Annotated in this window: 42 protein-coding genes; 8 read left to right on the forward strand and 34 right to left on the reverse strand. The window is 69.4% G+C overall.

All coding sequences use genetic code 11. The annotated features are described in order from the left end of the window. Window positions 1-1006, forward strand: a 1006-nt coding sequence (locus V7E05_RS03085) for a dihydroxy-acid dehydratase domain-containing protein (RefSeq protein ID WP_333618206.1), incomplete at its 5' end; no start/stop codon positions are given. Window positions 1007-1163: 157 nt separating this feature from the next. On the opposite strand, the gene V7E05_RS03090 is transcribed toward V7E05_RS03085, so the two are convergent. Further along, window positions 1164-2993 carry a DoxX family protein gene (locus tag V7E05_RS03090; protein WP_333618207.1) on the reverse strand — a complete coding sequence of 610 codons (1830 nt, stop codon included), beginning with the start codon at window positions 2991-2993 and terminating at the stop codon, window positions 1164-1166. A 214-nt stretch (window positions 2994-3207) separates the two neighbouring features. Between V7E05_RS03090 and V7E05_RS03095 the strand changes: the two genes are divergently transcribed. Further along, window positions 3208-4362: an oxidoreductase gene (locus V7E05_RS03095; protein WP_333618208.1), complete on the forward strand. Its 1155-nt coding sequence runs from the start codon at window positions 3208-3210 to the stop codon at window positions 4360-4362. A 100-nt stretch (window positions 4363-4462) separates the two neighbouring features. On the opposite strand, the gene gatB is transcribed toward V7E05_RS03095, so the two are convergent. The 5 genes from gatB to gatC form a co-directional block, all read right to left on the reverse strand. Continuing rightward, on the reverse strand, window positions 4463-5986 hold the full coding sequence (gatB, locus tag V7E05_RS03100) for an Asp-tRNA(Asn)/Glu-tRNA(Gln) amidotransferase subunit GatB (protein WP_333618209.1): 1524 nt from the start codon (window positions 5984-5986) through the stop codon (window positions 4463-4465). A 64-nt stretch (window positions 5987-6050) separates the two neighbouring features. Continuing rightward, window positions 6051-7085 (reverse strand): ATP-dependent 6-phosphofructokinase, encoded by a 1035-nt coding sequence (locus V7E05_RS03105; RefSeq protein WP_333618210.1) that lies wholly within the window; start codon window positions 7083-7085, stop codon window positions 6051-6053. 83 nt (window positions 7086-7168) lie between these two features. Further along, window positions 7169-8599, reverse strand: a complete 1431-nt coding sequence (locus V7E05_RS03110) for a DHA2 family efflux MFS transporter permease subunit (RefSeq protein WP_333618211.1) — start codon at window positions 8597-8599, stop codon at window positions 7169-7171. A gap of 12 nt (window positions 8600-8611) precedes the next feature. After that, a complete protein-coding gene (gene gatA, locus V7E05_RS03115; RefSeq protein WP_333618212.1) occupies window positions 8612-10108 on the reverse strand; it encodes an Asp-tRNA(Asn)/Glu-tRNA(Gln) amidotransferase subunit GatA in 1497 nt (498 codons plus the stop codon). Window positions 10109-10113: 5 nt separating this feature from the next. After that, window positions 10114-10410 (reverse strand): Asp-tRNA(Asn)/Glu-tRNA(Gln) amidotransferase subunit GatC, encoded by a 297-nt coding sequence (gene gatC, locus V7E05_RS03120; protein ID WP_333618213.1) that lies wholly within the window; start codon window positions 10408-10410, stop codon window positions 10114-10116. 280 nt (window positions 10411-10690) lie between these two features. Here gatC and V7E05_RS03125 point away from each other — a divergent pair, with 280 nt between their 5' ends. Beyond that, window positions 10691-11365 carry an ACT domain-containing protein gene (locus V7E05_RS03125; RefSeq protein WP_333618214.1) on the forward strand — a complete coding sequence of 225 codons (675 nt, stop codon included), beginning with the start codon at window positions 10691-10693 and terminating at the stop codon, window positions 11363-11365. A gap of 34 nt (window positions 11366-11399) precedes the next feature. On the opposite strand, the gene ligA is transcribed toward V7E05_RS03125, so the two are convergent. Then, the gene (gene ligA / locus V7E05_RS03130; protein ID WP_333618244.1) at window positions 11400-13553 is read right to left on the reverse strand and encodes an NAD-dependent DNA ligase LigA; all 2154 of its coding nucleotides are present in this window, start codon (window positions 13551-13553) and stop codon (window positions 11400-11402) included. 228 nt (window positions 13554-13781) lie between these two features. Here ligA and V7E05_RS03135 point away from each other — a divergent pair, with 228 nt between their 5' ends. Further along, window positions 13782-14465, forward strand: coding sequence for an exonuclease domain-containing protein (locus V7E05_RS03135; RefSeq protein ID WP_333618215.1), 684 nt, complete (start codon window positions 13782-13784; stop codon window positions 14463-14465). 191 nt (window positions 14466-14656) lie between these two features. Continuing rightward, a complete protein-coding gene (locus V7E05_RS03140) occupies window positions 14657-15079 on the forward strand; it encodes a VOC family protein (protein ID WP_333618216.1) in 423 nt (140 codons plus the stop codon). Window positions 15080-15104: 25 nt separating this feature from the next. On the opposite strand, the gene V7E05_RS03145 is transcribed toward V7E05_RS03140, so the two are convergent. From V7E05_RS03145 to V7E05_RS03170, 6 genes are all read right to left on the reverse strand, one after another. Continuing rightward, the gene (locus tag V7E05_RS03145; protein ID WP_333618217.1) at window positions 15105-16277 is read right to left on the reverse strand and encodes a cobalamin-independent methionine synthase; all 1173 of its coding nucleotides are present in this window, start codon (window positions 16275-16277) and stop codon (window positions 15105-15107) included. 15 nt (window positions 16278-16292) lie between these two features. Further along, a complete protein-coding gene (gene mnmA / locus V7E05_RS03150; RefSeq protein ID WP_333618218.1) occupies window positions 16293-17426 on the reverse strand; it encodes a tRNA 2-thiouridine(34) synthase MnmA in 1134 nt (377 codons plus the stop codon). A gap of 87 nt (window positions 17427-17513) precedes the next feature. Beyond that, window positions 17514-18812 carry a cysteine desulfurase family protein gene (locus tag V7E05_RS03155; RefSeq protein ID WP_333618219.1) on the reverse strand — a complete coding sequence of 433 codons (1299 nt, stop codon included), beginning with the start codon at window positions 18810-18812 and terminating at the stop codon, window positions 17514-17516. 102 nt (window positions 18813-18914) lie between these two features. Further along, window positions 18915-19967 (reverse strand): lysophospholipid acyltransferase family protein, encoded by a 1053-nt coding sequence (locus V7E05_RS03160; protein ID WP_333618220.1) that lies wholly within the window; start codon window positions 19965-19967, stop codon window positions 18915-18917. Window positions 19968-20249: 282 nt separating this feature from the next. Then, window positions 20250-21200 carry an electron transfer flavoprotein subunit alpha/FixB family protein gene (locus V7E05_RS03165; protein ID WP_333618221.1) on the reverse strand — a complete coding sequence of 317 codons (951 nt, stop codon included), beginning with the start codon at window positions 21198-21200 and terminating at the stop codon, window positions 20250-20252. Window positions 21201-21285: 85 nt separating this feature from the next. Then, window positions 21286-22071 carry an electron transfer flavoprotein subunit beta/FixA family protein gene (locus tag V7E05_RS03170; protein WP_333618222.1) on the reverse strand — a complete coding sequence of 262 codons (786 nt, stop codon included), beginning with the start codon at window positions 22069-22071 and terminating at the stop codon, window positions 21286-21288. 529 nt (window positions 22072-22600) lie between these two features. Between V7E05_RS03170 and V7E05_RS03175 the strand changes: the two genes are divergently transcribed. After that, entirely contained in the window at window positions 22601-24034 is a 1434-nt protein-coding gene (locus V7E05_RS03175; RefSeq protein ID WP_333618223.1) for an outer membrane protein assembly factor BamB family protein, read from the forward strand. Here V7E05_RS03175 and V7E05_RS03180 read toward each other — a convergent pair. The 4 genes from V7E05_RS03180 to V7E05_RS03195 all read right to left on the reverse strand — a co-directional run bounded on the left by V7E05_RS03180 (window position 24031) and on the right by V7E05_RS03195 (window position 28766). Next, window positions 24031-25335, reverse strand: a complete 1305-nt coding sequence (locus V7E05_RS03180) for a THUMP-like domain-containing protein (RefSeq protein WP_333618224.1) — start codon at window positions 25333-25335, stop codon at window positions 24031-24033. The genes V7E05_RS03175 and V7E05_RS03180 overlap by 4 nt on opposite strands. A gap of 11 nt (window positions 25336-25346) precedes the next feature. Continuing rightward, a complete protein-coding gene (locus V7E05_RS03185) occupies window positions 25347-26147 on the reverse strand; it encodes an ABC transporter ATP-binding protein (RefSeq protein WP_333618245.1) in 801 nt (266 codons plus the stop codon). Window positions 26148-26357: 210 nt separating this feature from the next. After that, window positions 26358-27350 (reverse strand): tetratricopeptide repeat protein, encoded by a 993-nt coding sequence (locus V7E05_RS03190; protein ID WP_333618225.1) that lies wholly within the window; start codon window positions 27348-27350, stop codon window positions 26358-26360. Window positions 27351-27539: 189 nt separating this feature from the next. Next, a complete protein-coding gene (locus V7E05_RS03195) occupies window positions 27540-28766 on the reverse strand; it encodes an acetyl-CoA C-acyltransferase (protein WP_333618226.1) in 1227 nt (408 codons plus the stop codon). 183 nt (window positions 28767-28949) lie between these two features. On the opposite strand from V7E05_RS03195, the gene mce reads away from it, so the two are divergent. Further along, a complete protein-coding gene (mce, locus tag V7E05_RS03200) occupies window positions 28950-29417 on the forward strand; it encodes a methylmalonyl-CoA epimerase (RefSeq protein ID WP_333618227.1) in 468 nt (155 codons plus the stop codon). A 35-nt stretch (window positions 29418-29452) separates the two neighbouring features. Next, complete coding sequence (locus V7E05_RS03205; protein WP_333618228.1) at window positions 29453-30544, forward strand: hypothetical protein; 1092 nt, start codon at window positions 29453-29455, stop codon at window positions 30542-30544. A 60-nt stretch (window positions 30545-30604) separates the two neighbouring features. Here V7E05_RS03205 and V7E05_RS03210 read toward each other — a convergent pair whose 3' ends face one another. The 17 genes from V7E05_RS03210 to rho all read right to left on the reverse strand — a co-directional run bounded on the left by V7E05_RS03210 (window position 30605) and on the right by rho (window position 46681). Beyond that, window positions 30605-30907 (reverse strand): ATP/GTP-binding protein, encoded by a 303-nt coding sequence (locus V7E05_RS03210; RefSeq protein ID WP_333618229.1) that lies wholly within the window; start codon window positions 30905-30907, stop codon window positions 30605-30607. 57 nt (window positions 30908-30964) lie between these two features. Beyond that, window positions 30965-31696: an endonuclease NucS gene (gene nucS / locus V7E05_RS03215; RefSeq protein WP_333618230.1), complete on the reverse strand. Its 732-nt coding sequence runs from the start codon at window positions 31694-31696 to the stop codon at window positions 30965-30967. 13 nt (window positions 31697-31709) lie between these two features. After that, window positions 31710-32165, reverse strand: coding sequence for a DUF2550 family protein (locus V7E05_RS03220; RefSeq protein WP_333618231.1), 456 nt, complete (start codon window positions 32163-32165; stop codon window positions 31710-31712). Between the two features lie 168 nt (window positions 32166-32333). Continuing rightward, window positions 32334-32705 carry a F0F1 ATP synthase subunit epsilon gene (locus V7E05_RS03225; RefSeq protein ID WP_333618232.1) on the reverse strand — a complete coding sequence of 124 codons (372 nt, stop codon included), beginning with the start codon at window positions 32703-32705 and terminating at the stop codon, window positions 32334-32336. 11 nt (window positions 32706-32716) lie between these two features. After that, a complete protein-coding gene (gene atpD, locus V7E05_RS03230; protein WP_442891582.1) occupies window positions 32717-34147 on the reverse strand; it encodes a F0F1 ATP synthase subunit beta in 1431 nt (476 codons plus the stop codon). 18 nt (window positions 34148-34165) lie between these two features. Next, a complete protein-coding gene (locus V7E05_RS03235) occupies window positions 34166-35146 on the reverse strand; it encodes a F0F1 ATP synthase subunit gamma (protein ID WP_333618234.1) in 981 nt (326 codons plus the stop codon). Between the two features lie 66 nt (window positions 35147-35212). Further along, entirely contained in the window at window positions 35213-36847 is a 1635-nt protein-coding gene (atpA, locus tag V7E05_RS03240; protein WP_333618235.1) for a F0F1 ATP synthase subunit alpha, read from the reverse strand. A 141-nt stretch (window positions 36848-36988) separates the two neighbouring features. After that, window positions 36989-37807, reverse strand: a complete 819-nt coding sequence (locus V7E05_RS03245; RefSeq protein ID WP_333618236.1) for a F0F1 ATP synthase subunit delta — start codon at window positions 37805-37807, stop codon at window positions 36989-36991. A 16-nt stretch (window positions 37808-37823) separates the two neighbouring features. Beyond that, entirely contained in the window at window positions 37824-38399 is a 576-nt protein-coding gene (locus tag V7E05_RS03250) for a F0F1 ATP synthase subunit B (RefSeq protein ID WP_442891581.1), read from the reverse strand. A 32-nt stretch (window positions 38400-38431) separates the two neighbouring features. Beyond that, the gene (locus V7E05_RS03255; protein ID WP_333618237.1) at window positions 38432-38674 is read right to left on the reverse strand and encodes an ATP synthase F0 subunit C; all 243 of its coding nucleotides are present in this window, start codon (window positions 38672-38674) and stop codon (window positions 38432-38434) included. Window positions 38675-38842: 168 nt separating this feature from the next. After that, window positions 38843-39622 (reverse strand): F0F1 ATP synthase subunit A, encoded by a 780-nt coding sequence (gene atpB, locus V7E05_RS03260; RefSeq protein WP_333618247.1) that lies wholly within the window; start codon window positions 39620-39622, stop codon window positions 38843-38845. A 396-nt stretch (window positions 39623-40018) separates the two neighbouring features. Next, the gene (locus V7E05_RS03265) at window positions 40019-40513 is read right to left on the reverse strand and encodes a hypothetical protein (protein ID WP_333618238.1); all 495 of its coding nucleotides are present in this window, start codon (window positions 40511-40513) and stop codon (window positions 40019-40021) included. An 89-nt stretch (window positions 40514-40602) separates the two neighbouring features. Then, window positions 40603-41838 carry an MraY family glycosyltransferase gene (locus tag V7E05_RS03270; RefSeq protein WP_333618239.1) on the reverse strand — a complete coding sequence of 412 codons (1236 nt, stop codon included), beginning with the start codon at window positions 41836-41838 and terminating at the stop codon, window positions 40603-40605. Window positions 41839-41841: 3 nt separating this feature from the next. Continuing rightward, entirely contained in the window at window positions 41842-42495 is a 654-nt protein-coding gene (locus tag V7E05_RS03275; protein ID WP_333618240.1) for an L-threonylcarbamoyladenylate synthase, read from the reverse strand. Window positions 42496-42564: 69 nt separating this feature from the next. Continuing rightward, window positions 42565-43479 carry a peptide chain release factor N(5)-glutamine methyltransferase gene (gene prmC / locus V7E05_RS03280; RefSeq protein WP_333618241.1) on the reverse strand — a complete coding sequence of 305 codons (915 nt, stop codon included), beginning with the start codon at window positions 43477-43479 and terminating at the stop codon, window positions 42565-42567. Window positions 43480-43607: 128 nt separating this feature from the next. After that, entirely contained in the window at window positions 43608-44681 is a 1074-nt protein-coding gene (gene prfA / locus V7E05_RS03285) for a peptide chain release factor 1 (RefSeq protein WP_333618242.1), read from the reverse strand. 8 nt (window positions 44682-44689) lie between these two features. After that, window positions 44690-46681, reverse strand: coding sequence for a transcription termination factor Rho (gene rho / locus V7E05_RS03290; protein ID WP_333618243.1), 1992 nt, complete (start codon window positions 46679-46681; stop codon window positions 44690-44692). Window positions 46682-47211 lie beyond the last annotated feature (530 nt).

The following is a 47211-nucleotide window of genomic DNA, read 5'->3' on the forward strand; positions in this document are numbered from 1 at the left end:
GACCAACACGGTCCTCCATATCCTCGCCGCCGCGCAGGAAGGCGAGATCGATTTCGATCTCTCCGACATCGAGGCCGTCTCCCGCACCACGCCATGCCTGTCCAAGGTCGCCCCGAACTCCGAGTACTACATGGAGCACGTGCACCGCGCCGGCGGCATCCCCGCGATCCTCGGGGAGCTCCACCGCGGCGGGCTGCTCGACAACGGCGTCCACTCGGTCCACTCCCCGAGCCTGGAGGCGTACCTCGAGGAGTGGGACATCCGTTCCGGCACCGCGAGCGAGGAGGCGACCGAGCTCTTCTACGCCGCCCCGGGCGGGGTGCGCACCACGGTCCCGTTCTCCACGGAGAACCGCTGGGTGTCCCTCGACACCGACGCCGAGAACGGCTGCATCCACGATGTCGAGCACCCATGCACTGCAGAAGGCGGTCTCGTCGTGCTCCGCGGCAATGTCGCGCCCAACGGCTCGGTCTTCAAGACCGCAGGTGTCTCCGAGGACAGCTTCCACTTCTCCGGCCCCGCGCGCGTCGTCGAGTCGCAGGAGGAGGCGGTTTCGGTGATCCTCAAGAAGGAGATCCAGCCGGGCGACGTGCTCGTCGTGCGCTACGAGGGCCCCTCGGGCGGCCCCGGCATGCAGGAGATGCTCCACCCCACCGCCTTCCTCAAGGGCGCGGGCCTGGGCAAGAAATGCGCGCTGATCACCGACGGCCGCTTCTCCGGCGGCTCCTCGGGCCTGTCGATCGGACACATCGCCCCCGAAGCAGCTGCCGGCGGTCCGATCGGTCTCATCCGCGATGGCGACATCATCACCCTCGACGTCAAGGAGCGGTCCATCGTCGCCGACGTCTCCGAGGAGGAGATGCAGCGCCGCCGCGAGGAAATGGAGGCCTCGGAAAATCCGTGGAAGCCGGTGAACCGCAACCGCATCGTCTCCAAGGCGCTGCGCGCTTACGCTTCCATGGCCTCGTCCGCCGACAAGGGCGCCGTGCGCGTCGTCCCCGAGTAGGGAGCCTCCTCCCCGCTTCCGGGACCGGCACGAATGACAGCGACCCGCGAATCCACTTCGGATTCGCGGGTCGCTTTCGTTTCTCTCCCCCGGTGCCGACGGACGGGGAAAGCCCGCGGGCGCCGCGGCTACCGGGCAAGCATCACGGGAGTGGTTATCAGGTCGTGGCGATCGGGTTGGTCCCGTTGAGGAAGTACCAGATGAGGCCGACTGCCACGGCCGCCACGATGATCCCGGCGAAGCCCGACCACTTCGGCGCCGCCGCCCACTTGCGGCCCGCGTCGAAGCCCCACTTGCCACCGCCGGCGAAGAGGAGCGCGACGAGCGCCGCGGCGTAGACGATGTGCAGCTCGAGGCCGCCTCCGGGCGCGCCGGAGAGATCGGAGCCGCCGAGAATCGTCGTGGAATCTGCGGCGCCGAGCGCGATGAGCGCGCTGAGCGCTACGAAGGCCAAGAGGATTGTCACCGCGAGCGGGGCGACGAGGCCGAGAATGAGCAGCACCGCCCCGACGAGCGCCGCGGCCCCGAGGCCGTATGCGAGAGGCGTGGTCGCGGAGTCGAATCCGGCCGAGGAGAGGACCTCGGCCATTCCGTCGGTGCCGGGGCCGTCGAAGAGGCCGAAAGCGATGCGAAGCCCGTGGAGCCCGAGCAGCGCGGCGACGGCGATGCGGAGAACGAAGAGTCCGAAGTCCGCCGTGCCCCTGCGAGGCTTCTCCGCGGGAGCGGCACCGACCGTGCCGTAGTCCGAACCATGATTCGCGCCGTGGACGGAGTCCGCATACGCCGCATCGTCCTCGGGAGCGTCGACGAAGCCGTAGTCGGCCCCCGCCATGGGAAAGGCAGTGGTTGCCTGCTCCGGGGTGCTCTGCGGGTTCACGTTGGCTGAACCTTCCTGTTCTGCGGTTCGGATGTGTTCGGTCGAGGAAGCGGTGCTCTTCCCGTTCTCGCCGCCGGTCGTATCGCCGCCGGCCTGTGAAGAGCCGAGGAGCGCGCCGAGACCGGCGCCGCCGGCAATGCCGCCGCCGATCGCTGCGGCGGTATGCGGGCCGTGCGCGCCGTCCTTGCTCGCATCGTGCTTGCTCGCGCCGTTCTTGCCGGAATCGTCCGCGGAGATCTGCTCGGTGGGCGCGACGGTAGCCGCTTCGGGTTCTACGGGCGACGAGGCGGGCGACGGCGCTGCTTGTCCGGGCTGCGCCGCCTGCACCGTCTGCGCGGATTCCGCGGGCGCCGACGTTGCCTGCTCGGGCTCGCCGGCGGAGGCCTTCCGCGACTCGGCGGGGCGCACGAACGGCGGCTTCTTCGGATCGGAATCGGAACCGGCGTCGCCGCCGGCCGACGACGCCGCCACACCGGTGGCCGCTGCACCTGCGGTAGCCACGCCAGCCGCGGTAGCAGCGCCCTTCGAGACGCCCGCATCGGCGTCTCCCTTGGCGTCCGTTGCATCCGCACCCGGCTTATGCTGTGCGCCGGCGTTCGCGCTCGCACCCGTATCGGTGTTCTTCGGCGGGACGGGCATGTCCTCGCGCGGGATCGCCTGGGTCTCGGTGTCGGAAGCCGGCGAAGCAGTCCTCGGCGGCTCGACCGTCGTCTCTGCGGGCGCAGGCTCCGCCGCCTTTTCAGGGGCCGGGAACGCCTGGGTGGCGTCCCCCTCGGCCTGAGTCGTCGGCTCGGAGACGGGCGACTCCGCCGGCCCCGTCGTGGTCGCCGCGGAACCGCCCTTCGAGCCGCGGGACCAACGCGAGGTCTTCTTGGGGACGCCTACCGATTGCGGCGCGGCGCGTTCCCCCGTCGGCGCGGGGAACCCACGCGTCTCTCCCGAAGCGTCGCCCGCTCCGGCGGACGCGCGCGATGCGACTGCATCGCTCCGTGCCCCGCGATCGGCTCCGGCGGTTTCGCCGGCCCGCTCGCCCTTGTCCGCCGCAGATCCCTCCACCTGGTCGGGATCGTCGCCGCCGAGATACTTGTCTAGCCCGAATGGAAGTTTCACGCCCCCGAGAATAGGGCGTAGCACCGCAGGTGGTGGGGACCTCGCGTGCGCGTGGCCCTTTTTCGCCCAGGGCCGATACCGTCCGGCAGCGCACCGCCCTCGCTTGCGCGGCTTCGGCGCCCTTCGACCGGCTCCCGCATGCCGCGAGGGCGGACTCGCTGCCGATTGCGGCGTGCGTCGTCATTGCCAGGGGCCTGGCACGTACCCTGAACCCATGCACGAACAGGCCCTCCACCCGGGCGCGGCGGGACCGTCCGCCCGCCCGCGCCGCGGCCTACGCTTGCTGACGGCGAGCGTCGCCCTCGCCGTGGCCCCCGCGCTCGCGGCTGGCTGCGCACACTTCGACGAAGCCCAGTCCGCGCCGTTCACGCCGGTCCAGGAGATGGGCGCCGGCGGGGGCGCGCCTTCGCCGAACGTGCCTCCGACGATCACTCCGCCGGAGTCCCCGCCGCCATCGAGCTCGGCTCCCGCCGAGAAACCGGAGACCGGCGAGTGCGTGGACCCGGACCCCGCGGTGATCGCCACATGCCTCGGCCCCACGGCCGCAGTCGTGGGGCTGCCCGAGAGCGCCGAGGCGATCATCGCCGAGAGCGACTCAGGGAGGATGTCAACGGTCTCCGAAAACGGGGACCCCAAGCCCTTCGCGACGATCGACCCGGCCGAGGGGTCGGTGGTCTCGCTCGCCCTGTCGCCGAGCTACGCGCAGGACAAGCTCGTCTTCGCCGCGCTCGTCTCCGGCAGGGAGACGAAGATCGTCCGAATCGCGGCCGGAGATGCCGCGAAGGTCGTCGCCTCGGGCCTCCCCGGCTCCCCCAACAGCCGGGCAGGAATCGCCTTCGACGGCGACACGATGCTGCTCGGCGTGGGCACCGAGGTCCTCTCCTTCCCCGGATACACGGGGATCGGGAACGCCCCGGCGCCCAAGCGGCTCGCGTCGAGCACGCAGCCGATTTCAGGGCTGTGCACGGGCGCGGGAATCTTCCCCGGCGTCTACGCCACGGCCGGCGGGGACTCCGGTGCCGGTGGCGAGCTGCTCCGCGTGGACCAGGGCGCGGCGGTGCGGGTGTGGTCGTGGCCCGATCAATCCGATCTCGGCGGCTGCGCCCTGACCCAGACCGGACCCGCCGTGGCCCTGCCAAGCGCGAAGCGCGTGGACATGCTCACGGTGGACCCCGCCTCCGGGGTCGCCCCAAACCCGCCGGCCCCGCTGGCCGAGGACAAGTACGGGCGCTTCTCCGGGGTCGGGCTCATGGCCGGCAACGCCCTCGTGGGCACCACGACCAACAAGTCCGGCGGCGCCCCGACCGCCACCGACGACCGCGCCGTGATCCTCCCCATTGAGGGCACGACCACCGACGAACGGACCTAGCTCCCGCTCGCCCTTCACCGGGCGGATAGACGAAAACGGCCGGCGCTTCCATCAGGGAGCGCCGGCCGTTCGCCGTCAAAGCCGATGGGCCGAGCCTCGTCTAACCCTGCCCGCAGGCCGCGAGGACGAGCTCCTTGACCCTGGCGGGATCGGCCTGGCCGCGCGTCGCCTTCATCACCGCGCCGACGATCGCACCGGCGGCCTGGACCTTGCCGTCCTTGATCTTATCGACGATGTCGGGCTGCGCGGCGAGCGCCTCGTCGACGGCCGCCTGCAGCGCCGAGTCGTCGCGCACGACCTCGAGGCGGCGGGCGGCGACGATCTCGTCAGGCTCGCCCTCGCCATCGAGCACGGCGTCGACGACCTCGCGGCCGAGCTTATTGGTGAGCTTCCCCTCCGAGACGAGCTCGATGACCCGCGCGACCTGCGCCGGGGTGATCTCGAGCTCCGCGAGCTCGACGCCACGGGTGTTTGCCTGCTGCGCGAGGTAGGCGACCCACCACGAGCGGGCCTCGGTGGGACCTGCCCCGGCATCAACGGTGGCGATGATGAGATCGAGCGCCCCGGCGTTGACTAGGTCGCGCATCTCCTCGTCGGACACACCCCACTCGGCCTGCACACGGTCGCGGCGGACCCACGGCAGCTCGGGCAGCGAGGCACGGATCGACTCGATGAGCTCCTCCGAAGGCGCGACCGGAGCGAGGTCGGGCTCCGGGAAGTATCGGTAGTCCTCTGCCGACTCCTTCGGGCGGCCGGCGGAAGTAGTGCCCGAATCCTCCTGGTAGTGGCGCGTCTCGAGGACGACCTCTCCTCCAGCCTTGAGCACTGCGGCCTGGCGGCACATCTCGTAGCGCACGGCGGTCTCGACGCTGCGCAGGGAGTTGACGTTCTTCGTCTCGGTGCGCGTGCCGAACTCGGTGGCGCCCTTGGGCTTGAGCGAGACGTTGGCATCGCAGCGGATAGAGCCCTGGTCCATGCGCGCGTCCGAGACGTCGAGGCTCTTGATGAGGTCGCGCAGGGCGGTGACGTAAGCGCGCGCGATCTCCGGCGCCCGCTCTCCGGTGCCCTCGATGGGCTTGGTGACGATCTCGATGAGCGGGACGCCCGCGCGGTTGAAGTCGAGGAGCGAGTGCGTCGCGCCCTGGATGCGGCCCGAGGCCGAACCGACGTGGGTGGACTTGCCCGTGTCCTCCTCCATGTGGGCGCGCTCGATCTCCACGCGCCACGTGGTGCCGTCGGCGAGCTGCACGTCGAGCGCGCCGTCGAAGGCGATGGGCTCGTCGTACTGCGAGATCTGGTAGTTCTTCGGCTGGTCCGGGTAGAAGTAGTTCTTCCGGGCGAAACGGCTCGTCGGGGCGATCTGGCAGCCGAGCGCGAGGCCGATCTTGATGGCCCACTCGACGCCGAGCCGATTGACCACCGGGAGGGCGCCCGGCAGGCCAAGGCACACCGGGCACACCTGCGAGTTCGGCTCGGCGCCGAAGCCCGTGGCACAACCGCAGAACATCTTGGTCTCCGTGCGGAGCTCGACGTGGACCTCCATGCCCATGACCGGGTCGAATTCGGCCAAAACCTCGTCGTACTCGAGCGGGGTGATGTCGCTGAAATCCACGGGTGCAGTCATGCCTGAGATTCTACCGCGAGGATTCCGCCGCGAGACTCGGGCCTTCCCGGGAGGGACGGTGAGGCTAGCCGAAGAGCGAGGCCGCCTCGGAATACATCTCCGGGGGCACTGTCTTGAGCTCCCGACTCGCCTCGGCGATGGCCACCGGGATGATCTCCTCGCCGCGCAGTGCGACGAAGACGCCGTGCGTCCCGGAATTGGCGAGCCGCGCCGCATGGACGCCGAAGCGTGTGGCGAGGACCCGGTCGCGTGCGGTCGGCGTGCCGCCTCGCTGGGTGTGGCCGAGCACGGTGGTGCGCACGTCGCGGTCGAGGCGGACGGTGATCTCGGCGGCCATCGCCGCGGCCACTCCGGTGAACCTCTCGTGGCCGAACTCGTCGACGCCGCCGGAGCCCAGCGACATCCCGCTCCCCTCGGCCGGCACCGCACCCTCGGCCACGACGCAGATCCCGTAGTTCTCGCCCATCTGGAACCGCCGCTTCATCACCTTGCACACGGCGTCGATGTCGAAGGGCACCTCGGGAATGACGATCATGTGCGCGCCTGCGGCGAGGCCGGAGTGCAGCGCGATCCAGCCGGCATGGCGGCCCATGACCTCGACGAGCATGACCCGCTCGTGGGACTCGGCCGTGGTGTGGAGCCGGTCGATGGCGTCCGCCGCGATCGCTACCGCAGTGTCGAAGCCAAACGTGACGTCGGTGGCCGCGACGTCGTTGTCGATCGTCTTCGGCACGCCCACCACCGGCACGCCGTTCTCCTGCAGCCACGCGGCCGCGGTGAGCGTGCCCTCCCCGCCGATCGCGATGAGCACGTCGATGCCGTGGCGGGCGAGCGTCGCCCTGATCTCGGTAAGGCTCTCGCGCAGGGTCTCCGGTGCCAGCCTGCCCGTTCCGAGGACCGTGCCGCCGCGGCGGAGGAGGCGATCGAGCTGTTCGTCGTCATACAGCGCGACTGCCCGGTCGTAGACGAGACCCGCCCAGCCGTCCTGGAAACCGAGGACTGGCGTATCGAACTCGGCGCGGGACGTGCGGACGACGGCGCGGATCACGGCATTGAGGCCAGGGCAATCGCCGCCGGCGGTGAGCATTCCGATTCGCACGGTCGGGCCTCCTGTTCTCCGTTCGCCTCGGGTCGGCCCGAGTCCGTTCCAGGCTAACCGCGCGGCGCGCCCGGCGCGTGGCCCTACGCCGCGGCGGGTTCGACCGCCTCGCGCCGCGCGCTCGTCCGGAACAGCAGAGTCACGAGGCCGCCGATGAGGATCACGACCGCGGGGAGGATGAACGCGTCCGAAAGCCCCTCGGCGAGCGCCGACTTCGGGTCGGTGCCCTGACCGAGATAGTGGGTCATCCGCGTCTGCATCACGGCGGCGATCGCCGCCGAGCCGATGACCGCGCCGACCTGGCGGGTGGTGTTGTAGACACCGGATCCGGCGCCCGCGATGCGCAGGTCGAGGGTGCGCATGGTCGTCGAGGACGTCGGTGCCCAGACGAAGCCGTTGCCGACGCCGAGGAGCACCATCGGGCCCATGAGATCGGGCACCGACGTGTCCGAGCTCATCACGAGCGCGAGCCACAGCACCGAGCCGGCGACCGAGCAGTAGCCGATGAGCGTGAGCACGCGCGGGTCGACCCGGTCGGCGAGTCGCCCGACGAACGGCGCGAGGATGCCCGAGACCACCGCCATCGGCACGAGCACGAGCCCCGACTCGATCGCGCTGAGCCCCATGACCATCTGCAGGAACATCATGAGCGGCACCATCGTGCCGGCGACGACGAAGCCCATCGTCGTGATCGCGAGGTTGCCGACGGAGAAGTTCCGATTCGCGAAGAGCCGCAGCGGGACCAGCGGCTCGGTCCGCACCCGGCTCTGCCACCACACGAAGATCGCGAGGATGACGACGCCCGCCACGATGAGACCGATATACGTTCCCGACCACTCCTTCTCCGAGCCCTGCTGCACGCCGAACACGAGGCAGAACATGCCGACCGCCGAGAGGAAGATGCCGAGGTAGTCGTAGCGATGGGCTGATGTGGGGAGCTCGGGGACGAGGCGGAACACGGCAATCACCGCGATCACCCCAATGGGGATGTTGACGAAGAAGATCCAGCGCCAGCCCACCGAGTCGACGAGTAGGCCGCCGGCGATGGGCCCGACCATCGTGGCGATGCCGGCCACCGCTCCCCACGCGCCCATCGCGCCGCCGCGGGCTTCCTGCCGGAAGACCCGGGTGATGACGGCGAGGGACTGGGGACTCACGAGCGCCGCGCCGAAGCCCTGCACCACTCGGGCGACGATGAGCATCCCGATGCTTCCCGAGAGCCCGCACCACAGCGAAGCGCCCGTGAAGATCACGAGGCCGAGGATCGTCGCCTTCTTCGGACCGATCTGATCGCCGAGTCGCCCCGTGAACAGCAGCGGGACGGCGAACGCGAGCAGATAGGCGCTCGTGACCCAGATGATCTGGTTCTCTGTCGCCCCGAGATCCTCGCCGAGCGCCTCGGAGGCGACGGCGACGATCGTCTGATCCACGAGGATCATGAAGAAGCCGATGACCACTGCGGAGAGCGCGAGCCACGCCTTCCTGTCGGGAAGCGGTGCGAAAGTCTGGGCCACGAGCGCCCTCTCCTAACCGGCCGTAGCGGCTTCGAAAGTGGCGCCGACCCGGTAGAGCCGGTCGTCCGCCTGCGGCGGCGCCATGATCTGGAGCCCGACCGGGAGTCCGGTATCCGAAGCGGTGCCGACGGGAACCGACATTCCGCAGTGACCCGCGAGGTTGAGCGGGAGCGTGAACAGGTCGAACAGGTACATCGCGAGCGGGTCGTCGACCTTTTCGCCGAGGCCGAAGGCCGTCGACGGGGTGGCCGGCGAGACGATGATGTCGACCTTCTCGTAGGCGGCCTCGAAGTCGCGCGCGATGAGCGTGCGTACCTTCTGCGCCGAGCCATAGTAGGCGTCGTAGTAACCGGCGGAAAGCGCGTAGGTGCCGATCATGATGCGCCGCTTGACCTCGGCGCCGAAGCCCGCGTCGCGGGTCGCGGCCATGACCTGCTCGGCCGAGTGCTTGCCGTCGTCGTCGACCCGCAGCCCGTAGCGCATCGCGTCGAAGCGGGCGAGGTTCGAGGACACCTCCGAGGGGAGGATCAGGTAGTACGCGGCGGTGGCGTGGACGAAATTCGGGCACGAGACGTCGACGATCTCCGCTCCGCGTTCCTTGAGGACTTCGAGGGAGGCCTCGAAACGCTCGCGCACGCCGGGCTGAGCGCCGGTGGCGAGGTCGAACTCCTTGACGACCCCGACGCGGACACCCGAGAGATCCCCGCGCGCGCCTTCGCGCGCCGCTGCGACGACGCCGGGCACGGCCGCGTCGAGTGAGGTGGAATCACGCGCGTCGTGGCCCGCGATGGCCTCGTGGAGGAGCGCCGTGTCGAGCACGGTCCGCCCGCAGGGACCGCCCTGGTCGAGCGAGGACGCGCAGGCGATGAGGCCGTAGCGCGAAACCCCTCCGTAGGTGGGTTTGACGCCGACCGTCCCGGTAAGCGCGGCGGGCTGACGGATCGAACCGCCGGTGTCCGTGCCGATCGCCAGCGGCGCCTGGAATGAGGCCAGCGCGGCCGCCGAACCGCCGCCGGAGCCGCCCGGGGTCCGCGATAGGTCGTGCGGGTTGCGGGTCGGCCCGTACGCCGAGTTCTCCGTGGACGAGCCCATCGCGAATTCGTCGAGGTTGGTCTTGCCGAGGATCGGCAGGCCCGCGGTGCGGAGGCGAGCGGTGACCGTCGCGTCATACGGCGATTGGTAGCCCTCGAGGATCTTCGAGCCCGCGGTGGTCGGCGCGTCGGTCGTGGTGAACACGTCCTTGAGTGCGACGGGCACGCCGTTGAGCGGCCCCACGGCCTCGCCTGCCGCCGCTGCGGCGTCGGCGGCACGCGCCGCGGCCAGCGCCTCGTCCCCACCAACATGGAGAAAGGCGTTGATCTCGCCGTCGACCTCGGAGATCCGGTCGAGGTGGGCTCGGGTGACCTCCTCCGAGGACACCTCCCGCGCCGCGATCTTCTCCGCCAGCTCGGCGGCACCCAGCGAGACGAGGGAGTCCCCGGGCGCGTTCGTGAAGTTCGAATCCGCCATAACGCCTACTCCTCGCCGAGAATCTGGGGAACCTGGAACCGGTCGCCCTCGCTGTTGGGCGCCTGGTCGAGCGCCTCCGCAGGGGTGAGGCCCTGGACCCGCACGTCGTCGCGCTGGACGTTGACGATCGGGGTCGGATGGCTCATCGCGGGGACATCGTCCGTCGCCACGTCGCTCACCGCCGCGACGTGCTCGAGGATCTTCTCGAGCTGCTGCGAGTATTCGTCTAGTTCTTCGTCCGTGAGCGCCAGCCTGGAGAGGTGGGCAAGGTGGGCGACTTCTTCGCGTGAGATCGCGGGCACTGGAGTGGCGGTCCTTCCCTCTGATGGTCGTTTCTACTTCGGGGAACGCAGCTCGGGCGCCGCGTCCCCGGCGCCGCTGACGGCGCCTCGAATCGTCGCGGCCCGGTTCGGGCCGCTCGCGTACCCGACAAGCCTAGCCGGTGTCCGCCGCAGTCGAGTCCCGCCGGTTCCCGGCACTTCGCCCCTGGCTCGCACGCGCGCCACGCAAGTGTGACCAATGCAACTACAACACGTCGATGAGGATCGTCGTTCGCCTGCGCTCATTGGCACAATGGTGCGCATGTCCTACCTGTTGCGTGTCACGATCCCCGACCGGCCTGGCGCTCTGGGCGGCCTCGCCGTCGCGCTGGGCTCCGTGGACGCGAATATCGTCAGCCTCGACGTCGTAGAGTCGTACGACGGCGCGGCGATCGACGACATCGTCGTCGACGTCCCCGCCGGAGCCCTCCCCGATACGCTCATCACGGCCGCAGAGAGCCTCGACGGCGTCTCCGTGGTCTCGCTGCGCCCTTTCGACGGCCGCATCGGCGCCCATCAGGAGCTCCAGCTCATCGATACCGTGTCGTCTTCCGGTCCCGCGGCGCTCGACGTCATAGCCAGCGATCTTCCCGGCGTGCTCGGGGTCAGCTGGGCGCTTGTCCTCGAGAACGACTCTGCCGCAGGCACGTCGCGACTCGTCGCCGGCGGCGCCTCCGCCCCTGCGGATGTCGACCACCTCAACATCGAGATCCCCACGGCCGAACGCGCCATCGAGCTCGATCCGGCCACCGAGGGTCTGCCGGACTCGTGGACCGTCATGGACACCTCGCTGGCCACGGCCCGCCTCGGCGGAAGCCTCGCGCTGCTGGTCGGGCGCATCGGCGGCCCGGATTTCCGGCCGGCAGAGCTCGCCCGATTCGGATACTTCGCGGGGATCGTCTCCTCGGTGCTGCCGGCCTCCGCCGTCAGGAGCTAGGAGCAGGAACGGGCAGCCGGCCCCGAGGCTCGAGCTAGGACTCGTCCGGAGATTCGGCCGGAGTCTCGTCCGCCGCGGGCCCGTCCTCGACCTCGACCGCCTCGGGACCGCCCTCGAGGAGCGCGACGAAGCCCGTCTCGTCGAGGACGCGCACTCCGAGTTGTTCGGCCTTGTCCGCCTTCGAGCCGGGCGACGCCCCCACCACGACGAACGAGGTCTTCTTCGACACCGAGCCGGAGGCCTTGCCGCCACGGGAGATGATCGCCTCCTTCGCCCCGTCGCGGGAGAAGCCCTCGAGCGAGCCGGTGACGACGATAGTGAGGCCGTCGAGCGTCGCGGGAGTCGACTCGTCGCGCTCGTCTTCCATCGACACTCCGGCCTCCGCCCACCGGTCGACGATGAGCACATGCCAATCGACCTCGAACCACTCGCGGACGGACGCGGCGATCGTGCCTCCCACGCCATCGGTGTCGGCCAGATCCTCCGTCGCGGCTTCCCGGATCGCCTGCATCGAGCCGAACTTCGTGGCCAGCGCGCGTGCCGCGGTCGGCCCGACGTGCCGGATGGACAGCGAGACGAGGACGCGCCACAGCGGGAAGTCCTTCGCACCCTCGAGTTGCTCGAGGAGTTTGGTGCCGCTCGCGTTGATCTTCCCGCTCTTGGTCGTATAGAGAGCGGTCTTCTCTAGGTCGGCGACCGTGAGCGAGAACAGCGTGGATTCGTCGGCGAGGACGCCGCTCGAGAGCAGCTCGCGCGCCCCCTTCTCCCCGAGCATCTCGATGTCGAGGGCGGAGCGCGAGGCCAGGTAGGTGAGCCGCTGGCGGAGCTGGGCCGGGCAATGGCGCTGGTTCGGGCAGCGCCAATCGGCGTCCCCGTCCTTCGCCGGGGCGAGGACCGAGCCGCACTCCGGGCAGCGAGTGGAGAACCGGTACTCCCATTCGGATCCGTCGCGGGTGCCCGCGACCGGCCCGAGGACCTCGGGGATTACGTCCCCTGCCTTGCGGATCACCACGTCGTCGCCGATCCGCACGCCCTTGCGCGCGACCTCGGTCTGGTTGTGCAGCGTGGCCATGGACACTGTGGACCCGGCCACGAGTACAGGCCGCATCTTGGCGTACGGGGTGACCCGCCCGGTGCGCCCCACGCTCGCCGCGATGTCGAGGAGCTGGGTCGTCACCTCCTCGGGCGGGTATTTGTAGGCGATAGCCCAGCGGGGCGCACGCGAGGTCGAGCCGAGTCGGCGCTGCACCGAGCGGTCGTCGATCTTCACCACGAGGCCGTCGATCTCGTGGACCGGGTCGTGGCGGTGCTCGCCCCAATAGAGCATCTGCTCGACGGCGGCATCCGCGCCGATGACCTGTTTCGTGTACGGCGAAGTGGGCAGCCCCCAGTCTCCGAGCGCCGTGTAGACGTCGTGGAGGGAATCGAAGCTCGCGCCCTCTACCGCGCCGAGACCGTGGCAGATCATCCCGAGACGGCGGCGGGCGGTGACGGCCGGGTTCTTCTGCCGCAGCGAACCGGCCGCCGAGTTGCGCGGGTTCGCGAACGGGTCCTTGCCCTCGGCGACGAGCGAGCGGTTGAGCGCCTCGAAGTCCTCGCGCCGGAAGAACACCTCGCCGCGCACCTCGAGGAGATCCGGAACCGGGCGCTCCTTCGTTCCGGTGAGTTCGGTGGGGATATCGGCGATCGTGCGGGCGTTGAGGGTGACGTCCTCGCCCGTCCGCCCGTCGCCGCGAGTGGCTGCGGTCTCGAGCCGCCCCGCGCGGTAGACGAGGTCGATGGCGACTCCGTCGATCTTGAGTTCGCACAGGAACGGCAGATCCTTTGCGGAAGCGCCTGACTCCTCCGTTGCGTGCTCGATCCACTCCCGCAGCTCGGCCTCGCTGAAGACGTTGTCGAGACTGAGCATGCGCTCGACGTGCTCGACCTCCGCGAAGTCGGTCTCGAAGCCGCCGCCGACGAGCTGGGTCGGAGAATCCGGCGTGCGTAGCTCGGGGTGGTCCTCCTCGAGCCGTTGGAGCCTGCCGAGCAGCTCGTCGAACTCGCCGTCGCCGATGACCGGCGCGTCCTGGACGTAGTAGCGGAACTGATGCCCGCGCACCTCTTCGGCGAGCTCCGCCCACTCGCGCCGCGCCGCGTCGGGGAGCGACTCCCCCTCGCCGCCGGCAGGACTCTCGGTCTCGCCTATGCCGTCCGCGCCCACGCCGTTCTGATCTCCAGTCACGCGGTCCAGGGTAACGACAGTGCCTGCGGCCGGCCCGCTGCGCTCGGATCACGTCGCCGGGACCTCCTCGATCGGATTGTCCGAGGCTGCGCCTAGCGTGTGGGGTGACGCTCGAGGCATACGATCGGGCGCGACTTCCCTTATCGCACACAGCTCTCTCGCAATCGGCTCTCGCTCAGGAGGATCAGCAACATGGCTGCAGGAACCCCTGCGCTGGATCGGTCACGGCTGCTGTCGTTCGATCTCGAGACCACAGGTCCCGATCCGTCGACGGCCCACGTGGTCACCTCGGCACTTATGCGGATCACGGGGACCGATGTCCAGGAGAAGACCTGGCTCGCGGACCCGGGAGTCGAGATCCCTCCCGAGGCGGCGGCGATCCACGGGATCTCGACGGAGAAGGCCCGCGCCGAGGGCCGCCCGCACGCCGAGGTCGTCGCGGAGACCATCGATCTCATCCGGCAGGGCTGGTCGGAGGGCTACGCCCTCGTCGTCTTCAACGCCCCCTTCGATCTCACCATCCTCCATCGCCTCGATCCGTCGTTTGAGGTGGCAGGCCCAGTGCTCGACCCGTACGTGGTCGACCGCGCGGTGGACCCGTATCGCAAGGGCAAGCGCACCCTCACCGCTCTGTCGGAGCACTACGGAGTCCGGCTCGATGGCGCGCACGATGCCGCCAGCGATGCCCTCGCCGCTGCTCGCCTCGCGTGGAAGCTCTCCGGATCCCCCGAGATCGAGTCCGCGGCGGATTGGTACGAGCTCAATGCCCTCCAGGCACGATGGCACAAGGAGCGCCAGGAGAGCTTCCGTGAGTACCTGCAGCGCTCGGGTCGCCCGGCGGACGATGTCAACACCGCCTGGCCGATCGGGCGGTAGCGCGGGCGGGCCGGCGGCACCGGTGCTGGCTGCGCAGGAACGGACAATTGCGTAGTCCGTTGCCTCGGTAGTGTTTTCGGTGGGCGATGGAATTCCGGGTACGCAGCTTTACGGACAGACGTCGCCGCGCACTCGCCCACCAGATCTCGGTGGAGGTTCTCAGTTCGAACACACACGAAGGCGGTCGCACCATGGCACAGCGATTCCACTCCTACATCTCCTTCCCCGGCAATGCCGCGGAAGCGCTCACGTACTACCACTCGCTGTTCGGCGGCGAGCTCCAGATCCTCAAGTACGGTGATGCCCAGCTCGAGGGGATGCCGTTCGATCCCCCGGCCCATGCCGTCGCACACGGGCAAATCGAGGGCCCCGTCCCGCTCGCCGGAGGCGATTCGTTGTCCGAGAACCCGGATCCCCTCGACATCCACAACTATTCGTTCCTGCTCTCGTACGACAGCCCGGACGAGGCCCGCGAGGTCATCGAGAAGATCACCTCGTCCGGCGGAGAGGTCGGCATGCCTTTCGGGCCCGCACCGTGGGGCGACTACTACGGGCAGGTCGTGGACAAGTTCGGCGTCCTCTGGTCGTTCGACGCGCCGGCGCCGAAGGAGTAGTACGCCCCGGCTGCAGGTGGTCTCCCTAACCCGCAGCGACGCGCGGGAGCACGTCCGCGGTGCGGCGTGCTCCCGCGAGGGCGGCGGCCGCTGCGGTCGACGACGCCGTGTCCCGCTCCCCTGCGGCAAGGGCGATGTTGTCGACGGCCATCGGCCGGTCGACGGCGAGACGGTCGATAAGGGAAACGATCCTCGCCGCGACTGCCTCCGCCTCGCCGTTCGTCCGAGGCGTCTCGCGACCGGCGAGCACCTGGGTCCGGTGTAGCTCCGCTCGCCCGCCGTCGGAGAGCAGAGCGCCCAGGGCATCGAGCAGTGCGAAGGCCTGCGGGTCTCGGTCGCCGTCCGCCCATCCGTGGACCGGCCGCGTTCTATCGCTGCCCCGCCCCTGCGCAGAGGCCCCCGCGTCCGCCCATGCGAGGAGATCGGCGGCGTCGAAAACGATCCCGTCGACCCTCGCCTCGCCCTGAGGAGGCTCGAGGAGCACGGGCCAAGCGGTCGGCGCGTCGCTCGAATTCCTTCCGGGGGCGCGGACGAACACAGAATCCACGTCGTCGGAGCTGCGGAGCGCAGCGGCGAAGCGCGACAGCGCCATGGCGAGCCGCTCGCGGGGGACGGCGGCGACGGGATCGAATTCGCTCGGCGCGGGAACGCTTCCGGCGGCGATACGCCAGAGCTCGGGTTCGTCGAGGACGAGTCGCACGGGCACGCTGAATCTCGCGCGGGCCCTCGAACACAGCGCAGAGAGGCCCTCCCGGAGGGATTCGGCGAGATCCCTTCGAGCTCCGGAATCCGAGAGCACGGGGCGCCCTCCGGGCAGCTCGACTCTGGCGGCGAGGCTCCACGGACCCACAGTCTCGAATCGGATGGCGGTGGCGGGAAACGCCGATCCACCGTCGACAACGGCGCCGCGGGCCAGTTCGACCTGTTGCTCGAGAGCATCGAGATCACGGTCGAGGAAGTCCGCCGCACGGCGTCCGGCCCTACCCGGAGAGTCCGCGAGCCGCCACGCCCGCGGGGAGAGGTCGACGGGGAGATCGACGAGCAGGGCGCAGGTCCGGCCCACGGCGTCGGCGCCGACTCCGCGGTCGGGAAGCGCCGGCACGACGGGGAGCTCGGGGATCTCGCCGACCACCATCCGCGCGATCGCGCGCGGATCCGTGCCGCCGAAGCTCGCGGCAGACGTCGCCATGGAATGCATCGGCGCTACGCCCCTCTAGACGGCCGCGACGGAATGCGTCGTCCGAATGGTCGCCGAACCGAGGACGCGGTCCCCGCGCTCGGCGTCGCGGGCGTAGAGCACCGCGGCTTGGCCTGGCGCGACGCCGCGAAGCGGCTCGCGCAGCGCGAGTCGGAACTCCTCGCCGGTGTCGCCGCGAACGCGCGTGAGCACCGCGGGAACCACTCCGCCGTGGGCCCGCACCTGGACATCGCACTCCTCGAGCGAGCGGATCTCCGGATCGGCGAGCCAGTACGGCCTGTCGGCGACGAGTTCGTCCACCGAGAGGTACTCATTGCCGCCGACGGTCACAGTCCCGGTATCCGCGTCGATCGCCGTCACATACCTCGGCTTGCCGTCCTGGGCGGGCCGCTCGAGCCCGAGACCCTTGCGCTGGCCGATGGTAAAGCCGTGCACGCCTTCGTGTCGGCCGATCTCTACCCCGGTAGAGGCTTCGACGAGCGCTCCGGGGCGGACACCGATTTTCGCGCCGAGGAATGCCTGTGTGTCCCCGGAGGGGATAAAGCAGATGTCGTGGGAATCGGGCTTCGAGGCCACGGAGAATCCCGCCGCCTCGGCCTCCGCCCGGATGTCCGGCTTGAGCGAGTCGCCGAGCGGGAACAGCGAGTGCTCGAGCTGCTCGGGGGTGAGGACTCCGAGCACGTAGGACTGGTCCTTCGCCTCGTCGACGGCGCGCCGCAGCACGGTGCGCTCGCGCCCATCGGGATCGATCTCGCGCGCGAGCCGTGCGTAGTGCCCGGTGGCGACGGCGTCGAAACCGAGCTCGATGCCCCGTTCGAGAAGCGCCTCGAACTTGATCTTCTCGTTGCAGCGCAGGCACGGATTGGGGGTCTCGCCCGCGGCGTAGGAAGCGACGAAATCCTCGATCACGTCTTCGCGGAAGCGCTCGGCGAAATCCCATACGTAGAACGGGATGCCGAGCATGTCCGCGACGCGGCGGGCGTCGCCGGCGTCCTCGCGGGAGCAACACCCGCGCGAGCCGGTGCGCAGCGTCGCGGGGTTAGCCGACAGCGCGAGGTGCACGCCGACGACCTCGTGCCCCGCGGCCACGGCCCGTGCGGCTGCCACCGCCGAATCCACGCCGCCGCTCATCGCCGCCAACACCCTCATCGGTCCCGTCCTTCCTCTGCGTTGCCCCCGCGCTTCTCGCTTGCCCACGAGTCCGCAGGCCGCATCACCCCACCATTGTTGCGCGCCCTAGCGCCCGGGGCGAAGTCGAGAGCCTGTGACGGCGGAGCTCCGCGCCTTCGCGGCGACCTCCGGCATCGCGCGCAGGACCGCGTCGACATCGGCATCGGTGCTGGTGTGGCCGAGGGTAAAGCGGAGTACGGAGCGCGCATCCGCCGCCCCCATCCCCGTGGCGAGCGCCACGTGGCTGGGCTCGGCAACCCCGGCGGTGCACGCCGAGCCGGTCGAGCACGAGATGCCGCGCTCGTCGAGAAGCATGATCATCGATTCGCCCTCGCTCCCCGGGAACACGATGTTGACGTTGCCGGGGAGGCGGCGCGAGAAGCCGCCGGGTTCCGCAGGCCCGACGAGCCGGGAGCCCGGAACGGCCGAAAGGATCTCTGTGGCGAGGCGGTCGCGCAGGGCGACGAGGCGCCGGGCCTCGGCGTCCATCTCGGCGATCGATTCGCGCAGCGCCACCGCCATAGCGACGGCACCGGGCACGTTGACGCTGCCCGAGCGCAGGTCCCGTTCCTGCCCTCCGCCGAAGCCGAGCTGCTGGATGCGAGCGGTCCTCCGCGCGAGGAGCGCGCCGATGCCGATGGGGGCGCCGAACTTGTGCCCGGACATGCTCATCGAGTCCGCACCCGAGGCGGCGAAATCGACGTGCACGTGGCCGGCCGACTGAACGGCATCGACGTGGAAGTGCCCGCCCACGCCGTAGGCCGCTGCGGCGATCCCGGCGAGCTCGGCGGTCCCGGTGAGCGTGCCGATCTCGTTGTTGGCGTGCATCGCGCCGAATACGTATGCGGGCTTCTCGGTGGCCCGCGCGCTCCCCGGCCCTTCGGCGGACATCGCGGCCAGCTCGGCGCGCATGGCGGCGGCAGTCGGAGCGCCCTCAGGCGACACCGGCACGAGCGCGACCCGCGCGCCCTCCCGCCCGGCCTGCTCCGCGGCGTCGAGGACGCTGTGGTGCTCGGCTGCGGAGACGAGCACACGGGTGTCGGCGCCGCCTGCGAGCGCGGCGCGGGCGGCGCCGAGGATCCCGAGGTTGTCGGCCTCGGTGCCGCCGGAGGTGAACACGACCTCCGCGGGCGCGGCACCGAGCAGCTCCGCGATCTCCTCGCGGGCGTCTTCGAGCATGCTGCGTGCGGCTCGCCCGTCGGCGTGCAGCGAGGAGGCGTTGTGCCCTGCGGACGCCCGGACGAATGCGTCGAGGGCGGCGGGGCGCGGCGGGGTCGTGGCCGCGTGGTCGAGGTAGTGCCGCGCGGCAGCCGTTCCGGGGGCCCGGGAGCGCGGCTCGGTCGAAGAGGCGGCAGATGTGCTCATATCAGGATCGAGGGTATCCCCCGCGATCGGTGGGCCACCACCCGCGGAGGCGCTGTCCTGCGGGCGGTTGCCTGCCCCAGCCGCGCCCGCTGCCCGAAACGCCTACCCGTGCGTGCGCTCGCCTCTGTCGCCGAAGATCACGTGGTGCGCCACGGCCGCGAGATCGCGACGGGTCTCCGGCGCGTTCTGCCCGGGTCGCAGCGGCGGGTAGAGCCGGACGTGCACGGTGGTGCAGCGCCCGGAGATCACGTTCCACACCGAGCTGAGCACCGTGTCCTTGCCTACGAACGCCGCAGCGCCGGTGCGGCGCCCATCTCTGCCTCGGTACTCGATCTCGATGGGCACGACCGGGGTCCCCGCGTCGATCGCTGCCTGGAACAGCGCGGGACGGAAGCGCCCGTGCGCCTCCCCGCACCACGTCGTCGCCTCTGGGAACGCGACCACATTGTGTCCTTCGAGTAGCAGCCTCGCGGACTCCCCGACCACGCCGGGTAGCGAGCGCAACGAGGTGCGATCGATGAAGACGGTGCCCATGGTCGAGACGAGCCCACCGACGAGCGGCGCACGCCCCAGGTCGTCCCTGGCGATAAAGCGCATCGGCGCGATCGAGGCGAGCACCGCCACGTCCCACCACGTGTGGTGGTTGACGGCGACGAGCACCCCCTTCTCCCGGAGGGCCTCGAGGGCGCGCGGCTGTGCGTCGAGGATGACGTCGATGCCCACGTAATCGAGGAGCGTTCGTGCTACCTCCGGTCCTGCGGCGGAGCGGCGCCGCGCGCTAGGCGACGAGGCGGCCACGGCAGCGCGCGCGATGAGCCCGGGCAGCCGGAGCATTCCGATCGCCCTGGCCGCGACCGTGAGCGGGCCCGCGGCGGGAGCATCGTGTTCACCGGCAACGCAGCCCGCCCCGCACTCCGAGTACGGGTACCAGGCGTGGACAGGGCCCTTGATCTTGCGGGTGTTATGCGATCCCTCTACGCTGCCCGTCGCGGACGAGCGCTCCCCACCGGCCGGCGCCGAAGGACCGTGCGCGGTCGCAGTAGAAGGAACATTCGCGGCGCGGGCGGGCACGGCGGTCCCCGAGTGGACCGGCCCGGGGGCGAGCCGGGCTCCGGCGTCGATCGGGTATGCCACCTGCGTTTTCGTGCTCGTCATGTGGCTATCGTGCTGGACAGATCCCAACCGGCGGCGGCGCCGACACGACGCCGAGGTGTCGCCGCGGCCTACTTTGCCTGGCCCCGTCCACCTGCCGTTCGCCGAGGGGACACGCGACGTTCGCCGTCATCCCGAGTGGGTGCGAAACCGACCCGGCCCGCCCGACCACACGATCCCGGGCCGATCGGGGACGGAAATGCGCCAGGGGCGCCCCGCCGTGATAGCGGAGCGCCCCGGGAGTGCCGGAGGGCGGTCAAGCCCCGCGGCGCGTTCGCGTCGAGCCTACTTGCGGGCGTTGACGGCCTCGGTGAGCTGCGGCGCGACGTTGAACAGGTCGCCGACGATGCCGTAATCGGCGATCTCGAAGATCGGCGCCTCTTCGTCCTTGTTGACGGCGACGATGGTCTTCGAGGTCTGCATGCCGGCGCGGTGCTGGATGGCACCGGAGATGCCGAGCGCGATGTAAAGCTGCGGCGTGACCGTCTTACCGGTCTGGCCGACCTGGAACTGCGGCGGGTAGAAGCCGGAGTCCACGGCGGCACGCGACGCACCGACGGCGGCACCGAGGGCGTCGGCCAGCGGCTCGACGACCTTGCCGAAGTTCTCCTCCGAGCCGACACCGCGGCCACCGGAGACAACGATCTTCGCCTCGGTGAGCTCCGGGCGGTCGCCGCCCTCGATAGGGCTCACGGAGGTGATCTTCGCGGCACCCTCGGACGCCGGGACGCCGACCTTGACGACCTCGCCCGCCGCGGCGTTCTCCTGCGCCTCGACGGAGCCCGGACGGACCACGTAGACGGGCGAGGAGCCCGACGGGGCGGCGTCTACAGTGTAAGCGCCACCGAAGATCGAGTGGACGGCGTTGCCGCCGTCCTTGATCTCGACGACATCGGTGAGGAAGCCCGAACCGGTGCGAGCGGCGACGCGGCCACCGACCTCGCGACCCTCGAGGGTCGCGGGCAGGACGATCGCGGACGCGCCGTTCTCGGCGAGGCCGGCGAGGACATCGACCTTCGGCGCCACGACGAAGCCCGTGACGTTGTCGCCCTCGGCGGCGTAGATCTTCGCGGCGCCGGCAGCGGCGAGGGCGTCCTTGAAGCCCTCTGCCGTGCCCTCGGCACCGAACACGACGGCGGACGGCTCGCCGAGCACGCGGGCGGCGGTGAGCAGTTCCTTCGAGACGTTCTTCAGTTCGCCGTCGACATGCTCGACGACTACCAGTACTTCAGCCATGAGTTCTATTCGCTCCTATGGAAAGAGTCTTGCTTGAGGCTTGGCTCGAGTCGGCCTGGTCCGGCACTGGGCCGGCCGGGGACGACTAGATGATCTTCTGCGAAACGAGGTACTCGGCGATCTGCTTGCCGCCCTCGCCCTCGTCCTCGATCTTCTCGCCGGCCTCGCGCGGCGGCTTCGGCGCGGCCGAGACCACCTTGGTGGAGGCGTTGTCGAGACCGACCTGGCCGGCCTCGATGTTGGTATCGCCGAGAGCCATCTCGTTGAGCGGCTTCTTCTTGGCGGCCATGATGCCCTTGAAGGACGGGAAGCGGGCCTCGCCGACCTTCTCGTTGACCGAGATGACGGCCGGCAGCGCCGACTCGACCTCGTACACACCGTCGTCGAGCTCGCGCTTCCCCTTGACGTTGCCACCCTCGACGGTGACCGACGACAGGTGCGTGAGCTGCGGCAGGCCGAGGTACTCGGCGATGATCGCCGGGACGGAGCCGGAACGGCCATCCGAGGCCTCGTTGCCCGCGATGACCAGCTCGGTGCCCTCGAGACCCGAGAGCACGTTGGCGATCGCCCACGAGGTCTGGACCACGTCGGAGCCGGCGATGGCATCGTCGCTGAGCAGCACGGCCTCGTCGGCACCCATGGCGAGGGCCTTCTGCAGCGCGTCCTTCGCGCCGGCCGGGCCGACGGTGAAGACCGTGACCTTGCCGTCGCCGGCAGCGTCCTTGATCTGCAGCGCGGTCTCGACTGCCTGCGAGCTGATCTCGTCGATGATCGCGGTGGTGTTCTCGCGATCGATGGTGTTGTCACCATCGGAGAGTTCGCGCTCCGTGTAGTCCGGAACCTGCTTGATAAGTACGACAATATTTGTCATTGGTCTGCTTCGACCTCCTGCGAGTTTCGTCTCGAAAACTGCCCTGTCCAGAACAAGAACCGCCGTTCGACCCGGGAAATACGGCACCGACCGCGCCGCACGGGAGACATTGCGCCCTGCGGTCGTCCCGCGATACGGGTGAGCGTGGTTTCTCAACCACGAACTCTACCTGCACCGCCAGGTCGGCGACACGCACCACACCAGGTATTCGGCACGCCTCCGCCGTTTCCGAGCGGCGACGTATCCCAATACCCTACCCGCAAGTAAGGTCGAACTGAAGTGCCGGGCGGGTAGTGCCGCGGTGTCGGCGGCCACACCCGAGCCCCCTCCGCGAGCCGCGCCTGCTCCCGCGGCCGCTGGACAAGGCCGGTCGCGCCGGGGCGTCGCTCGCGGGCCCGGGGCCGTACACCCGTTAATCTATGGGAAGCACGCGGGCCGATCTGACGGTCCGCCGAGGACGGAGCCCCGCTGGGGGCCGAACGGGAACGACCGGCGCTTCGCACGTCGGCGGTGGGTATGGAGGATGCCGGTGGCGAAGTGGATCGAGCGGGGCGCGCGCCGCCCCGCGCTCGCCCCGGCATTCGCCCTGGCAGGCCTGGCGCTCGCCGCCGCCTCGATCACAGCCGCCTGCAGTCCCGTCACGCCCGTCCTCGATGCGCACCCGGGGCAGGCGGACGACTGGTCCTCCACCTATGCCGACCTGCGCAACTCCTCCGTCGCCCCCTCGGGCACCCCGGACAAACCCGACCTGCGTTGGTCGCGCGACCTCGGCGCGGTCGTACCGGGACCCGGCGTCTTCACCGACCTCGGCAAGACCATCGTCGCCACGCTCTCGGACTCGGGCTGCAACATCTACAACCTCGACCTCGGCGACGGCCGCAAGGACTGGTGCGTCCGCGAGCCCATCGCCGGGTCCCGGATCTCCACCCAGACCAACAGGTTCGGCGATACCTATTGGCCAGCGCTCGAGGGCGCTGCCGCGGTCTCCGGCGAGGGCGAGCACCGCTGGGGAACGACGCCCCCGGGCGTCGGGACCACGGCGAGGCAGCTCAATGGTCAGTTCTTGCTCACCATCTCGAATTTCGGCGGGGCCGTCGTACACGACACCCAGCACGGTGACAGCCGCTCGGGCACGCTCGAACTCGCGGGCAAGGCACCGGACATGCCCGCCGAGTACGGGCTCCCGTGGTGCGATACCGGCACGGAGGGCTGCCCGGTCCCGGCGCAGGCCGCGATCTCCGCGGACGGCACGCGCTTCTACGTCACCGTATGGACGCCCGGAAAGGACGCCCCGGAGCTCGTCGCCGGAGACGTAGCGACCACCTCGCGGAGCAATCCGGACGAGTCCGCCTCCCCCACCGATCCCGACGCGGCCGTCGAGCTCCGCGAGGCCTGGCGGGTGCCGCTCGCCCACGGCAGGACCGGCGCGCCCGTCGTGCTCTCCGCGGACGGCGGCACCGCGTACGTCGCCGGCGACTCCGCCCTCGCCGCATACTCCACCTCCGACGGGGAAGAGCGCTGGCACGTCGACACCGGGATCGACACCGATTTCGCCCCCGCGGTCTCCGCGGACGGGACCATCGTCGTCGGTGGGCGGACGGCGAGCTTCTACCGCGGCCCCGATGGCGACGAGACGGATGCCGTCACCAGCGCGGCGCTGCGGGGTTCGGAGACCGCCGTCCTCCACGACGACGGGGATTCGGCCTCGGAGACGTGGCGCGCCCGCGACGCCGCCTCACTCACCGCGCCCGTGCTCACCTCGTCCGGCGACGTCCTCCTCGCATCGCGGACGAAGGACAACGGGGTCGCGCTTCGCGCACTCGCAGGCGGTAACGGCGACGAGCTGTGGTCCGTGCCCGTCCCCGCTGCCGAGGGCCCCGTGGCAGGGCTCACCCTCGACACCTCCGACACACTCGTCCTCGCCATGTCGGTGGGCCGCGTCTACGCCTTCGGCACACCTTAGACTTTTGTAGAGAGGGTCGGCTCGTGACGGCGGGCCCCGCAAATGTACGCGACCGCGCGCTCGCCGACCCTCGAGATCACGAGCGCCAGCGGCCGCTTCCCCTTGAGCCCGAGCTTCTTCCGCAGCGCGTCCGGGTCCTTATCGACGCCGCGGACGAGGATCTCCAGCGAGCCGCAGTCGAGCTCACGAAAGCGCGAGCGGAGGGCCTTGAGATCGAGTCCGTGCCGCTCGAGCACCTCGAACCCGCTGTAGCCAGCCGGTATCTCGGCTCCCGTTAGGTGGGCGATGCGCGGGTCGAGCTGCCGCAGGCTGTGCCGGAACGCCCAGTGTCGCACGAGACCCGCGCGGACGATAGCGCCGTCGGGCTCCATGAGGAAGCGGTCCGTTTCCGGGTCCGGATCCGCGGCCCCGATCTCGGGGTCGAGATCGGTGACCGTCTCGAACCAGCCGCCACCGTCGAGCGAACGCCCGAAGTCCGCCGCATGCGAGGGGCCGTCCCCGTGACGGCTCGGTGCACCGGTCTCGGTGCCGGCCACCGGCCGGGTCGCCGTGTGTATCACGGTCGCCCGCCGGCCCACTCCGGCCGAGAGCGAGCCCGACCACAGGCACGCCTCCTTCACTCCGCCACCGAGGCTCACGATCTCCGTCTCGCCACCGTGCGCGAGCGCCGTGTAGTCGAGACCGGGGGCGCATTTGACGGCGAAGTCCCGCCCCGCCAGGACATCGAGGAGCGCGGGCAGCGGAGGCTCGACCGCCGCGGGGTCGGCGATGCGGCGGCCGCCGGACCTGCGCCCCGGATCGGCGATGTGGACGAGATCGGCGTCGGGGCGCGTCGGCGGGGCGAGGGCATCGGCGACGGCGACGAGAGCCCCGGGGACGTTGTGCCGCGCCATCGCCGCGCGTGCCGGATCGAGGTCGGAGCCGAGGACCACGGGGCATTCGCGGGTCAGCTCGGCGAGTTCGGCGCCGACCGAGCACGTGAGATCGTGCACGGCCCGCCCCGAGAGCCTGCGTGCGCGCAGGTGCGCGACCTGCCACGGCGTGGTCTGCTCGGCGGCGTCGGCACCGAGTACCCAGCCCTCGCTCCCCGATCCCCCGGCGGATTCGGGGCGGAGTTTGGCTACGGCCTTGCGCCTGCCGGTGGAGAGATCGATGAGGGCGGCGGCGCGCTCCCCGTAGCGCGCACGCACGGCCGCCGACGAGGAGACTCTCGAGGAGCCGCCGAAGTCGAGGGAATCGACCCAGGCGAGCGCCTCTTCGCCCGGCACCGAAAGCGCGAACGCCACGTCGTCACTACGCATGTAGAGCGTCGCTAGAGGCGGCCGCGGCGGTGGCGGCCCGGGCGCGAACGGCGGGCGAAATAGCGGCCCTCGACCTGTTCTACGACGATGTTCTGGGCGAAGGTGCGTGTGAGGTTCTCACTGGTGATGACGTCCTCGATGAGCCCCGAGGCCGTGACACCGCCCTCGGCGAGGAGCATCGCATGGGTGAACCCCTGCGGGATCTCCTCGACGTGGTGGGTGACGAGGACGACGGCCGGGGCGTCGGCATCGAGAGCGAGGTCGGAGAGCCGCGAGACCAGCTCCTCGCGGCCGCCGAGATCGAGGCCCGCGCCCGGCTCGTCGAGGAGGAGCATCTCCGGGTCGGTCATCAGGGCCCTCGAGATGAGCACACGCTTGCGCTCTCCCTCGGACAGCGTGCCCCACATGCGCTCGGAGAGGTGCTCGCCGCCCATCGCCTCGAGCGTGTCGGCGGCCCGCTCGTAGTCCATTGCGTCGTATTTCTCGCGCCAGCGGCCGAGGACGGAGTATCCGGCGGAAACGACGATATCGGCGACCTTCTCCTCATCGGGGATCCGCTGCGCCAGGGCGGCCGAGGAGAGCCCGACTCGGGTGCGGAGCTCGGTGACCTCGGTACGACCCATGAGTTCGCCGAGGACCCGCGCGGTGCCGCGCGAGGGGAATTCCTGCGCCGCGGCGAGGCGCATGAGCGAGGTCTTCCCCGCCCCGTTGGGGCCGAGGACCACCCAGCGCTCGTCGAGTTCGACCTGCCAGTCGAGCGGGCCGACGAGGGTTGCGCCCTGTCGGCGCAGCTCGACCCCTCGAAAGTCGATGACAAGGTCCTCGCTGCCCGGCTCCTGGAGCGATGCCGAAACGGTGCCCGCTGCGGCGGAGGAGGCCTTCTGTGTGGCGTCGTGATTGGGAGGTGTCACGGTCGCCAGCCTACGCGCGCCGTATTCCGCGCCCGCCGACCCTCGCGGGGCGTCGCCCGGGTGCACCGCTGGAGGTCGACGAGCGGCGCCGTCGGCGACCGTTCCGTTCGGCTAGTACAAGGCGGTCGCGAGGTTGCGTCGCGCAGCGAGGACATCGGCGTCGTTCGCGGGCAGTGTCTCGAGGAGCTCGAGGAGTCGGTTGCGCAGAGCGTTCTTCTCGTCCCCCGCCGAGACTCGGATCGCCGAGACCACGGCCTCGAAGGCATCGGCGTACGAGCCCGCCATGATCTTGAGATCGGCCGACGACAGCGCCGAGGCGGCGTCCTCCGACATTCCCTCGGCGACCGGATCCTTCTCCTCGGCGACGCGGCGCGAGACCTGGACGAAGCGGAGTGCCTCGAGGAGCCCGTGATCGCCGGGCCGGGCGTCGACAAGCGACCGGAAACGCTCCTCGGCCAGCGGGAGATCGCCCTCGGCGAGCGCGTTCTCCGCGGCGTCGCGCTCCGGGTCCTCCGGCTCGCCGCCCTCGGCGGCATCGGGCTGCTCGGCGCCGTCGACGGGGCCCTCGAGCTTTCCGGCAGTGACCTCGAGGATCTTGTCGATCACGAGGCGGAGCTGGTCCTCGGGCTGCTCACCCTCGAAATCGGTGAGCGGGCGCCCGCCCGCCACCGCGATGACCATGGGAACCCCCTGCGCGCGGAACGCCTGGGCGATGCCCGGCGACTGGTCGACGTCGCAGTACGCGTGGACCCACGTGCCACCGTCCTCGGCGGCGAGGCGGGAGAGCGTGGAGGTCATCGCCGTGGGGGCCCGCGAGGAACCGAGCTCCACGAGCACGGGCACCTGCATCGAGCGCTGGAGCACCTCGGTTTCGAAGTTCTGCTCGTTGACCTGGAGGCTCGTGGAACCAGGAGCAGCGGGGGCGCCGGAGGCGCCGGCCGAGTTGCCGGCGCTGGCGGCTCCCCCGCCCTCGGGCGCGCGCTTCTGCGCGTCGGCGCGATCCTTGATCCCGGAAAGGTCGACCGCCCCCGAGAGCGAGGCGGCGAGGCGCGCATCAGATGCGGATGCGCGGCGGCTGGCTGGGCGATTATTCGGTCGAGTCACGCCACAATTGTTCCATTTCCCGCGGAGGACTCGCCGCCGGGTCGAACCGCGCGGACCGGCCGTGCCACACTGCCGCGCCGTCCCACACTGCCGGGCCAGGCCGCTCGGCCGGGCCAGGCCGCTCGGCCGGGCCAGGCCGCTCGGCCGGGCCGGGCGAACGCTCGGTGCGGCCCGGCCCCCTCGAGTGGCTCAGCCCTGCGCGGGCACGCGGATGATCAGGGCGTCGCCCTGGCCGCCGCCGCCACAGAGCGCTGCAGCGCCGGTCCCGCCGCCGCGGCGCGCGAGCTCCAGCGCGAGCGTGAGCACGACGCGATTGCCCGAGACTCCGATGGGGTGGCCGATCGCGATGGCACCGCCATTGACGTTGACGAGCTCCGGATCGATGCCGAGCTCTCGCGTCGAGTGGATGCCCACGGAGGCGAAGGCCTCGTTGAACTCGAAGAGATCGATGTCCTCGACGGCGACACCGGACTTCGCGGAGGCGTCCGCGACGGCGGCGGCCGGCTGGTGCTGCAGCGTGGAATCGGGCCCGCCGACCGTGCCGTACTGGACGACCTCGGCGAGGATGGGCCAGCCCTCCTTGCGAGCGGTGGCGGCCGTCGTCACCACCGTTGCGGAGGCGCCATCCGAGATCTGGGACGACGAGCCTGCCGTGATGGTCCCGTCCTTCGAAAAGGCGGGGCGGAGCTTGCCGAGCGATTCGGCAGTGGCATCGCCACGGACGCCCTCGTCGGTCTCCACGACGGTGTCACTCTTGCGGCCCGAGATGGTCACGGGGACGACCTCGTCGGCGAACAGTCCCTTCTCCCACGCGGCGGCGGCGCGCTGGTGCGAGGTCGCGGAGAACTCGTCCTGCTCTTCGCGGCCGATGCGGAGCTCGGCGTTGCGCTGCTCGGTGAGCGCACCCATGGGCTGCTCCGTCGGCACGTCCTCGAGGCCGTCGTAGGCCATGTGGTCGAGCACCTCGACGGAGCCGTACTTGTAGCCCGAGCGGGACTTGGGCAGCAGGTGCGGGGCGAGCGACATCGACTCCTGGCCGCCGGCGACGACCACCTTCGCCTCACCCGCGCGGATGGCCTGCCCGGCCAGGGCGATCGCCGTGAGACCGGAGAGGCACATCTTGTTGATCGTGAGCGCGTGCGCCGAAGCGGGAATTCCGGCGCCCAGCATCGCCTGGCGGGCGGGCATCTGGCCGACGCCGGCACCGAGGACCTGGCCCATGATCACGTAGTCGACGGAGTCGGCAGCGACGCCGCCCTTGGCGAGCGCGCCCTTGATCGCCTCCGCGCCGAGCTTCGGCGCGGAGAGCGAGGAGAGCGCGCCCTGAAGCCTGCCGAACGGGGTGCGTGCTCCGGAGACGATGACGATGGCGTCGTCGTCGATGTCCGCTGCGGCGATGGGGCTATTGGTCGTCACGGTAGATCTCCTGGCTCGAACCGGATCCCCGTGCACAGGGCCGGCGCGGGGACTCGCCTGCCGCCCGCGGTAGACCGCGAAACGGCAGCGATGGGAACTCATGGCCGACTATAGTCGGTCCGGAATCCCACAGGGCAATCAAAACCGCGTATAACGAGCGGAATCAACGAAAACGGTTAACTCATGGCAACTGGAAACACCGGAATCTCGGCCATCCCGGCCGGTCTCGTGACCGCAGTCGACCACGTCGGCGTCGCAGTGGCCGATTTCGAGGCGGCGATCGCCTGGTATCGAGACGCACTCGGCTTCGTCAACACCCACGAAGAGGTCAACGAGGAGCAAGGCGTCCGCGAGGCCATGCTCGCCCCCGCGGGCGCCGCACCGGGCTCGGCGATGATCCAGGTGCTCGCGCCGCTCTCGGAGTCCTCGACGATCGCGAAGTTCCTCGAGAAGAACGGACCCGGGCTCCAGCAGATGGCGGTACGGGTCTCGGACATCGAGGCGGTCATGGCGCACCTCGACGCTGCGGGCGTCCGCGTGCTCTACCCCGAGCCCCGCCGCGGCACTGCGGATTCGCGCATCAATTTCGTGCACCCGAAGGACGCCGGCGGCGTCCTCCTAGAGCTCGTGGAGCCCGCCGTCTCGCATTAGCGACCCGGCGCGACGGGCTGGTTTATCCTAGGCGCATGTCCACCGCCGATCACGAAATCGCCCTGCGCCACAACCTCGCGACCGTCCGTAGGGGCTACGAGCCCGGCGCGGTCATCGAGGCGATCACGCGACTCGAGGCGGAAGCCGGGATGCTGCAGGCGGATCGCCACCAGGCCATCACGCACGGCAACCGGCTCGAGACGCAACTCGCGGAGGCCAACAGGGAGATCGAGCGTCTCCGCGGCGAGGTCACGCGCCTGGGCAAGTCGCCGGTCACGAGCAACGACATGTCCGAGCGCCTGCGCAGCATGCTGCTCCTCGCGGATCAGGAGGCCGAGGAGACGCGGAACAGCGCCGTCACGGACGCCAACGCCACCCGCAACGAGGCGGACGACTACGCATGGCGTACTCGTTCGGAGGCGGACGAGATCGTCCGCCAGGCCCGCCTCCAGGCCGAGCAGATCTCCGGCGAGCGCGGCCGCATCCTCGAATCCGCCCGCCGCGAGGCTTCGCGGACCGTGGCCGCCGCCGAGCACGACATCCAGGCCAGGGATCTCGCCGCGGCACAGACGCGAGAGCGTCTCGACGCCGAGGCGCGCAGCCGGCGCGAGGCCGAGGACGAGGACTACCGGATTGCCTCCGATGCACGTCGCGTCGCGACCAACGAGGAGATCGAGACCGAGCGTCTCGCCGCAGCCGAGGCCGCTCGCGCCGCCAGGGATGCCGCGACCGGAGACGCGCGGGACTGGCGCGCGGCCGCCGAGAACGACGCGCGCGAGTGGCGAACGGCCGCCGAGGAGGACGCCCGCCGCTGGCGCGCGGAAGCCGAGGCCGATGCCAAGGCGGCCCGCGCCGCCGCCCGCGAGGACGCCGACGAGCTCGTCGCGGCCGCGTACGACCGAGTCGGCGAGCTCGGATCGGTGCGCAAGTCGATGCTCTCGGACATCGCCCGCGCCCGCTCGGTCCTCGAATCCTTCGAACTCGATAGGCCGCGGTATGACGGCGAGCTCACCCGGCTCTCCAAGCGTCTCCCGGCTTCGTGGGACGCACGGGACGCACCGACCGGCAGGCACGCCGAGGGCGCACAAGGCCGCGTCAACGCCCGGGACTCCCGAAGCGAGTCCTAGCGCTCCGGGCTCGCTCACCCGTGGCGCCGCAGCAGTTCGGCGTGACAGCCCTATGCGGGCTCAGCTCCAGCGGCGGGTGATGCTCCGCGTCGCGCGGGCCGTCCAGCAGCCCGAGTGCCAGTGTCGCCGCCACTCGCCCGCCTCGTCGTCCTCGGGCCACGCGACGACGTGCGCGACGCCCCTCGCGATCTCCTGGTCGCAGCCCGGGCAACGGTAGGCCTTCGCGGCGCGCTGGGCGGGGATGAGCACCACCCGGTAGAAGGAGCCGGTGTCCCCGAGCGGCCCGGTTTCGCGCCGGGCGGGCCCGCCGCGCAGAGGCGCATCGCCGCCGACCAGCCGCGGCCTCCTGTTCTTCCGGCCCACGCCACGCTCCTCTCATCCGCATTCCCGATCCGGACAGAGGGTCCGGCCGGGCGGGGCCTAAAACAACCGCAGCTCGAGGCTGTCGGTGCCGCGCAGGGCGTCGTAGTCGAGGGTGAGGCAGCGGATGCCGCGATCCTCGGCGAGAGTCTTGGCCTGCGGCTTGATCACCTGCGCCGCGTACACGCCCTCGACGGGGGCGAGGTGCGGATCGCGGTTGAGGAGCTCGAGGTAGCGGGTGAGCTGCTCGACGCCGTCGATCTCGCCCCGGCGTTTGATCTCCACCGCGACCGTCCCGCCGTCGGAATCCCTGCACAGAATGTCGACGGGACCGATCGCCGTCATGTATTCCCTCCGGATGAGCGAGTACCCCTCGCCCAGCGTGCCGATGTGCTCGGCCAGCAGCTCCTGTAGATGCGCCTCGACGCCGTCCTTGATGAGCCCCGGGTCCTCGCCGAGCTCCTGAGACTCGTCGAGGTCGACGGAGAACAGCGAGATACGGAGCTGCTCCCCCGCCTTGTTCTCAACGATCCACGCGCGTTCGGCGTCCTCGGGGAACGGGGCGGTCGCCGCAGACGCCGGAGCGCCTTCCGCGGGCTCGCCGCCGGAGAGCTCGAACTCGGTGAGCGTGCACGGCGGGCTCATCCAATTGAGCGGCTTGTAGGCACGATCGTCTGCGTGGACACTCACCGAACCGTCGGCCTTGACGAGAAGGAGTCGCTTCGCGCGCGGAAGGTGGGCGGTGAGCCGGCCGACGTAGTCGACCTGGCACTCGGCGATGACGAGTCGCAAGGGCGGCCTCTATCTAGAAACGGGCACGCCGCCCTTTGATCTGCTGGGACGAACAGGCTTCGACCCACGATCGCATGGCGGCGTGCGACTGGTTGGACAGTGCGAGCGAACCGGCTACGGGGCGCCCGCGAAGGTCTGTGGCGGTAAACGGGACGATGACCTCGTCCGGGTCCACGAACGCGAGCTCCCCTTCGGTTCCGGGCTTGCGCGCGACGTCGAGGACTATGGACTGACGGCGGAGGACGAGATCGGATGTGGGCCGCAGACTGAACAGCTTGACGATCATCGCCGTGTCCTCGGTATAGCGGAGGATTCCATGCCGCCAGCGGTCGGGCGCACCGGCCCGCGCGGGGGTCGACATGACGATGGGGGCCCCCGAGCCGCGGAACATGAGGAAGCGATAGGCGACGGCGACGAGCAAGGCCACCACCACGACGAGCACGACGGCAATGAGGACCCTCGTTACCATCCGACACCCCCCTGCGTTGTTCAGGCGATTCGGTTGTCATAAAACCTACTGCGCGGCCGCGCCACGGCACAAACGAAAGGAGGGGGTCGACCCCTGTTCGGGATCGACCCCCTCCTCGAGCGGAACCGGGCTACTCGACCGGTCTCGCCAGGTGCCTTTCGGCCGGAGCTAGGCGCCGGCCTTCTCCACGGCGAGAATCCGGGAGCGGGCGGTGTCACGCTGGAGCTCAGAGGAGCCGGAATCGGCGAGGATCCGCTCGGCGGCGGCCTTGTCGATGTTCTCGGCCCAGTCGGCGCCCTCACCGAGCACCTGCACCTTCGATGCGGTGACGGAGATGAACCCGCCACGGACGGAGGCGACACTCTTGCCCTCGTCCGTGTAGACCGAGACGGTGCCCGTGGCGTCGAGCTGGCCCAGCAGCGGCTCGTGGCCGCGCTGGATACCGATCTCGCCCTCGGTGGTCTTGGCAACCACCATGCTCGCCGTGCCCGACCAGAACTCGCGCTCGACGGTGACGATGACGACCTCGAGGTCTGCCATGTGGGTGCCTCCTACTTGGCGAGCTTCTCGGCGGCCGCGTAGACGTCGTCGAGACCGCCGACGCCGTTGAACGCCTGCTCGGGGATGTGGTCGAGATCGCCCTTGCAGATCTTGTCGAACGCCTCGATGGTGTCCTTGATCGGCACGACCGAACCGGGGATGTCGGTGAACTTGATCGCGACGAGGAAGTTCTGGCCGAGGAAGCGCTCGATGCGGCGGGCGCGCTGGACCGTGATCTTGTCCTCTTCGGAGAGCTCGTCCATACCGAGGATCGCGATGATGTCCTGGAGCTCCTTGTACTTCTGGAGGATCCGGATGACTTCCTGCGCGACGCGGTAGTGCTCCTCGCCCACGATAGACGGCTCGAGGATTCGAGAGGTCGAGGTGAGCGGGTCGACGGCCGGGTAGATGCCCTTGGAGGCGATGGAGCGGGAGAGCTCCGTGGTCGCGTCGAGGTGGGCGAAGGTGGTCGCCGGAGCCGGGTCGGTGTAGTCGTCGGCAGGGACGTAGATCGCCTGCAGCGAGGTGATCGAGCGGCCCTTCGTCGACGTGATCCGCTCCTGAAGCTGACCCATCTCGTCCGCCAGCGTCGGCTGGTAACCGACGGCCGAAGGCATGCGTCCGAGGAGGGTGGAGACCTCCGAGCCGGCCTGCGTGAAGCGGAAGATATTGTCGATGAAGAGGAGCACGTCCTGGCCCTCGACGTCGCGGAAGTACTCCGCCATCGTGAGCGCCGAAAGGGCGACGCGCATACGCGTCCCCGGCGGCTCGTCCATCTGGCCGAAGACGAGGGCCGTGTCCTGGAGGACGCCCATTTCGTCCATCTCGAGGATGAGGTCGGTGCCCTCACGGGTGCGCTCGCCGACGCCGGCGAACACCGAGGTACCGGAGAACTCGCGGGCGATACGGGTAATCATCTCCTGGATGAGCACCGTCTTGCCCACGCCGGCGCCGCCGAAGAGGCCGATCTTGCCGCCCTTGACGTACGGGGTGAGGAGGTCGATGACCTTGATGCCGGTCTCGAGGATCTCGGTCTTGCCCTCGAGCTGGTCGAAGGCCGGCGGCTGGCGGTGGATGCCCCACTGCTCGCCGTCACGACCGGTGCCCGGTGCGTCGAGGCAGTCGCCGAGGGCGTTGAAGACGTGGCCCTTGACCTCGTCGCCGACCGGGACCGAGATCGGCTTACCGGTGTCGGTGACGGTCGCGCCACGGATGAGTCCGTCGGTGGACTGCATCGAGATGGTGCGGACCATGTTGTCGCCGAGGTGCTGGGCGACCTCGAGGGTCACGGTCTTCGCGACCGACTCGAGCCCGATCTCGACGGTGAGTGCGTTGAACAGCTCGGGAAGGGCGCCGCGGGGGAATTCCACGTCGACGACCGCACCGAGCACGCGGGACACGCGGCCGGTGAGGCCGGCCGTGCCGCTCTGGCTCTGCTCCATTACGGGGGTGCTCATTTCCTAATCACTTCCTGCGCTAGCGGCAAGCGCATCGACGCCACCGACAATCTCGCTGATTTCCTGGGTGATCTGTGCCTGCCGGGCCTGGTTGGCCTCTCGGCTCAGGTTGTTGACGAGCTCGGTGGCGTTGTCCGTCGCGGCCTTCATGGCCGTACGGCGCGCCGCCGACTCCGATGCGGCCGACTCGAGAAGCGCCGCGAAGGCGCGGGAACCGAGGTACCGCGGGAGGATCGCGTCGAGCAGGGTCTGCGCGTCCGGCTCGAAGTTCAGCTCCGGCTTGATCTCGGCTGTGGAATCGTCCTCGACCATCCCGTCGCCGAGATGCATCGATTCCTCGCCGACGACGGTCTCGATCGGCGCGAGGCGACGAGCCTGCGCCGTCTGCGTGAGCATCGACTCAAAGCGGGTGTAGATGAGGTGGACCTCGTCGACGCCCTCGTAGCTGCTCGTGTCGTTGTCTAGGAATTCCGAGCCCTCGACCTGCTCCCCCGCGCCGGCGCGGAAGAGTGCGGCGAGGAGACCGAAGACGCCCTGGACGTCCTCGTAGACCGGCTTCGAGGAGAAACCGGTCCACGAGCCGGCGAGCGGCGTTCCGCGGAAGCGGTAGTAGCCGACTCCCTTGCCGCCCATCACGTAGAGGTCGACTTCCTTGCCCTCGGACTCGAGGAGAGCACGGAGCTCGGCGGTCGCCTTGAACACGTTGTAGTTGTAGCCACCGCACATACCGCGGTCGCTGCTCACCACCAGGATCGCGGCGCGCTTCGGATCCGGATGCTCGTTGAGCATCTTGTGATCCAGAGACGAAGCGGACGCGAGGTCCTGGAGGATAGCGGTGATCTGATCGGCGTAGGGGCGCGCCTCTTCGACACGCTGCTGCGCCTTCGTGATCTGCGAGGTAGCGATGAGCTCCTGCGCCTTGGTGATCTTCTTGGTCGAATTGACCGACTTGATCCGGCTGCGTAGTTCTCGCAAGTTCGCCATGTGCTATGCCCTCCCCTCGTTGGTTCGACGTTCGTTGAGTGTCATCTCGAACAGAGTCCTACGGCCCTACGAGGTCTTCTTCGTGACGTGGAGCTGATCCTTGGCCACGTCCTCGGAATCCATCGCGTCGGCCGGCTGCTCGACGACCCGCGAACCGTCGGAGGCAACGAAGCCCTGCTTGAAGGCATCGGTGCGCTCGAGGAGCGAGGACTTCGACTCGTCGTTGAGCACCTTGCCGCCCTCGATCTGCTCGTAGGCATCGGAGGCGCTGTGGTGCAGGTCGGCGATGAGCTCGTCCTCGAAGCGGCGGACGTCCTCTACCGGGACCGAGTCGTAAGCACCTTCGGAGGCGAGGAAGATCGAGACGATCTGGTCCTCGACCGACACCGGGGCGTTCTGGTCCTGCTTGAGGATCTCGACGAGGCGGGAACCGCGCTCGAGCTGCGCCTTGGAGGCAGCGTCGAGGTCGGAGGCGAACGTCGCGAAGGCTTCGAGGTCGCGGAACGCCGCGAGGTCGAGACGCAGGGAGCCCGACACCTTCTTCATGCCCTTGGTCTGGGCCGCGCCACCGACACGGGAGACCGAGATACCGACGTTGACGGCCGGGCGGACACCGCGGTTGAACAGGTCGGACTCGAGGAAGACCTGGCCGTCGGTGATGGAGATGACGTTGGTCGGGATGAACGCCGAGACGTCGTTACCCTTGGTCTCGATGATCGGCAGGCCGGTCATCGAACCGCCGCCGAGCTCGTCGGAGAGCTTCGCGCAACGCTCGAGGAGGCGGGAGTGCAGGTAGAACACGTCGCCCGGGTAGGCCTCGCGGCCCGGCGGGCGGCGGAGGAGGAGGGAGATCGCACGGTAGGCCTCGGCCTGCTTGGAGAGGTCGTCGAAGACGATGAGGACGTGGTTGCCCTCGTACATCCACTGCTGGCCGAGTGCCGAGCCGGTGAAGGGCGCGAGCCACTTGAAGCCGGCGGAGTCGGAGGCCGGGGCCGCGACGATGGTGGTGTACTCCATCGCGCCGTACTCCTCGAGAGTCGCCTTGACGCCCGCGATGGTGGAGCCCTTCTGGCCGACGGCGACGTAGATGCAGCGGAGCTGCTTCGTCTTGTCGCCCGACTCCCAGTTGGCCTTCTGGTTGAGGATCGCGTCGATGCAGAGCGTGGTCTTGCCGGTCTTGCGGTCGCCGATGATGAGCTGACGCTGGCCGCGGCCGATCGGGGTCATCGCGTCGACGGCCTTGATACCGGTCTGCATCGGCTCCTCGACGGGCTGGCGCTCGAGGACCGAGGCGGCCTGGAGCTCGAGGGCGCGACGCTCGGTGGCCTCGATCGGGCCGAGACCGTCGATGGGCTCGCCGAGCGGGTTGACGACGCGCCCGAGGAAGTTGTCGCTCACCGGGACGGAGAGGACGTCGCCCGTGCGGCGGACTTCATGGCCCTCCTCGATCTCGTCGAAGTTACCGAGGATGACGGCGCCGATCTCGCGGTCGTCGAGGTTCAGGGCCACGCCGAGGACGCCGCCCGGGAACTCCAGGAGCTCGTTGGCCATCGCGGACGGGAGCCCACTGATGTGGGCGATGCCGTCACTGGTGTCGGTCACGATGCCGACCTCGTCGCGGGAAGCTTCCTGCGACACGCTCTGGGTGTAGTTTGCAATCGCGCTGCGGATCTCGTCGGAGGAGATCGTCAACTCCGCCATGTGTTTCCTGCTCTCACTAAGTTCGGGTATCGATTGGGGCCAATCGACTCTTTACGTGGTCTCGCGGGTGGACACCGACCGCCGGGCGGCCGTTGTCGTCGTGGCCGATGCCGCTCCCGCAGGGCGACACCGACCGAGGGGTCACGGAATACGGCGGCGCATCGATTCGATACGGCCGGAGACGCTTCCGTCGATGACCTCGTCGCCCACCCGGATGACAAGACCACCCATGATCGTGGGATCGACCGAGAGGTGTACGGCCATGTCCTTACCGTAGATCTTCCCGAGACGGGCCTTGAGGGACGAGAGCTGCTCGTCCGACAGATCCTTCGCGCTCGTCACGTCGGCGACCGAGGTGCCCTGGAGCTCCGCGGCCATACGGGACAGCGCATCGAGATCCTCCGCGGGTCGGCTCTCCGGGCGGACGACGGCCTGGGAGGCCAGCGTCTCGGTCACCGCGGTGACCTTGCCGTAGAGGACCGTTCCGAGGAGTGCACGCTTGGCGTCCGCCGGCGCCTGCCTGTCGGCGAGCGCCTGCTCGAACTCCGGGTTGCCCGCGACGATGCGGCCGAGCCGGAACAGCTCGTCCTCGACCGTCGCGAGCTGCCCCTGTGCCGCGGCCGAAGCCAAGAGGCTCAGGCGGCCCAGGTCGACGAGTCCGTCGCGGAGATCGCGCGGGTTCGACCAACTCTGACCAACGGCCTCGAGAACGATCTCGAGGGTGGCGTCGCCGACCTTCCATCCGAAGAGGGAACGCGCGAGGTCCTGGCGGGCTGCTGCCGGCGCCGAAGAATCGGCGACCGCGATGCGGAGCGAACGATCGGCATCGAGAACCTCGACCACCTGAAAGAGCTCGCTGCCGATTGTGGCGGCAGTGGCTCCCCCGTCCGACTTCTGCCCGATCGTTCCTTGCAACTTCTCACGGCACTTCGCGAGGGCATCGCGGCTGGCTGCGTGCATCTTTACGTCACTTTCCTTACTTCTGACCCGGCCCGGAGACCTTGTCCAGGTCGGCCAGGAAGCGGTCGATGGTGCCGGACTGCTTGACGGAATCCGACAGCTGCTCGCCCATGAGCTTCTCGGCCAGGCTCACCGCCTGGTTGCCGAGGTCCGAGCGGAGCTCCTGCACGATCTGCTGGCGCTGCGCGTCGAGCTGCTGCTGGCCGCTGGCGACAATGCGGTCGCTTTCCTTCTGTGCATCGGCCTTCATGTCCGTGAGGATCTGCTGCCCCTGGAGGCGGGCGTCCTCGCGGATCTTCGCGGCCTCACCGCGGGCCTCGGCGAGCTGCTCGTTGTACTTGTCGAGCGCCTCCTTGGCTTCGCGCTGAGCCGCCTCGGCGCGCTCGATACCGCCCTCGATCTTCTCGGTGCGCGCCGCAACCACCATCTTCACCATCGGAAGAACGAACTTCCAGAAGACGATGAGAAGGATGACGAAGGCAACGAGCGACCAGACGATGTCGTACCACGCCGGGAGGAGCACGTTGGGCTCTTCCTCCAGCGGGAGAGACTCACCACCTTCGGCGGCGAGGAATACGAGATCGGAGATCATCTAGTTGGTCCTTACTTCTCGTCGAGGCGAATTTAGAAAATGAAGCCGGTGACGATACCGATGAGGGCCAGGGCCTCGGTGAAGGCGATGCCGAGGAACATCGTGGTGCGGATCTGGCCGGCCATCTCGGGCTGGCGGGCCATGCCCTCGATGGCCTTGCCGACGACGATGCCGATGCCGACGCCCGGGCCGATGGCCGCGAGGCCGTAGCCGACGGCGCCGAGGCCCTTGAACTTGGTCTCGGAAGCCGCCTGGGCGAGAGTGACGATATCCATCTGGAATCCATTCCCTTTCGGTTGGCCGCCCCGCGAGGTCCGCGGAGACGGTCAGGTCTGTGTGGTGGTTGGTGGTCGGACAGGTGGTCTGTGGTGCCGATCCCCTGGGGCGGGGCTCCGGGAGCGCGCCGGGCGGGTTACCCGCGCTCTGCTACCGGGCCCGCGGCCCTAGTGGCTGTCGGCGTGGATCGCCAGCTCGATGTACACGGCGGTGAGCAGGGCGAAGATGTAGGCCTGGAGGAAGATAACCAGGAGCTCGAAGAGCATGAAGCCGATCGAGACGATGAACGTCACCGGGCTGACGATCGTCCAGCCGCTGAACTGCCAGAAGAAGAAGTTCGTCGCGGAGAACAGCAGGACGAGCATGATGTGCCCGGCGAGCATGTTGGCCATGAGACGAATCGTCAGCGTGAGCGGGCGGAGGACGAAGGTCGAGAGGAACTCGATCGGGATCACGAGGAAGTGCAGCGGGAGCGGCAGGTTCGGCACGACGATCGACTTCCCCACGAAGGAGAAGAACCCGTACTCCTTGGAGCCCGCGTAGATGAAGGCGATGTACGCCACCACCGCGAGGACCAGCGGCATGCCGATGCGCGCGTTCGGCGAGATGTTGAGGAACGGGATGACCGACGGGAGGTTACACGCCAGGACCAGGAAGAAGATGGTGGTGACGAGCGGCAGGAAGCGGTAACCGTGCTTCTTGCCGATGATCTCCTCGACGATGTTGACCCGCACGAAATCGAGAGCGATCTCGGCGACGTTCTGCGCACCGCGCGGCACGATCTTCGCGCCGCGGAGCGCGAAGAAGAAGAACAGGGCCACGAGGACGGTCATCAGCAGGCGGATCAGCATGATCCGATCGAGCTGGAAGGGGGTGCCCCCAAACAGAACCGCATCGGGGAAAAAATCGTTCAGCGTGGGGGCGTGGAATTCGCCCTTGAATGCCAGCGTTGTGGTGCTCAGCGTTCTCTCCCCTACTCGGGCCGCCTGGATGGTGCGGTGCGGTTCGGTCCATCGGGCTGCGGACACGTCCTTGTGACATGCGCAGGCGTATGCGCGGACTTTCCCACGACAGCTGAACCTCTACTCGTTTCGAGTGGGTCCGGCGCCGAGCTCCGCATGGTTTCCCATCTGGAGCCCCGTGTGGAGTCCGTCGGCACACTATGAAGATAGTAACAAAGCATGTAACCGAAATGACACTTGGGCCCCTGCCCCGCGCGGCGCTCCGCCGGGCCGTTGACGTGTCGTTTCTAGCGCCTTCTCAGATTGCGCAAATCAATTCGTCATGTGTCGCGAAATCCGTGGAATGACGGCGGAGCGTGCGATTCCCAGGTCGACGCAGCCCTACTTCTGTCGGAAGATCGCCGGCTCGATGACGGGCGCGTTGGAGCGCATCACGGTCCACGTCTCCACTGCGAGCACCACGACGAGCGATAGCGCCATGGTGACCACGAGGGCGGGCCGCGAGTAGAAATCCATGCCCTTGATCAGCGCGACGACGAGAATCACGACGATGAGCTTGAGCAGCCACGTGCCGAGGAGGGTCGCGCCCATCGTCGCCGCGCGGGAATTCGCCGTCGCGAGGGTCACGATTGCCGTCGTCAACACGAAAAAGCCACCGATGGCCGCGCCGACGAGGACCCCCCAGATGCCGGGCGTCCCGGAGACGAGGAGCCAGACCACGACGGAGATCACGGACATGAGCAGCCAGGCGAGGGTTCCGAGCAGGAGCGCCTTGCGGAGCGCTACGGTGTGCTCGCTGATCGCGAGGGAGCGCGTCTGGGATGCGGAGTCGTCTGGGCCTGAGCCGCCGGCGTTCGCGGTGGGATCGATCGTCATGGCTCCGAGTCTAAAGGGCGGGTTGGTCGCGACCCAGCTGCGCACCCCGCGTGCGCCAGGGCCTTCGGCCGGTAGTGCCGCCCGAGGCGTCAGCCCTTGTGGGTGGCGCTCTCGGAGCTTCTCCCCGCGCCACTTCCCACGCGGCGGCGGCCGAAGCGGCCGAGCCGTCGTCCGCTCGCGCCCATCCACAGCGGCGTGGCGGTGAAGACGATGACGAGCACGAGGCAGATGAGCACCGCGGGCACGGTCCAGCGGGCGGGGAACACGGTTAGCGAGACGGCCCCGAAGGCGAAGAGCGCGACCCACGCGTAGATCACCAGGGCGACGAGCGTCTGCGAGTGCCCGAGCTCGAGGAGCCTGTGGTGCAGATGCTTGCGGTCCGCGGAGAACGGGTGTTTACCGGCGCGGACGCGGCGCACCACCGCGAGGACGAGGTCGAGGAGCGGGACGAAGAGCGCGGCCCCCACGACGATCACCGGCGACAGCAGGACGAGGAGGTTCTGCGATCCGTACATCGACTGCGAGATCCGCCCGGAGACGTTGATCGAGGCGGCGGCGAGCATGAGCCCGATGAACATCGCGCCGGTATCGCCCATGAAGATCCGGGCCGGGTGGAAATTGTGCGGGAGGAAACCAAGGCACGCTCCCGCCAGAACAGCCGTGATCAAGGCGGGCGGATAAGCACTCACGGTGCCGCCCTGCTGGTAGAGGATCGCCATGGCGAACAGACACAGCGCCATCGCCACGATCGTGCCGATCCCCGCCGCGAGCCCGTCGAGGCCGTCAACGAAATTCACCGCGTTGACGACGATGAGCACAAACAGTGCGGTGGCCACGCCCGCCTGGAGTTGGTCGAGCACGAGGATGTTCCCGCTCCACGGGATGTAGACGAGGAACCAGGTGACGCCACCGACACACAGCACCCCGGCGGCAGCCATCTGTCCGACGAGCTTGGTCACCGCGCCGAGCTCGAGGGTGTCGTCGACGAAGCCGAGCAGCACGATGACTCCCCCGGCGACCATCACCGTCTGTACGTCGGAGGTGAACGGCGGGAACGAGCGGGTGAGCGCCGGGAGGTTCGAGGCGAGGAAGACGGCCACGCAGAAGCCGGTGAAGATCCCGAGGCCACCGATCTGCGGCGTCGGGATCACGTGCACGTCGCGGCCACGCGGGTACTTGACCCCGCCCACCATCGGCGCGAACCCCTTGACGAAGCCCGTGATGACGAACGTGACCAGCCCCGCGACGACGGCGATGAGCAGCAGTTCGCGATAGGGCACGCCGGCGCCGCCGAGCGAGCCTCCCACGGACTGCGCGAGTACCACCGACTATCCCCGCAGCGACTCAGCGGAGACCCCGAGCGCCTCCGCCACACGCTCGGCGGTCTCGGCGCCCTCGCGGATAATCCGCGGCGCCCCGCGGGAGAGGTCGACGATGGTCGAGGCCGTACCGATATCCGAGTTCCCCGATTCGAGGTACACAGAAACGGACTCGCCGAGCTGCTCCTTGGCCTGGGCCGCGGTCTGCGCCGGCGGATTCCCCGAGACGTTCGCGCTCGACACGGCGAGCGGGCCGGTCTCGCGGAGGAGCTCGATGGCGACGGGGTGCAACGGCATCCGGAGCATCACGGTGCCCGCGGTGTGCCCGAGGTTCCACGTGAGAGACGGCGCCTGCGGCACGACGATCGACAGCCCACCGGGCCAGAACGCGCGGATGAGCGTGCGTGCCTCGGCGCTCACCGAGGGCACGAGGCCGTCGATGGTGTCCCACGAGCCGACGAGCACGGGCACGGGCATGTCCGGGCCGCGGTGCTTCGCCGCGAGGAGCGCGGCGACGGCATCGGGATTGAAGGGATCGGCGGCGATGCCGTAGACGGTGTCCGTGGGCATCACGACGAGCCGGCCCGAGCGAAGCGTGCTCGTCGCCTGAGTGAGGCCCACCTTCCGGCTGCTCTCCTCGCCACAGTTGTAGGTCAGGCTCACCGACCGTTCTCCCTTCCTCGAAAATCCTGCCGGCGATCCGCCACGGCGCGGCGAATCCCTCTGTTGAATCTACCCTCGCCGCGCCGTGACGAACCTGGGGCGTCCCGCCAAGTCGCGATGACGCTGCACATCGACGAAACCGCCGTGCGCCTCGAACAGCGCCTCGACGGAATCGCCGGTCGCGTCGTCGTGCTCGCAGGCGCAGATTCCGCCGGGCGCGAGCAGGCGCGCGGCGACGGGCACGATCCCCGCGATGACGTCGTTACCCGAGGGCCCGCCGTAGAGGGCGCTGGCGGGCTCGTGGGCGGTGATCTCCGCCGGGAGTTCGGCCTCGGCCGCGGCGGGGATGTACGGGGGGTTGCTCACGACGGCGCTCGCGGACCCGTCGAGCTCGGGGAACACCTCGAGCAATCGGTCGAGGTCCGTGGCGTCGGCTTCGGCGATCCGGATCGGAGTGTCGCCTGCCGCGGCGCGCGCGGCGGCGTTGCGCCGCAGCCATGTCGCGGCGTCCGGATCCAGCTCGACCGCGTGGACCGCGATCCCCGGCCGCGCGTGGGCGAGCTCGAGCGCGATCGTCCCGCTCCCCGCGCACAGATCGATGACGACGGGCACCTGTGCCTTCTCGGCCGACTCCCCCGCGGCGGGCGCAGGGGCGGGGAGATTGCGGAGCACCCAGTCGACGAGGAGTTCTGTCTCCGGGCGTGGGATGAACACTCCGGGACCGACCGCGAGATCGAGCGCCCCGGACACGGCCTGGCCCAGCACGTATTGCAGTGGCTCGCCGGTGTCCGCCCGGCGCGCGGCGAAAGCGCGGGCCCGCTCGGCGACCTCGTCGGGCAGGGTGGCGGCGGCCGCGAGCTCGCCACGGCTGATCCCCGCCGCGTGGCTCGCGATGGTCGCGGCCTCCGCGGCTCCCGATTCCCTCCCGGCGGAGGCGAGTCGGGAGGCGAGCTCGCGGAGGAGATCCGGGACGTCCGTCGTCATGGGTGGGGTTCGTCCTTAAGGAGAGGTTCGGCCGTGGCCGCCCTGTGGCCTGGGGAGCACGAGGGGCCGTAGGCCCGGGGACTCAGGGGCCTAGAGGCCTGGGCGAAGAAGCCCGGGCCGTAGGCGAACTACGCCTCCTCGAGGCGCTCGGCGCGCTCGGATTCGCGGAGCGCGGCGATGAGGTCGCCCATCTCGCCCGCGAGAACCTGGTCGAGGTTGTTCGCCTTGAAGCCGATGCGGTGGTCGGCGATGCGGTTCTCGGGGAAGTTGTACGTGCGGATGCGCTCCGAACGGTCGACCGTGCGGATCTGCGCGGCGCGTCCCTCGGCGGCCTCCTCGGCCGCGGCCTCCTCCTGTTGCTGCTGGAGCCGGGCGGCGAGCACCTCCATCGCGCGCGCCTTGTTCTGGAGCTGCGAGCGCTCGTTCTGGCACGTCACCACGATGCCGGTGGGCAGGTGCGTGATGCGCACGGCCGAGTCGGTCGTGTTGACGCCCTGGCCGCCCTTGCCCGAGGAGCGGTACACGTCGATGCGGAGATCGGCGTCGTTGATCTCGATCTCCTCCGGGGCCTCGGCCTCGGGGAACACCATGACTCCGGCGGCCGAGGTGTGGATACGCCCCTGGGACTCGGTGACGGGCACACGCTGCACGCGGTGCACCCCGCCCTCGAACTTGAGGTGCGCCCACACGCCGTCACGAGACGGCTCCTTCGCCTTGATGGCGTACGTCGCGTCTTTGTACCCGCCCATATCGGATTCGGTGATCCCGAGCGTCTCGACCTTCCAGCCGGACTTCTCCGCGTACTTGAGGTACATCTTCGCGAGGTCCGCGGCGAAGAGCGCAGACTCCTCGCCGCCCGCACCCGGCTTGATCTCGAGCAGGATGTCGTCGGAGTCGTGTGGATCGCGCGGGGCGAGCAGATCGGTGATCTGCTCCCGGAGCCGCTCCACCTCCGCCTCGAGGCGCTCGGCCTCCTCGGCGAAGGACTTGTCCTCGTGAGCGAGCTCCTTCGCGGCCGCGAGGTCGTCCTCGGCGGAGGTGAGCGCGTTGTGGACGTTCACGACCGGGCCGAGCTCGGCGAAGCGCTTGCCGACACGCCTGGCCTCCGCCGGGTTCTCGTGCAGCGCAGGGTCCGAGAGCTGCATCTCAAGGCCCTGGTACTCGGCGAGGACGTCGTCGATAGCGGAAGGTGTCTTGCTCACTGGGCTCTTTACTCCTCGTCCTGCGGGAGGGTCGGAGTGGTCTTCGACACCTGCAGGAGGAACTCGTAGTTGGTCTGGGTCTTGCGGAGCTGCGAGAGGAGCAGGTCGATGGCCTGCTGCGAGTCGAGCCCGGACAGCACGCGGCGCAGCTTGTGCATGATCTGCGCCTCCTCGCCGCCCATGAGGAGCTCCTCCTTGCGCGTGCCGGACGGCCCGACGTCGACCGCCGGGAAGACGCGGCGCTCGGAGATGCGGCGGTCGAGCTTGAGCTCGGCGTTGCCGGTGCCCTTGAACTCCTCGAAGATGACGGTGTCGCCCGCCGAGCCGGTCTCCACCATGGCCGTGGCGATGATGGTGAGCGAGCCGCCGTTCTCGATGTTGCGCGCTGCGCCGAGGAAGCGTTTCGGCGGGTAGAGCGCGGTGGAGTCGACACCGCCGGAGAGGATGCGCCCCGATGCCGGCGAGGAGTTGTTGTAGGCGCGGCCGAGGCGGGTGATCGAGTCGAGGAGGACGACGACGTCCTGCCCCATCTCCACGAGGCGCTTCGCACGCTCGATCGCCAGCTCGGCGACCTGCGTGTGGTCTGACGGCGGACGGTCGAACGTCGACGCGATGACCTCGCCCTGCACCGAACGCTGCATGTCGGTGACTTCCTCGGGTCGCTCGTCGACGAGCACGACCATGAGGTGGCATTCGGGGTTGTTCGTCGCGATCGCGTTGGCGATGTTCTGCAGGATCGTCGTCTTACCGGCCTTCGGCGGGGAGACGATGAGTGCGCGCTGCCCCTTGCCGATCGGCATGACGAGGTCGATGACTCGCGTGGAGAGTACGTTCTTCTCCGTCTCGAGGCGCAGGCGCTGGTTGGGGTACAGCGGGGTGAGCTTGCCGAAGTCGACGCGGGACTTGGCCTCCTCGACCGGCCCGCCGTTGATGCTGTCGATCCGGACGAGCGGATTGAACTTCTGCTGGCGCTGATTGCCCGAGCCCTCGCCATCGCGCGGCATGCGCACCGCGCCGATGACCGCGTCGCCGCGGCGCAGGCCGTGCTTGCGCACCATGTTCATCGACACGTAGACGTCATTCTGGCCCGCGAGGTAGCCCGAGGTGCGGACGAACGCGTAGTTGTCGAGAACGTCGAGGATGCCGGCGACGGGCTGCAGGACATCGCCCTCGCGGATCTCGTTGTCCCCGCCGTTGTCGCCGCGATTGCGGCCGCGGTCGCGCCGGCGACGTCCGCGGCGCCCGCGGCCCTCGTCGTCGCGGTCGTTGCGGTTGTTGTTTCGCCCGCCGCCAGTGTTCTGGTTGTTGCCCTGGCCGCCGCCGCCGTTGCCCTGGCCATTGCCGCCGGAATTGTTGTTTCCGCCGCCGTTCTGGCCCTGGTCGCCGTTGTTGTTGCCGCCGTTGCCGCTATTGCCGCCGTTGTTGTTGCCGCCGGCTCCATCGTTGTTGCCGTTATTGCGGTTCCGGTTGCGGTTACGGTTGCGGTTCCGGCGGCCGCCCTGCTCGTTATCACCCGAGCCGTCGTTGCCGTTCTGGCCTTGGTTATTGCCGCCGCCGTTATTACCGCCGTTGTTGCCCTGGCCATCGCCCTGATCGCGCTGGTCGTTCTGCTCGCGCTGTTCGCGATCGCGCCCGCCCTGGGCGGACTGATCGGACTGCTGCGAGCTCTCGGGTTCCTGGCGACCGGAGCGGCCCCGGGAATCGGCACCTGCGCCGTCAGACGCTTGGTCCTTGCCCTTGTCCTGGAACTGGGCCTGTGCCTGCTCCCTGCCCTGGTCCTGGGCCGAGCCCTTGTCCCGGCCCTGCCCCTCGCCGGCCGGCGCATCGGCGCGGCGCTCGGAACGCGCGGGAGCGGCGGGGGCACTGCCGCCCTGGATCATCGCGACGAGCTCGCCCTTGCGCTTGCCCGACAGCCCCTTGAGGCCCATCTGCTGCGCGAGAGCACGGAGCTCCGGCAGCCGGAGCGAGGCGATGTCTGAGGAGGTATCCGCTGAAGCCACGGAGGTCCTTTCTTTACCGTCTGGCGGGTTGGTCCCACCGAGGGACGCGGCAAGGTAGCGGCCGCGCCATTGTTCGGCCATGTATCGCCGAGAAGTCTGGGGTCTGCATATCGCCGAACGGCCCGAACAGGATTGGGATGACGGCGAGGCGCCGAATCATTCGGCCCGGGACGTGGGAACCGGGCAGGTGGCGGGGCGTGGGGATTGGTGCCCGTGGGCAGCGAATCCGTGAATCCACCGCGAACAACCGCGGATCGCTTTCGGAGAACCACTCGAGGGTGGAACGAGAATGCGTGAGAACGCACCGTGCTCGATATGCGAACCCGAGCATACGCCACCGGCGGGAATTCGACTATTCGAGGCCCCGAGCGTGTCGCCGCCCGTTTCGCCGAGGAGCCATTCGCAGAACACTAGAATGATGCGCGTGAGACCTGCCGGTCCTGCGCGAATTCCCGCAGGACCGGCGAACCGGCACGAATCACGATGACTACCCCAGGGAGGGCTGCGGCTGTGGCACTGGAGAGCACGAT

The organism is Dietzia sp. (genome assembly GCF_036741115.1).
Classification (GTDB): domain Bacteria; phylum Actinomycetota; class Actinomycetes; order Mycobacteriales; family Mycobacteriaceae; genus Dietzia.

What these genes read in the sequence shown, in the direction of transcription:
- V7E05_RS03095 (WP_333618208.1), top strand. Translation starts at nt 3,208, where the DNA reads ATGCACGAACAGGCCCTCCACCCGGGCGCGGCGGGACCGTCCGCCCGC.
- gatB (WP_333618209.1), bottom strand. Translation starts at nt 5,986, where the DNA reads ATGACTGCACCCGTGGATTTCAGCGACATCACCCCGCTCGAGTACGAC.
- gatA (WP_333618212.1), bottom strand. Translation starts at nt 10,108, where the DNA reads ATGGCGGATTCGAACTTCACGAACGCGCCCGGGGACTCCCTCGTCTCG.
- V7E05_RS03125 (WP_333618214.1), top strand. Translation starts at nt 10,691, where the DNA reads ATGTCCTACCTGTTGCGTGTCACGATCCCCGACCGGCCTGGCGCTCTG.
- V7E05_RS03135 (WP_333618215.1), top strand. Translation starts at nt 13,782, where the DNA reads ATGGCTGCAGGAACCCCTGCGCTGGATCGGTCACGGCTGCTGTCGTTC.
- V7E05_RS03140 (WP_333618216.1), top strand. Translation starts at nt 14,657, where the DNA reads ATGGCACAGCGATTCCACTCCTACATCTCCTTCCCCGGCAATGCCGCG.
- V7E05_RS03145 (WP_333618217.1), bottom strand. Translation starts at nt 16,277, where the DNA reads ATGCATTCCATGGCGACGTCTGCCGCGAGCTTCGGCGGCACGGATCCG.
- mnmA (WP_333618218.1), bottom strand. Translation starts at nt 17,426, where the DNA reads ATGAGGGTGTTGGCGGCGATGAGCGGCGGCGTGGATTCGGCGGTGGCA.
- V7E05_RS03155 (WP_333618219.1), bottom strand. Translation starts at nt 18,812, where the DNA reads ATGAGCACATCTGCCGCCTCTTCGACCGAGCCGCGCTCCCGGGCCCCC.
- V7E05_RS03160 (WP_333618220.1), bottom strand. Translation starts at nt 19,967, where the DNA reads ATGACGAGCACGAAAACGCAGGTGGCATACCCGATCGACGCCGGAGCC.
- V7E05_RS03165 (WP_333618221.1), bottom strand. Translation starts at nt 21,200, where the DNA reads ATGGCTGAAGTACTGGTAGTCGTCGAGCATGTCGACGGCGAACTGAAG.
- V7E05_RS03170 (WP_333618222.1), bottom strand. Translation starts at nt 22,071, where the DNA reads ATGACAAATATTGTCGTACTTATCAAGCAGGTTCCGGACTACACGGAG.
- V7E05_RS03180 (WP_333618224.1), bottom strand. Translation starts at nt 25,335, where the DNA reads ATGCGTAGTGACGACGTGGCGTTCGCGCTTTCGGTGCCGGGCGAAGAG.
- mce (WP_333618227.1), top strand. Translation starts at nt 28,950, where the DNA reads ATGGCAACTGGAAACACCGGAATCTCGGCCATCCCGGCCGGTCTCGTG.
- V7E05_RS03205 (WP_333618228.1), top strand. Translation starts at nt 29,453, where the DNA reads ATGTCCACCGCCGATCACGAAATCGCCCTGCGCCACAACCTCGCGACC.
- V7E05_RS03220 (WP_333618231.1), bottom strand. Translation starts at nt 32,165, where the DNA reads ATGGTAACGAGGGTCCTCATTGCCGTCGTGCTCGTCGTGGTGGTGGCC.
- V7E05_RS03225 (WP_333618232.1), bottom strand. Translation starts at nt 32,705, where the DNA reads ATGGCAGACCTCGAGGTCGTCATCGTCACCGTCGAGCGCGAGTTCTGG.
- atpD (WP_442891582.1), bottom strand. Translation starts at nt 34,147, where the DNA reads ATGGAGCAGAGCCAGAGCGGCACGGCCGGCCTCACCGGCCGCGTGTCC.
- V7E05_RS03235 (WP_333618234.1), bottom strand. Translation starts at nt 35,146, where the DNA reads ATGGCGAACTTGCGAGAACTACGCAGCCGGATCAAGTCGGTCAATTCG.
- atpA (WP_333618235.1), bottom strand. Translation starts at nt 36,847, where the DNA reads ATGGCGGAGTTGACGATCTCCTCCGACGAGATCCGCAGCGCGATTGCA.
- V7E05_RS03245 (WP_333618236.1), bottom strand. Translation starts at nt 37,807, where the DNA reads ATGCACGCAGCCAGCCGCGATGCCCTCGCGAAGTGCCGTGAGAAGTTG.
- V7E05_RS03250 (WP_442891581.1), bottom strand. Translation starts at nt 38,399, where the DNA reads ATGATCTCCGATCTCGTATTCCTCGCCGCCGAAGGTGGTGAGTCTCTC.
- V7E05_RS03255 (WP_333618237.1), bottom strand. Translation starts at nt 38,674, where the DNA reads ATGGATATCGTCACTCTCGCCCAGGCGGCTTCCGAGACCAAGTTCAAG.
- V7E05_RS03265 (WP_333618238.1), bottom strand. Translation starts at nt 40,513, where the DNA reads ATGACGATCGATCCCACCGCGAACGCCGGCGGCTCAGGCCCAGACGAC.
- prmC (WP_333618241.1), bottom strand. Translation starts at nt 43,479, where the DNA reads ATGACGACGGACGTCCCGGATCTCCTCCGCGAGCTCGCCTCCCGACTC.